This is a genomic window from Desulfobacterales bacterium, from assembly GCA_028704555.1.
In the GTDB taxonomy this organism is placed as follows: domain Bacteria; phylum Desulfobacterota; class Desulfobacteria; order Desulfobacterales; family JAQWFD01; genus JAQWFD01.
Window position 1 is genome coordinate 1 of the sequence record JAQWFD010000038.1, and the last position, 40,813, is coordinate 40,813.

Sequence of the window (40,813 nt, forward strand, 5' to 3'; positions counted from 1 at the left end):
GCCCGGTCTGGTTGAGTGTAGTTCCTCTCATTGAATAGTTTTTTGGCAAAATCTCTATTCTCAGATCGGGCTATTTTTGTCTACCTATTTTTCTCATCCATTTTGATATTAAGCAAAACTACGCTGGGACTATATGGCCGCACTTATGACCAACCCCGTAATTTCAAATAATCCTGCCAAAAACGCCTCGTCATAGCTGTCACCTGAGGTGGTGTAAATCGAAAGGTATCGATTATAGGAGTTACACACTATTTTTGATTTTTTTTCCGCCGCAATAGCGGCTTCGTCCAACAATTTTTATGTCAACGCATTGACATAATATCCCATATACTGGTACAATATTTACCAGTATTCTTTTGGATAAAGGGCGTGAAAATGGTAAACAGCCTAAAGCAGAGAAAAAGCCTGCCAGAACAATATCGTGTCTATTTTTCTCGATTTATGCATCAGGCTATGGTTTTAATCCTCAAAATAATCCGTGTTTTCCCTCGGTTAAAATCTTCTGCGTTCTTTGAACCTTAAAAAACTATCCTGTTTTCTGAATGGACATTTAATGACTTCAAGCTGGTACTTAGAGAAAGGATAAAAAAATGCAGACTGAAAAAAAACTTGAAAAACGAATTGCCTTTGAAATGATGATAGCCGCCATATCGGAGCAGGCAGTGTTGTTCGATAATCTGCAGGTTTTTTTGGATTCATCTCTGAAACGCATGGGAAGCATTTTAGATGTAAGTCGCATCTTTATTTTTACACACCAAACCATGTCTGATACGTTTTCTTGTATTTGCGAATGGGCTGCGAAGGGAGTGTTGACACTAAAAGCCCTTGATGAGCTGACAATCACCATTCCATGGGGCATGCAGCAGATGAAGGAAGGCCGGATTATTAATTTGAAAAATGCCCTGAATTGCCCCGGAGCTCAATTCAGGGATAGAATGATAGCCGGAAAAATCAAATCCACTTTAAACGTCCCGCTGTTTATTAAAAAAGATTTTTACGGCTTTATGGGATTTGATGAATGTCGATATAACCGGCAATGGATAGATGAGGATTTGCATATCCTGTCCACTGCAGCTCAAATCATAACCAAGGCAATTGAAAACAAGATGTATGAAGAGGATCTGGAGAAACATCGCAGCCGTCTGGAGTCTATTTTCAGCAGTGTTCAGGACGGCATTGTCACGGTGGATGCCGAAATGAACGTGATTGAGGCAAACAAGGCCGTTGAACTTATCTGCGGGATCAAGACCATTAGCGATCGACCATTTACCGATTGCGCAAATGAATGCAATCAGTCGTGTGTTGAAGTTTTGCGAAAAACCTTAAAAACCCGGAAAACCATACGGGATTGCCAGATCGAATGCGGGCACCGCGGCAAGAAGCAACTGGTTACCAAGGTCACCTGCTCCCCGTTGTTGAACAAATCCGGCCTGTTCTCTGGGGCTGTCATGGTTATCCGTGATATTACCCGGATTGTTTATCTCGAGAAGGAATTGAAGGGACGAGACCATTTTCACAACATCATCGGAAAAAGTGAAAAAATGCAGAAAATTTATAACCTCTTAGAGATGCTGGCCGATCATGGCACGACAGTTATGATTTCGGGCGGAAGCGGTACGGGAAAGGAGCTGATCGCCAAAGCCCTGCACTATGCCGGTGCCAGAGCAAACGGACCGTATGTAACCGTCAATTGTTCGGCCCTTTCTGAAAATCTTCTGGAAAGCGAGCTGTTCGGACATGTCAAAGGGGCTTTTACCGGTGCCGACAGAGATAAAATCGGTCGTTTTGAGGCAGCTGAAGGTGGTACGATTCTGCTGGATGAAATCGGCGATATCTCCCAACAGCTACAGGTAAAACTGTTAAGGGTGTTGCAGGAAAGGGAGTTTGAGCGGGTCGGGGAATCAAAACCGAGGAAGGTGAACGTACGAGTCGTCACATCGACCAACCGTAACATGAAGGAACTCGTAAAAAAGGGGCTGTTTCGTGAGGATCTTTACTTTCGACTCAACGTGTTTGAAATCGAACTTCCGCCATTGTGCGAACGGTATGATGATATACCACTGCTGATAAAACATTTTTTCAACATTTTTAACAAAAGTTACAAAAAAAACATTTCAGGCGTATCGAATGAGGTGTTGAAGGCCTTTATGAACTATTCCTGGCCGGGAAATATCCGCGAATTGGAACACGTCATCGAAAGAGCCTTTGTATTTTGCCAGAATCAGACGATTGAAATCGAGCATATTCCATCTGAAATCAGAAATTATGTCGGCGCCGAAAACAAATCTTGCGAAAAACGCGGTGATAATGACCTTGAGCAGGTCATGAAGGCCCTGCAACAGACAGATTGGAATATTTCAAAGGCGGCGCGGCTGCTGGGGATCAGTCGCTGGACCATGTATCGAAGGTGCCAGGCCTACAATATTAGCAGACCGAACAGAGATTGCCCCCCCCCCTCCTCAGGCTTCCCCTCCGCTGCATGAATCGATGTACAACGTTCGTTAGTTTCCATATAAAAACAGCCTTTAAGGTTAACGAATAATTAAATTATCATTCATCATTATAAGTCACCCTTTAAAAGTCGTATTTATGGATTGATTCTCAAAAAAATATGACCGCGGCTATTGCAATCTTTATGCGTCCGGAAAATAGAATGATGGCAGCCTGCCTCATGTTTATATCACCGAGCGACGCCCTTCAGAAAAAACTTCGGGGGGTTTTTAGAACAAAATATCTCATGCCGTGGAAAAACAGTGGTATCGGATCCGTGGCGCAAAGCCATTCGAAAAAAATTTAGTTGCTCAGCACAAAATTGTTGCAACACATAACTGTAGCAATGCTACATACATACCTTTCGTCATTCGACTGAACCCCGGCGCTACTCAATATATAACTATCTTAAATAATGTTATAATAAAATTTTTTCATCAGTTTTTTTGTTCTGGCATTTGTTTTGCTTGTAAAGACAGTATAGATGAACAAAAAAACAGCTTGCAACATTAACCTTTTTTCTAAACTAACTGAAGTACTGCACCATCTGAGGAGGGAAGGATGGCATTTAACCTAAGAAACCGACATTTTTTAAAACTTCTGGATTTTACTCCTAAAGAAATTAAATTTCTGCTGAATTTATCTTTGGATCTGAAAAAAGCAAAGTATGCCGGGATTGAGCAGCCCCGACTGAGCGGTAAAAATATCGCACTGATTTTTGAAAAGGCTTCCACCCGTACCCGTTGCGCTTTTGAAGTGGCCGCCTATGATCAGGGCGCGAAGGTTACCTATCTGGGACCCACCGGCTCTCAGATTGGAAAAAAAGAATCCATGAAAGACACGGCCCGGGTGTTGGGTCAAATGTATGACGGCATCGAATACCGTGGATTCGGCCAGAGCATCGTAGAAGAACTGGCACGATATGCCGGCGTACCGGTCTGGAACGGTCTGACCAATGAATATCACCCCACACAGGTGCTGGCCGATTTTCTGACCATGATGGAATATTCCGATAAACCCCTGAGCCAGGTCAAATTCGCCTACATGGGCGATGCGCGAAACAACATGGGAAATTCTCTTTTAATCGGAGCTGCCAAGATGGGTATGGACTTTCGATCCGTGGCACCCAAAGGGGTTCAGACCAATGCGAATCTGGTTGCAACAGCAACCGATATCGCCAAAAAGACCGGCGCGAAAATCACGGTGACCGACGATGTTGAGGAAGGCGTCAAGGGGTGTGACTTTCTCTACTCGGATGTCTGGGTATCCATGGGAGAGCCGGACGATGTTTGGAAGCAGCGGATCGAACTGCTCAAGCCTTACCAGGTCAACCAGCGGGCCATGGAACTGACCGGAAATAAAGACGTCAAATACATGCACTGCCTGCCGGCTTTTCATAACCGTCAGACCATCATCGGCGAAGAAATTTATCAGAAATTCGGGATGGATGGCATGGAAGTGACCGAAGAGGTGTTTGAGTCCGAAGCGGCTATCGTGTTTGACGAAGCCGAAAACCGCATCCACACGATCAAGGCCGTCATGGTAGCCACGCTGGGCAGCTGAAAAACAACAGCGCCTGATGGCTGGTGAAAACAAACATTGGGTCTTAAGTCTTGACAGGGCGATCCTTAAGGCCCGAAGGACCAATTCTTAAACGAAGTGGTCCACAACCCCCTTCCGGGGCGGTTCATATTACAGGAGTTAAAAAATACATGTCTACCAAACCCATATTACTCATAGCGCTTGGCGGCAATGCCCTGATTCAAAAAGGACAGTCCGGATCCGCTGAGCAGCAGTTCGAAAACCTGAAACTGCCGATGCAGGTGATCGCTCGGCTGTCAAAAGAATACAGCATTGTCATCACCCACGGAAACGGTCCTCAGGTGGGCAACCTCCTTTTACAGCAGGAAAGCTGTAGCGAAGTGCCGAAGATGCCGCTGGAAGTGATCGGCGCCCAGAGCCAGGGCCAGATTGGTTATATGATCGAATCGACTCTGGATTCGGCGCTGATGGAAGAAGGCATCTCGGATCGGTTTTTCTGCACCCTTCTCACCTATACGGTCGTGGATAAAAACGATCCTCTGTTCCAGAATCCCACCAAACCCATCGGGCCGTTTTACACCGAGGAAGAGGCCGCCAAGCTGCCTTATAGGATGGTCCAGACTGATAAGGGCCCTCGCCGCGTGGTGGCCTCTCCCAAGCCGGTGACCATCGTGGAGCATCGGGAGATTAAAAAGCTTCTGGATATGGATTTTATCGTAATCTGCTGCGGCGGTGGCGGAATACCGGTTATTCGCGAAGGCAGAAAGTTCAGCGGCGTGGATGCGGTGATCGACAAGGATCTGGCTAGTTCCAAACTGGCCGAGCAGATTAATGCAGATAAATTCATCATCGCCTCTGACATCGAAGGGGCCGCTATTTACTGGGGCAAACCCCAACAGCAAATTTTAAAAAAGGTTTCACTGGCCGACATGAACCGTTATACGGCGGAGGGTCATTTCCCGCCAGGTTCCATGGGACCGAAAGTCGAAGCGGTGACAAACTTTGTCAAGGGAACCGGGAAAAAAGGCGTCATTTGTAAGTTAAGCGACATCGAACTGGCCGTTGCAGGTAAGGCCGGCACCGAAGTCAGCAAATAGACGGTAGTATTCAGGATAGACAATTTCCACATACGTCAGGGCTCAACCTTATTGTCTGGTACGCCAGGCAATTCCCCGAGGAGAAACATCCCGGATCCTCCAGAAAAGCCGGGATGTTTTTTCCCCTGGCGGGAGGTTATCTCATCATTAAGTAATTAAAAATTGTAGAAAAATTGTCACAGCTATCTAAAAAGGAGAAAAGAGTAATGGCAAAACGAAACGTACTGATTATCGGCGCAGCCGGTAGAGATTTTCACAATTTCAATACTTTTTATCGGGATAACGAGCTGTATAACGTCGTTGCGTTTACTGCAGCTCAGATTCCGGACATCGACGGACGGAAGTATCCGGCGGAACTTGCCGGCAAACTGTATCCGGCCGGAATTCCAATCTTTGCAGAACAAGAACTGGAAAAACTCATCAAAGAGCTCGCCGTGGATGACTGTGTGTTTGCCTACAGTGATGTAAAAAACCAGTATGTCATGAACATGTCATCACGGGTCAACGGCGCTGGCGCCAGTTTTTATCTGATCGGGCCCAAAGATACACAGATCAAGAGTACCAAACCGGTGATTTCCGTATGTGCAGTCCGGACCGGTTGCGGAAAGAGTCAGACATCCCGACGGGTTATCGAAATCCTGATGGAAAAAGGGCTGAAGGTGGTTGCGATTCGTCATCCCATGCCTTATGGCGATCTCGTTAAACAAAAGGTGATGCGATTTGCGAAGGTATCCGATCTGAAAAAGAACAACTGCACCGTGGAAGAAATGGAAGAGTATGAACCCCATGTCGTTCGCGGTAACGTAATTTATTCCGGTGTGGACTATGAGGCCATTATCCGCGCAGCTGAAAAAGATCCGGATGGGTGTGATGTAATCCTGTGGGACGGCGGCAACAATGACTTCCCGTTCTACCAGTCAGATCTGCATGTAACCGTAGTCGATCCTCACCGTCCGGGTCATGAGCTGACCTATTACCCGGGTACGGCAACATTAAGAATGTCCGATGTCGTAGTGATCAACAAGATCGACAGTGCCGATGCCGCCGATATTCAAACTGTGAGAAAGAATATTGCAGCCATAGCACCGAAAGCCGTAGTGATCGATGCAGCCTCTACACTGGATATCGATGATCCTTCAGTGGTCAAGGGCAAAAGGGTATTGGTCGTCGAAGACGGTCCTACCCTGACCCACGGCGAGATGAAGATCGGCGCCGGTACGGTGGCCGCTCTGAAATTTGGCGCAGCCGAGCTGGTAGACCCGCGTCCGTACACGGTCGGCAGATTGGCCGAGACCTTCAAGATTTATCCCAACATCGGTGCCCTGCTTCCGGCCATGGGCTATGGGGCAGAGCAGCTCAAGGATCTGGAAACCACCATCAACAACACCGAGTGCGATGCAGTGATAATCGGCACCCCGATTGATTTGAACCGGATTATCAAGATCAAAAAACCGAATACCCGGGTTTACTATAACCTGCAGGAAATCGGCCGACCGGATATGGCCGGTGTGCTGGAAGAATTCGTCAAGAAACAAAAATTGGTTTGATTTTTTATATTTTCATAAAGCATTACAATGCACAATAGGGTGCAACAACAACAAGAGATAAAGAAGGAGATTTGTAATGTCAAAAAAGGTTACGAAAAAAGAATATGATGTAGTACTCCAAGGACAGCCGGCGATCAAGAAGATGGTCGTGTCCCGGCGAGAGGGAGAGCCTCTCAAAGTATGGTCCCCGGATGAGTGGTCGAAGCTGAAGCGGGTCATCATCGGCCGACCGGAAGGAACCAACATGCCGGCTCCTGAACCGGCCTGGCAGTACAATGTTCCTGGTTGCAAGCTTCCCCATTATATGCCTTTTCCCGAAGAGATGGTGGCAGCAGCCAACGCGCAGATGGACGTTTTCGTGAAAACGCTCGAAGACCGTGACATTCTCGTTGACAGAATTCCGATTCTGCCGATGATGATGAACAAACCGTTCAGCAGCCCCCTCGGCTGGGCCCAGTATAACATGCACGGGGTCAACAATGTGCGTGACGTAACCTTGGTTCACGGCCACATCATTGTCGACGCACCGACGGTTCGACGGACCCGCGTTTACGAGCGGTTCAACCTGCGGCCGTACATCAACCTGCTCGCCAATGAAGACGCCAGTATGTTTCACACGTCAGCTCCCTTCCCGATGCTGGTAGATGAAGACTACGATATGAACTACTATATCGACCGGGAGAGCCGAACTGATGAAGAACAGCGGGAGCTGTTGCTGGCGGCTCAGTTCCAGCAGAAAAACGGGGAATTCCCCCATGAATCTCTCTGGGACGCCGCTGACATCTGGAGCATGGGTAAAGACATGTTCTACCAGCCCTCAGCAGTCGGCAACCATGCTGGCGCTAATTGGCTGAAGCGGTTCTGCCGCGAGCACGGATTCCGTTTCCACATGGTGAAGTTTGAATCGCCGGTCAACAGTGACAAGCCGACCAACTTCCACCCGTGGCACATCGACGTGAACATGTGTACCCCGCGGCCCGGACTGTGCATCATCAACGCGGATTGGCCCCCGGCTGATTCCAAGTTCATCGAGCTCTTCAAAAAGAACGACTGGGAAGTCGTGGTGGCCGCACGGCCGACCCGCGTCCACAAGAACAGCATTTACCTGACCGGGTTGTACGAGGGTAAATCCTGGATCTCCGTCAACACATTCAGCATTGACAAAAACGTGATGTGTGTGGAAGCCGGCGAAACCGCTTTCATGGATCAGCTGGACAAGCTGGGCGTGGAAGTGCTTCCGATTTCGTACGAGAAGGTGATTCCGTTCGGCGGTGCCCTGCACTGCACCACTCTCGATATCGAGCGTGACACCGGCGAGAAGGGCAAGAGAGGGGAGTACGAAGATTTCTTCCCGAACCAGATCAAAGGTTTCTAAGCAACAGGCCTGACGGCTGATAGCTGTTTCGGTTTTGTTTGAAGAAAGATAACTGACCGGCAGGATGGATTCACTCCCCTTTTTCGCAAGAGACGGGGTGATCCATCCTGCCGGTAAAAAATTACGCTCATATGGTTCTTCCGTATTTTTTTCAACTTATATTTTCCGGGATATAGAAAATATAAGTTGAAAAAAATACGACGACCATACACGACCTGTATCGTTTTATTCTTTATCATTTTGATGAACAACTATGAATGATGCTGTCAAATGATTCAATGCAAAAAAGCAACAAGGGTAAATTGCTCTGTTTTTGAAGGAGACTCATTCGTGTTGAGTTATATTTTCATAAAGAATTACAATGCACAAAAGGGTACAACAACAAGAGGTAAAGAAGGAGATTTGTAATGTCAAAAAAGGTTACGAAAAAAGAATATGATGTAGTACTCCAAGGGCAGCCGGCAATCAAGAAGATGGTCGTGTCCCGGCGGGAGGGAGAGCCTCTCAAAGTATGGTCCCCGGATGAATGGTCGAAGCTGAAGCGGGTCATCATCGGCCGACCGGAAGGAACCAACATGCCGGCTCCTGAACCGGCCTGGCAGTACAATGTTCCTGGTTGCAAGCTTCCCCATTATATGCCTTTTCCCGAAGAGATGGTGGCAGCAGCCAACGCGCAGATGGACGTTTTCGTGAAAACGCTCGAAGACCGTGACATTCTCGTTGACAGAATTCCGATTCTGCCGATGATGATGAACAAACCGTTCAGCAGCCCCCTCGGCTGGGCCCAGTATAACATGCACGGGGTCAACAATGTGCGTGACGTAACCTTGGTTCACGGCCACATCATTGTCGACGCACCGACGGTTCGACGGACCCGCGTTTACGAGCGGTTCAACCTGCGGCCGTACATCAACCTGCTCGCCAATGAAGACGCCAGTATGTTTCACACGTCAGCTCCCTTCCCGATGCTGGTAGATGAAGACTACGATATGAACTACTATATCGACCGGGAGAGCCGAACTGATGAAGAACAGCGGGAGCTGTTGCTGGCGGCTCAGTTCCAGCAGAAAAACGGGGAATTCCCCCATGAATCTCTCTGGGACGCCGCTGACATCTGGAGCATGGGTAAAGACATGTTCTACCAGCCCTCAGCAGTCGGCAACCATGCTGGCGCTAATTGGCTGAAGCGGTTCTGCCGCGAGCACGGATTCCGTTTCCACATGGTGAAGTTTGAATCGCCGGTCAACAGTGACAAGCCGACCAACTTCCACCCGTGGCACATCGACGTGAACATGTGTACCCCGCGGCCCGGACTGTGCATCATCAACGCGGATTGGCCCCCGGCTGATTCCAAGTTCATCGAGCTCTTCAAAAAGAACGACTGGGAAGTCGTGGTGGCCGCACGGCCGACCCGCGTCCACAAGAACAGCATTTACCTGACCGGGTTGTACGAGGGTAAATCCTGGATCTCCGTCAACACATTCAGCATTGACAAAAACGTGATGTGTGTGGAAGCCGGCGAAACCGCTTTCATGGATCAGCTGGACAAGCTGGGCGTGGAAGTGCTTCCGATTTCGTACGAGAAGGTGATTCCGTTCGGCGGTGCCCTGCACTGCACCACTCTCGATATCGAGCGTGACACCGGCGAGAAGGGCAAGAGAGGGGAGTACGAAGATTTCTTCCCGAACCAGATCAAAGGTTTCTAAGCAACAGGCCTGACGGCTGATAGCTGTTTCGGTTTTGTTTGAAGAAAGATAACTGACCGGCAGGATGGATTCACTCCCCTTTTTCGCAAGAGACGGGGTGATCCATCCTGCCGGTAAAAAATTACGCTCATATGGTTCTTTCGTATTTTTTTCAACTTATATTTTCCGGGATATAGAAAATATAAGTTGAAAAGAATACGACGACCATGCACGACCTGTATCGTTTTATTCTTTATCATTTTGATGAACAACTATGAATGATGCTGTCAGATGATTCAATGCAAAAAAACAACAAGGGTAAATTGCTCTGTTTTTGGAGGAGACTCATTCGTGTTGAACGGCATCCTATCTGAGTCTCTGGTTATTCGAAAAGGACGTGTTTCAGATGTTCAGGATATAATTCGACTGGTCAACAACTTTGTAATGCAAAATTTAATGCTGCCCAGAGGGCCTCAGGATTTATATGAAAACATCCGGGATGTGGTAGTGTTGACCCGGCTCGGGCCGAAAAATGCCGTTGAAGATCATTCTAAGGAAGAGATCATCGGTTGTGGCGCGTTACATGTGATGTGGGGCGACTTGGCTGAAATAAGGTCGCTGGCAGTTGCCGAAAACTATCAGGGACAGGGGCTCGGCGCATGTATCGTGGATTGTATGAAAAAAGAGGCGCTGGCTCTGGGAATAAAGCGGCTGTTTGCATTCACCCTTGCCGAAAAATTTTTTAAGGCTCAGGGCTTTGAAGTCGTTCCCCGAAAGGATTTGCCCCCGGTTGTATGGCAGGAGTGTCGCAAGTGTCCAAAATACTTCAAATGTGATGAAATTGGAATGATACTGAATTTGTAAATGCAGATCTGTAAAATGGATACCAGTGACTAAAAAAAATAAGAGAGAGGTTTTCTGATGGTCTTGTGACTTTTTACATAGCCATCATATTTTAATAAGCATAATTTTGATTATATCGGACAGTTTGACGATTTGTTAAAAATTTTTTAAGCGTATTTGCCATGAATAGATGCGGTGGACATGGCACCGCAAAATAATCATGCCTGTAGAGCCGCCTTGGCTGCGGTGACCATCGGGCATGAATTTTTTTTTATATGCAGGCGGCAGACAAACGTGGAAAGATGATTCAAATCGGGATATTGTCTGCAGTCGGCTTTTGATATTCTTGAGGATCGGCTTTATTTATTATAAACAAAGCCGATCCTCAAGAACTTGAAATGAAAAAAATAGATTTGGATAGTCAGCACCAATTATTTTATGCCGGCTTTGCTATTACATATTGGATATTTTTTGTGTTGTTGATTATGAACAATTTTGATAGAAAAAAAAACTGTAATATCGCCGGATTGGTTTTCAAGAGACTATATAGTCGGAATTTGACTCAGATTGAGGTTCGGCGATTGATACTGGATGTTCAAAACATTCTTTGTGATGATATAGATACATGCACGGAAGCGGTAAATGCTAAGCTTACCGGCCTCGGTTGGACAAGTAGTTTGGTCGACAGCGTCACTTTTGAGCTTATTGTCTATCTGATTGAAAATGAATGGACTAAGGATTCGTATGCATTTCATTGAATGATGACTATCAACGATTAAATTTACGCATTACCATGTCGCTTCCTCCCACCCCGCAAAATTCTCGCTGCACACCATATATAAAAAATCTGTATCTGATACGAATTTCAGACCTCAAAATACTTTCATATTTTTTTCGATTGAAATTTTTGTCTTTTTTGAACTCGGAAAAATTTTTTTATTAATCGTATGGTAAAGGAGCGCGTTTCATGTCGGATCAAAGGGTAAAAACGTCCAAAGCGAAGTTGTCCATTGCACTTATTTCCACACTTATTATTTCAGTTTCAGCCTTGATATCGGCGATGATGTTGAATCTTATCAGTATGGATAGAACCTTTAGTCAAGTCAAGCAAGAATACTTCAAAATGCTGGAATTAAGTGGTGATATCAAAAACTATGATGAAATATTAACCAGTTCGGCTCGAATGGCGGTTATTACAAACGAAATCAAATGGAAAGATCGATATGATGCGGTTGCTCCTCAATTGGACAACGCCATAAATGAAGCGTTGGGAATGCTTCCGGAAAAATATAAAATCAAAGAAGCCGAAGAAACAAACAGCGCCAACGCAAAGATGATCGAAATGGAAACCAGGGCTTTTGATCTGCTTAATAACGGCAATCAGAAAGAAGCCGAATCCGTCTTATTTGGAAAAGAATATGAACAGCAAAAGAGCATTTATTCAAAAGGAATAGTTAGTTATCTTGATGCCATGAAAAACTATGCGGATTTGTCCATCATCAGGCATCGAAAAATAAATGTGGTCTTAATATCTATACAGGTTGGAATTTTGCTGGCGACCATTGCACTAGTTTGTTTTTTCTTGAGCCGATATGTCAAATCAATAAGACAAACAATTGAAGGGCTTATCGAAAACGCCGATCAAGTGTCTGCCGCCTCCGGCCAGGTTTCCTCCGCCAGCCAGCAGTTGGCCGATGGATCCTCGAGACAGGCAGAGTCTATCGAAGAAACCTCATCTTCATTAGAGGAAATTGCTTCGATGACTCAACAGAATGCGGAAAATTCGTTTAATACCAAAAGCCTTATGCTTGAAATGTCACAGATCGTCGATGAGACTAACAGTGCCATGGAACAACTTTCAGACTCTATGACGGAGATTTCCAGGAGAAGTGAAGAAACCCAGAAAATCATCAGGGCGATCGATGAGATCGCCTTTCAGACAAATCTTTTGTCTCTTAATGCGTCAGTAGAGGCTGCCCGAGCAGGAGAGGCCGGTGCAGGGTTTGCGGTAGTGGCCGATGAAGTAAGAAATCTATCGATTCGGGCGTCAGATGCGGCCAAAAATACGGCTGCTCTCATTGAAGGATCAGTTAACGAAATCCGGGATGGCTCAAGTATACTTTCAAAAACCTGTACCAACTTCAATAGGGTTTCGAAAGCGGCCAAAAAAATCTCGGATCTGATCGCTGAAATTGCGACCGCATCGCAGGAGCAGGCCCAGGGGGTCGAACAGATTAACGTGGCTGTCAACGAAATAGGCATTGTCACCCATCAGAATGCGGCCAATTCCCAGGAATCGGCCGCAGCCTCCGAAGAAATGAACGCACAGGCGGAAATGATGCGATTTTTTGTCAAGGACCTGGCCGCCCTGGTTGGCCGGACAAAATATAAAGCATTTCCAAATCAAATCGGCTTGGACAGGCAACAAAATCAAATCGCCTGCAGATAAAAACTATCATCGGCCATTGCGTCATCCCCGCGCAGGCGGGGATTCAGTTCGGTCGGTCTTTAGATTCCCGATTTAGCGGGAATGACGAGAACGGGATGCAACACTGTAAAAATAAATTTGGCCGAAGTTAGAACCAGGTCCGAAAAATGTTTGCGCTACAGTACGTGGTGTTTCAATTTTAAAAGTCTATGAAAATCACGTCCAATATAACCTTCTGAAAATAATGAGTATATAAAAAATAAGTCTTTACTTAAATTTCTGGCGTCTGTCTTGCCTTGCATTATAGAAAAGCAAAACATGCTTTTAAAAATTTTAAATTTTAACGGCAATTCAATACCCTCACAGTTGACTTGAATCCGTCGAAGCAACGATTTATGAAAATGTCTCTCCGGATGAAAGCAGCAATGCGACGGGAAGAGATATTATCCCGATGGTTCCATGGGACTGGAGGTTGAGAAATGATAAACGTTGTCAACATAATCGGAAACAGGGGGGTCACCTACCGGCTCAAGCAGATTGGAAGGGCTGGAACAGATGAAGCTGGTACCGAATGTGCAACAAAAATTCTGAAAAACTCTCAGCCTTTATTTAGCCTGACGCGGCAGGCAATGCCCAGGGGAGAAACTTTTTTACGATTTGTAGAAGAGTTTCTCCTCCCCTCCCCCGCCTCCGCCCTCTCCCCCTGTCATTAAAAAACACGAGTTTGTTTATTTATAGTCATATGTAGAAAAATGTAGAAAAAAAATACTTTCAACAATCACGGTGTCAACAACGTCCGCGACGTAACCACATGATTCATGATAACTACATCATCGAGGCCACAACCTCCCGCCGTACCCGGCATTGGGAATTTCTGAATCTGAGACCGATCTTTGAGAAATACTTCAAGGAAGATCCGGAATGTGTTCATTTTACAGCTCCCAAACCGCGGCTGACCGACGAGTCTTATTCGATCCGAAAACGGTCTGTGTCGAGGCGCACGAAACCGCATACTGCGAACAGCTGGATAAACTCGGAATGGAAGTTATTCCACTTCCGTACCAGCACGTAATTCCGTTCGACGGCGCGCTGCACTGCACCACCCTGGACGTTTATCGTGAAGGCGTCTGCGAGGATTATTTCCCGAAACAGATTAAAGGCTACTAAATAAGGCCGAATCTGTATTGATTTGAAAATAGGCAACTGACCGGCAGGATGGATCGCATCCTCATTCGTTTAAAAAAATGTGATCCAGCCTGCCGGTAAAAAAATAGAGCCTTATTCGGTTTGAACGGTATTTGTTCAGGATATCTTCAAACAACCTTCTACCCCTTCCTCCCCCAGCCTTTCGGACAATGCATCGAAGAATCGCCTCGCCCCACCCTCCATATTGAAATGGCCCGGCCCGACGGGGGGGGATTCAGTCCAGGTCTGACTTTTCTTCCATGTTGGTCCTATAACACTGCCACTGTGATGTCAGCGCTTATCGAGTTTCCTCCACGCAAGAGACACAAAAATATTTTTGAACTGTAAATCCGGGCAATTCTCCGGGCAGCGTCCCGTTCAGATCAATTAAAAACAATGTTCCCTCCGATATAGGCTCCGGATGAATTCAGGCAAGCAAAGCAGGGGGGCGCTGGATTACATCAAACGACTTCATCGGTATGAATGACGCCATTTCAGCCAACCTGAAAACGGCATGATGCTCGAAATACCAGCCGTTTCGGGCATCATCGATGAACCGCCCTGAGAAGCGGATTTTGTTTCAATGGGTACCAATGATTTCATTCAGTACATGATAGCATGTCGATCAAACGAATTAAAAAGTGACAAATTATTAACGTTCATGCCGTCCTTCTGTGTTAAGAGGTCTTGACAAAATCGTTAAAGCTGCATTAGATAAGAACAAAACGATTTGCATTTGCAGCGAAATAGCCCATGAAAGGGAATATATACCGTTTTTAATCGAAACAGGTATTCGACAATTGAGTGTGGCTCCGCAATTTCATATCCCTCATACGGGATATGAGGGATTTCATTGCAAGCTTTCGTTTACTGCCGCGGCAGCATTGCACTCGAAAAGCTCTATCCAAGACAACAAATGAAGAAATCCAGAACGAAATTATTTTCTCAAGACTAATTAGAATGAATTTAATTGTTGATCGAAAAATCGTAAACAAGAAAGGGAGGAATATGAACAAAGGGGATTTAATCAACGAAGTCGCAAAAATCGTATCCACAAAGAAAGAAGCTCAGGCTGCTGTAGACTGTGTTCTTTCAGCCATTACCGATGCATTGAAGAGCAAAGAGCCTGTAACGCTGGTCGGATTCGGCACGTTCAAAACCGTCAAACGGGAAGCCAGAACCGGAAGAAATCCTCAAACCGGAGAAGAAATTAAAATCGATTCCCGTTTCGTTCCAAAATTTATACCTGGCAAAGCTTTAAAGGACGCGGTCAATTAATCAGGCCGTTTGATTCCGGAGCATGCTGGAACTCGCCACATCTCCTTTATCAGTCCGACAGGTGATCCTTATCTGCTTGAGGACCTAACCTGAAACGGGATTTCACTCGGAAAGCTACTATCCTGAATTTTACACACTGTTTTTACGATTTAACCGATGTACCGATAGACATAAATATAATTGCAAGATCGATGTATCCGATGATTTCCTGAAAACGAAAAAGGCAGTGTAAACCAGACACTGCCTTTTTTGCTGCACATTTAGCCCGGAATGAAGAATGGTTTTATTTGACAGACAAGAAGTTTTTTTATAATAAAAAACAATGTTAAATCATTAAAGGTTATCAACTGTACTGTTTGTAAAGTTGCTTATCAGCATTCAGCCTGACATTGATATTATCAATAAACCGTTTTGTCAAAATGCCCCGAATGAAATTGCTGCATAAAAGGAGATCAAAATGAAAATCATGGTTTGCTACGATGGCTCCAATGTGGCAAAAGACGCCCTGTCTTTAGCCCAGCAACATGCCAGAGCATTCAACGCTACTGTGGATGTGGTAACATCACGAATAAAAGGCACCAAATATCAGGTTGAAGAAATTATAACCGCCGAAAACGAGCTGGAATATGTCAAAGAATTTTTTAAAAATGAAAATATCCCCTGTAAAACGCACCTGCTGATTCGAGGCATGTCACCCGGAGAAGATATTGTTCAGTTTGCCAGAGAGAATAAAACAGACGAAATCATTATCGGGGTTCGAAAACGGTCCAAGGTGGAAAAGATCCTGTTAGGCTCTACCGCCCAATATGTCATTCTCATGGCGCCATGCCCGGTTCTTACGGTTAAATAGTGCCCATCCATCGCACCTTGACTTCGCAGGTGTCCTTTTTGTCTTTGTTGCGCGTCGGACATCTCAGAAACGGTCGAAAAGGCACTCTGGCCCTCTGTTTGCGATGACTTTCACGCCGTCTGTTTCGCAAGCACGAAGGGCCGCGCGTAACACAGACTGACACGCGCTCTTCTATTCTTTCAAACACCCGTCTCACCTGGACGGAAGAAGGGGCCCGAAATTCCGAGATTCCGGCAGCACTTACCCTGTGTAAATAAGATGCCACCGGCCGTATCCAATTTCAGAAAAATTGATTCTACGTATTTTTTGGACAACAAATCGGTATCGCTTTCACACAACGCCTCGACGCAACAAAGTGGTTAAAAACTTTGCGACCTTTATCCCTGACCAGGGAATTACGTTTTTCTGTCATATTTCATTTCATAACATTGCAAGTCCCGGATCACGCTGGAAAAGCCGGGAATGGGCGGGACGGAGGCCGCAACAACGTGGCCGAAGAGATATGATCGAGCCCCTTTAATCATTACAAAGCATTCTTGCCGGGAGCTGCGTCATGAAACAGTTAATCATTTCTGTTTTAACGCTTTTGTTTTTCGGTTCATATGGCTTTCCCCTCGAATTTACGGATTCTCCTGAATTCCGGCACGCCAGAAAAAATATGGTCAGCCGCCAGATCCGCGCCCGTGGTATTACGGATATAAACGTTCTAAGGGCCATGAGCGAAGTACCCAGGCATCTGTTCGTCCCGGACGAACTCGCGCACAAGGCGTATTCGGATTCGCCGCTTCCCATCGGAGGCGGCCAGACCATTTCACAGCCATACATTGTCGCGCTGATGACCGAAAGTCTGGGGCTTTGCGGAAATGAGCGTGTTCTTGAAATCGGAACCGGCTCAGGATATCAGGCGGCTGTCCTCGAAAATATCGTAAGGGACGTCTACTCCATCGAAATCAGAGAAGCACTTTACCGGAACGCCACCTTGACCCTGCGGCAGATGAAATCAACCCATGTGAAAATCCGCCATGGAGACGGCTATTTCGGATGGGAAGACGCTGCTCCGTTTGACTGCATCATGATCACCGCGGCAATCGATCACATTCCGCCCCCACTTCTCAAACAGCTTAAGAATAACGGCAGACTTATTCTGCCCCTGGGTAATCCCTTCAGCTACCAGAATCTGACGCTGGTCACCCGACATGATGATGATTATTCCGTCAGGCAGATCACCGGCGTCCTGTTTGTGCCCATGACCGGACAGGCCCTTGAAAAAAAGGACTGAGGAAAAAAAAGGGATGAGGGTGGGAAATGATGGCTGATGAGGGGGTAATAAAGTGGGCAGTAGGCAGAAATTAAAAAGAAAAAAGAAGGCGCTGACAACTTAGCACCGACATCCGATCTCTGACTTCTGACTTCAGGCCTCAGGCCTCAGGCCTCAGGCCTCCGATAACAAACAACCCTTAACAGATTGCAATTGCAGCCCCCATGCTGATATATGCGGCTTTTATCATATCCCTTTCCTCTCTGACGTTTGAAGTCCTGCTGACGCGAATTTTTTCCATCGCGCAGTGGAATCATCTATCCTTTATGGTTATCAGCATTGCCCTGTTCGGATTCGGCGCCAGCGGAACATTCCTGAGTCTCCTGGATACGAGACGAAAAAAATGGGAAACCCAGCTGTCTTCAATTATCGCTTTAAGGGTTATCATACTGCTTTATTCGGCAACCGGCATTGCGGCTTTCATCAGCCTTGTCAACATACCCCTGGATTATTTCCGGCTGCCTCATGAGCCGGTTCAAACCTTCTACCTGCTGGCGGCATATCTGATTCTCACCATTCCCTTTTTCTTTGCCGGGCTGGTCATTTCCATTGCCTATGCATCCCTGCCCGAAAAAACAGGACTGATCTATCTGACCACCATGGCCGGATCAGCAGCAGGCGCCATCATCCCCTTCCCTGTTGTGCCATTGATCGGTGAAGAACGGCTCATTATCCTGGCATCGCTGCTGCCGGTCATTCTGGTCCCGTTGGCATTCACCGGACCCGATGTGCCTACGGTTACCGATGGTAAAGGAAGGATACGAAGCTATTCTGCAGCGATGATGACTGCATGGGTGGCACTGATCGTTTTCAGCGGATTCATATTTTTCTCCGGCCCCGATACCATCACGAGCGTCAAATCTTCGCCATATAAGTCATTGAGCCAGCTGTTAAGATTCCCGGATACCCGGATCACCGGGACATCAACCAGCCTGAAAGGCAGGATTGATTGTGTTCAAAGCCCGTTCATTCGTTTTGCACCGGGATTGAGCCTGAAATTTACAGGGAGCCTGCCTGATCAGTGGGCAGCCTTCACAGATGCGGATAATCAGTTTGTCTTCTACAATCCGGAACAGATTAAGGCCAGCAATTTTCCGGCATTCACCCTTTCCTATGCCGGGTATCTTCAGGCCGGCGCACCTGACCGTGTTCTGATTGTACAAAATGGCGGCGGGGCTGCCATCCCCTGCGCCCTTATTTCCGGTGCAACGCATATTACCGTCGTTGAAAGCGATTGGCGCATCGCCCGGATGATCCGGGGCTATTATCAGCTTCCCGTGACAAACGAACCGTCCCGGGCGTTTTTAGCCCGATCTGATGTCCGTTACGATGTGATCCAGCTGGAAAACTGGGGCACATCCATTCCCGGTACGGCCGCGTTGACGCAGGAACATCTGTTGACCATGGACGCATTTGCCGGATACCTGAACCACCTTACGAACGCGGGCGTTCTCATCATCTCGAGGAAACTGCTCCTGCCGCCGGCAGATTCCATCCGGCTGTGGAGCACCGCCCTGGAAAGTCTGAAACAAACCCATATGAAAGACCCGCATAACCATCTGGCGATGCTCAGAAGCTGGGATTCATTTACCCTCATCGTCTCGAAACAGCCGTTGGTCCATACCGGTAAGATAGTTCGGTTTGCCCGGAAGATGAATTTTGACATGGTGTATCTGCCGGGCATGACACCGTCCATGGCCAATACGTTCAATATTTACAAAGAGCCCTTTCATTATAATGAAATCACCCGCGTGGCTCAGGCGTACCTGAACGGCAGCGAAAAAGATTTTTTTAAACGATACGTTCTCGATACCTCCCCCCAGTCGGATTTACGGCCGTTTCCGCAAAGATTTCTGAAATGGACCCGGCTTAAGGAACTGTACCGGAGTACCGGCAGCCGGTTATATTCTCTGATGATGTCCGGCGAAATTATTGTGGCCGCAGTCTTTGCCGAAGCGCTTGTCATTTCAGCAGTTCTCCTGATTGTCCCTCTTTTCGCCACAAGAAAAACCGGCACGCCTCCCCCTGCTTATCAGCTGCTGTATTTTCTTTGCCTTGGCGCAGGATTCATGTTCATTGAAATGTTTTTCATCAAAGCCTACACGTTTCTTTTTGAAGATCCGGTCATCAGCTTTTCGGTTGTCATATCAGGCATTCTCATATTTTCAGGTCTTGGCGGATACGTTTCGCGGTATACAGGTAAAACCCGACTCAGAGCCGCAACAGGCGGGCTCATTGCTCTTTTAATCGTTACGGCAGCAATCCTGGAGCCCCTGATCGCCAAATGCCTTGAACTGTCTGCAGGGGTTCAATATATTATTGCAGTTCTGGTGATGTTTCCCATCGGATTTCTGATGGGCCTGCCATTTCCCATCGGCATGCAGTACATCCTGGAAAGCCCCCTTCAGCGAACCTATGCGTGGGCGGCAAACGGATGCGCTTCGGTTCTGGCCTCCATTCTGTCCGCCCAGATTGCTTTAAGCATCGGAATTCCCGCCATTCTGGCCTGCGCGCTCATCTCGTACCTGCTGGCGCTGATCTGCATCGTAAAGTCCAACGTTGCATAAGCAATTCTATATTTGACTTATGTGTTCTACTTTTTATATAGTGATGCAAAATAATTAATCCATTTTCCCCGCTATGCCCCTCTATCTGGAGATCTTCCGGGCATATTCAACAACTGAATACTACCCGGAGGCTTTATGTCCGAAAACAAATCATCTGCCGAACTTCAGCAACAGGTCACTACTCTTGAAAAGCAGATCGAGGGCCTCACCCATCAGATCAAACAGCTAAGGTGCCTGAACCGGATCTGCCGCCTGAATGAAACCTGCGACACCGAGCAGGACCTGATCCGGACAGCGGTCGACCTGATCCCGGCAGGATGCCGGTACCCGGAAATGACATGCGCCCGGATCATCCTCAACGATCATGACGCTGCAACCCCGCATTTCAAAGACACTGTCCGACATAACCGCTTCGATCTGATTGTCGACCCGCAGCCGCGGGGGCATCTGGTTCTCGGCTATTTTGAAGACCTTTCAGGAGACAGGGCTGTTTTGGCTTTGCGGGAAGATCAGGCGCTGTTGAAGGAAATCTCCTCCAGGCTGTCGGGAATGATCGGGCAGAAACAGGCCCGCCTGATGATGGAGGAAAAAATCAACCGGTTTCACCGGATCATCGAAAATATGCCGATCATGCTGGATGCCTTTGATGAAGACGGCAATATCGTTTTATGGAATCACGAATGTGAAAACGTCAGCGGCTACCATGCATGCGAAATCATCGGAAACCCGAAAGCACTGGATCTGATTTATCCGGATCCGACCCTCCGGAAACTCAGAACGGCCATGATTTCCAAATGCAACACCGATTTCCGGAACAGGGAATGGAAGGCCAGGTGCAGGGATGGGAGTTTTAAAACTATCGCTTTGTCCAACATCTCCTCCAAATTTCCAATCCCGGGATGGATGTCATGGTTTATCGGCCTGGATATCACGCCCATCCGGCAGGCCCAGAAAGCCCTGAAATACAGCGAGGAAAAATTTCGAGCTATTTTTGAACAATCTCCTATCGGCATTAGCCTTACTGATTCAAATTTCAATCTGATCGATGCCAACAAGTCCGCTTTGGAAATCTTCGGTATATCAGACATGTCCTCCATTAATAAAATGAATCTTTCGAAGGATCCGAATGTGTCCGACAATGTCATAGAACGGCTGAAAAGTTCTAAAACCGTTCAGTACGAAATTACGTATGACTTCGAAAAAATAAAAAAAAAAAAATTTTTAAGACAGAAAAATCGGGAACTATTTTTCTTTATATGAATGTCACCCGCTTAGGTGGGGAAGGCTCCAAACTGTTTAATGGAATAATGATTCAATATCAGGATATCACCCGTCACAAACAGGCTGAACAGCAGATTCATGAATTGACCCAGCGGCTGATTACCGCACAGGAAAACGAGCGTCAACGAATTTCCCGCTATCTGCATGACCGTGTTGCACAGGATTTATCGTCAATAAAAATCGGGTGTGAAACCATTTTCGATCAAGATACTCACGTACCGGATTCCATACGGCATCATATTTTCCATTGGTCGGGGATTCTCAAAGATACCATCTCCGTCGTCAGGGACATGTCTTATGACCTGCATCCGGCCGGGCTGGAACAACTGGGGCTGATCCAGACATTATCCAATAATTGCGAGGGGTTTACCGATAAAACCGGCATCCCCGTCGAATTTCTGACCGCCGGCCTGGATGACATCGATCTGAATTTTGACACTCAGATCAATCTATTCCGTGTGATTCAGGAAGCTTTAAACAATATCGCCAGTCACGCTCAGGCCTCGCATGTCATGATCAAGTTGGTCAGATCTTATCCACATATCATGTTACGCATCGAGGATAACGGAAAAGGATTTGATATCAACCGCCAGACATTATCGTCATTGGCTACAAAACACATTGGAATTCAAAGCATGAAGGAACGAATCCGGTTACTGAACGGATCGTTTGAGATTCAATCCCAACCCATGAAAGGCACTAAAATCCACATCAAAATACCCTTCATGGACGAAGAGGCATAATTCCTCACCGTCTTGTTTTATCTGCTGAATCGTGTCCGGGGCTGATACCCGTTGCGGAAGGATTCACCATTCGGTCTCATGGAACCCCATTCGCTATGGAATACAGATACGGGCAAATTCATTCACTCCGGTATTATTGACAAGCTGACAAACCTGGTTCATAATTAAAGAAATTTTCCCGCCCGTACCATAGGACATGTCGGATCAATTCTGATCCATAACCGATTTTGCCATAAATTCTCAGCAAACACCCATCACATGCCATGAAACGTATCTTTTTAATTATATGGGTCATGACCGTCGGCATCATTTCCTGTCAAACCATTTCCGGCAATTTGGCAGTCTTGCAGCCGTTGACACTGATCAACCGGCAATTCGAGCAGGTAAAGCTTCAACCCAAAACATACCAGGCAACGATTGCATTGAAAAAACGGCATTCAACCATTGAACTCCGTCTGATTGATGATTTTGGATTTAAACAGAATGTGAATTTTCATATCCCCGAGCATTTATCCTTTCCTGAAGGATCAGGAAAAATCACGGTTCCGTCCTCTGAAAATAATCAGCCCTGGAATCTCACGATCACGACCATCTCCGCCACTTCTCAAAGCGAAATCTTATGGGGTTACGAGCCCTGCTATACCAATCGCTGCCGCAGGCCCTACTACAGACGAAACGATCGATACCGCTACTGGGAGGATGGGACCTGCAGGGGAGAAAAACAGGTTGAATATTACTACAGGGATACAGTGACGGATCTTGATATCCAGATGACAGCGCCGGGCAAGGACACGATTATGGCCGTTTTTAAGGGGCAATCCACGGACAGAGCAAAAATATATACATTCGAGGGACCGTGTTATTAATGAAAATTTCCAATGCGTTCGCAGAAAACAGAGGACAGAGGGTAAGGAGTCAAGGAACTGAGTGCTGAGTTGAAAGAAAAAACTTAAGGAGATCCATATGATCAAACCCGGATTCATCATCTCCGTATGGGTGACGGCGTATTTGCTCTGCCTTTCGACCGTCGTCATTGCCGCCGGCAGCCGGCCGGAGGTACCAAAAATCCAGCCGGATACCCTCAATCAAATGCTTCATGATCCCGATCTGGTTATTATCGATGTCCGTGATCCGGTCAGCTGGGAAAAAAGCGCACTTAAAATTTCAGGAGCGGTCCGTGAGGACTACAAACAGGTAGAAAAGTGGGCATCCAGCTATTCCGTCAATAAAACAATCGTATTTTATTGAGCGTGACCCAATGAACAGACCAGTGCCCGGGTGGCACGGCATTTTGTCAATCAGGGATATCCAAACGTATTTGTTCTGGATGGCGGCTGGCAGGCATGGGAAAAGGCGGGATATCCGACAGAAGACAAATAAAGGCACACGGCTATAAAACTTCCGGCCCATCCAGATTCATCAGATTTTTCATATCAGCGGGCAGTGGCGCATGGAGCCGGATGAGGCGGCCGGTCGTCGGATGACTCAGATGAAGTTCCGCCGCGTGGAGTGCCTGACGGGGCAATCGCAGCCGTATGATGTCCTCAGGGGTCAGGCGGTCATCAATCAACCGGAGAAAAAAATTCTCATCCACGCCATACATTTTATCTCCGGCAATACAAAATCCCAGAGCCAGCAAACTGGCCCGGATCTGATGCAACCGTCCGGTTTCGGGAAGCGCCTCTACCATACTCAGCCCGTTCCGGGAGATGATATTCCGGAATACAGTCCGGCATTGTTTAGCTCCCGCCGGTAAAACCGCATTATCTCCGTCCGGACAAAACTTGATTTTTTTTCTGATCCGGCTGTCATAATCCCTGACCAGATATCCACGGGCGCTTAAAGATTGATCGGGAAATTCTCCTTCCACAACCGCCACATAGCGCTTACGGACCTGATGCGTTTCAAACTGTTTCCGGCAATGGCGCGCGGCTTCCGGAGTTTTTGCCACCAGAACGATCCCGGAGGTTTCGCGGTCTATTCGATTCACGAAATCGATGTGTGGCAGATCGAACCGTTGTCTGATCAAAGCCCACAGGGTGTGGTTAAAATACCGCCCGCCCGGATGACAGGGAAGATACCCGGATTTATTCACCGCCAGAATTTCGGAATCTTCATACAGAACGGAAAAACTCGTATCCACGGGAGGCTCCGGTGTATCGTCAGGAAGGTATTCGAGCGTATCGGCTCGGGAAAGAATCTGGTCCGCCACGGCGATTCGACCATTGACCAGAATCTTTCCCGAGCCGATACATTCGAGCCAGTTATCACGACCCTGATAGGTAAACCGATTTACCAGAAGCTCAACCACGTTCGTCCCGGCCTCATGTAAATCGACACAAATCCGCGACCTCCGCTTCACGCTTTCACCAGATTTTTTGCATAGTCACGATACGGTGCGTTCACATTTCCCATGCGCTTATCCCCTACTCCCTGATCTCTGGCCTCTGATCTCTTACTCCTCGCCCTTCCAGATCAGTCTCAACGAATCCAGCCGCAGCCGGGCTTCAGATATGCTCTTATTCATCAGATCCTTTTCCTGTATAAAGGCATCAATCTCGTCCTGAGTGATATTTTTATTTACCGCCTTCAATTCACTCAACCGGAGAATTTCATCCTCCAGAACACATCTGACTTCCATCAATCCGGCCGCCAATTTTTCCGAAACCTTCTTCTGTGCGATTTTTCTGCTTTTTTCGATCATTTCAGGAAGCAGGGACTGAAAGACCCGGGAATTGTCAAATAAATGCGCCGGAAACCCGTCCTCAAGGCATTGCGACATCCGCTCAAAGGGACAGTCCGCAGTGATATCCTCAAGCCGGTGATCAACGACCACACGAATCGGCACCGGCGGGAGAAACCGGTCCGCATGAAGCCACAGCGGCGCCACACATTCCAGCACAAAAACGGATTCCAGCAACATCGCCGAATCATCCGGACTGTGCCATACGGCGCATACACTGTTTCCATCCTGAAGTCCCAGCATCAGCTCCATTGCTCCGGTGACCATGGGATGATCCCATGACAGGAACACCATATCCTCCCGTTCCAGAGCCCTGGACCGATCAAAGGTTACCGTCATTTTATCATCCCTGAAACCGGGAAACGCGTCATTAAACCGTAATCCCGGTATCAATAAAAATGTCCGGTCAGCCAGTTCTTCTGCCTCGATCCCGAAGTGATCAAACATCTCGAGCATAAATTCATCCAGACGCCGGTCCTTGTCCAGCCTGGAAATGGTTTGCACCAGTTGATGGGCCTTTTGCGGCCGAAAAGAGCTGAGTTCAAGGAGACGATCCCGACCCCTTTTCAATTTTTTCGTTATCTGCCCGCGATACTGAATCGTTTCTGCAATCAATCGATTCAGAGCCAATTCAGCTTCATCCGGCTTTGTTCTGTACCCGGCGGCCAGTTCGATAAGCGCCAGCCGGAATTTATCGGCGATCTGACCGACGCCGGTGATATTGGTCTCAATCGCGTTTAATCCGTCATGATACCATCTGGCCAGAATTTCCTGGACACTGCCTGAAATATACGGGATGTGGATATGGATGGTTGATGCCTGACCAATTCGATCCAGCCGTCCGATTCGCTGTTCAAGCAGATCCGGGTCAAGGGGTAAATCAAACAATACCAGATGATGCGCGAACTGGAAGTTCCGCCCCTCACTTCCAATCTCGGAGCTGATCAACAGTTGAGCGCCGTCAGGTTCTGAAAACCAGGCAGCGTTACGATCCCGGTGAACCAGTGACAACTGTTCATGGAACAACGCCGATTTGATGGTTATGTGCTTTTGAATCGCCGATTCAATGGCCACGGCTTTATCGATGTTCCGGCAAATCAGCAGAATTTTTTCATGTTTCAGCTTCTGCAGGAGCCCTGCCAGCCAGATGATCCTGGGATCAGAATGAAAATCATAACATATGGCGGTCTTTTCAGACAGATTGTCATCTACAAATTCGGCCGTCAACAGATCCAGATACGATTCCCGGTTCCTGCCGGTATATTCCAACCCCACCAGATGGGCAACCCGATCCGGAAATCCTTTGATGGAATCACGGGTGTTTCTGAACATCACCCGGCCGATGCCATATCTGTCGATTAATGCATCGATACACCGTCTGATGGACTTATGGTCCCCTTTGATAACCGGCTGAAGCAATTTTTTTATCTGAACCGGCTGGCCCGACAGCAGTTCAGCCCATTTAGCTTCATCCATTGACCTTAATTTTTCAGGATCAAGAAGTACCCCGGCAATCCGTGCAATTTGGTTATACTGTCCGTTTTCGTGAAGAAATGTGTTCAGATCAAAATATCTGTCCGGGTCCAGCAGGTGAAGCCGTGCAAAATGACTCTCCAGCCCGAGCTGTTCGGGCGTTGCGGTAAGAAGCATCATTCCTCTGGTATGCCTGGCCAAAGCCTGAATGAGCTGATAATGGCTGGTATTTTCTTTAACCCGATGCGCTTCATCCACAATGAGCATATCCCACCCGGCGGCAACAACCTGGCGGAATCGCTTCTGCCCGGAGATTAAAAAATCGATGCTGCATATATACAGCTGATTTTCCAGAAAGGGATTGACCCCGGGATCGCTTTTTTCGATCGATTCACAATAACGCTCATCACATATCCGAAACATCAGATTAAATCGCCGGAGCAGCTCAACAAACCATTGATGGATGAGGGATTCCGGAAGCACGATCAACGCTCTTTCCGCTCTTCCGGTAATGAGCTGATGATGCAGAACCAGACAGGCTTCAATGGTTTTGCCCAGACCGGTTTCATCTGACAGCAGCACTCTGGGAGCCCGGCGGGAAACCGTCTCATCCGCGATATTGAACTGATGAGGAATCAAATCCACTCTGCCCCCGACAAACCCTCTCACGGATGACTTTTTCATTTCATACTGCATGTTCATGGTCCGGTATCGAAGGTCGAAATTCCGGTTTTGATCCGTTTGTCCCAACCGCATCCGGTCTTCCGGAAAACTGAAGCTGATCTGATCGCACAGATCACTTTCAGGCAGTTCTTCCTTTTCACCGCAATAGATCAATAAGCCTTTATTTTCCTTTATCGATTTCACCATAATCCGGTTGCCGGACCGACTCTTTACCTGATCGCCGATCCGGAATGCAACCCGCGTTACCGGGGCCGACAATGCCGCATATCTCCGGATCACATCTCCGGCAGGAAAACGAATACAAATCGATCTGTTTTCAATCTTTAATACGCTTCCCAGGCCCAGTTCCGGTTCGGTTTCACTGATCCATCGCTGGCCAATTACAAATTTATTCATCCAGGCTCCTCGTTCCGCAACCCTTTATAAGCTTTAACCGGCTATATGCCAGAAATATTTAAGACTTGAAATAACGCATTTCCATAGATTTATCCACAACTGCTAATTGTAATTCCCATTTTCAGTTTGTAAAGGCAGGCACGCGATAAAAGCAACTTGAAAAAAAAACATCCTGTTTCCGGAAGGACGCCACCTCGATGGGCTCATTTCAGCTATCCGGGATCATATTCGGAACCTATTCTTCTTTTTATTAATTCAATCTGAATTTCAATCGATTAAACTTCTTAAAACTTAACCGGCATCCGGTTATCGCCCTCATGTCAGAACTGAAAGATCTGAATATACATCCTGGAATCCCATGAAGCAGCGTTTTTATAGGCTGGCATATATTTTGCTTTATCACACGAATCGGCGTGTGTATCCCTGAGACATTAAAACTTATAAAAGGAATGGATAGACATGAACTGGAAATTCTGGAAAAAAAATGACGCGTCGACAGCTTCCGCAACATCCCGGAAGCTGCCCAAACCAAAAGAACTGACCGATGAAATCGGAAAATATCTGGTCGCGGATTCGGGCTACGACCCGGACTGGGTATGGAGTTTAAAAGGTGCTGTCCGGCCGAAAGATGGGTCCAAAACCGCTTTTGAAATCCGGATTTTCGAAGATTGCTCATCAAAGGGAAACGGCACCACCATCAGAGATTATAACAGCCTTGACGACTATCCGGAACTGATCGAGTTTGAAGGATGGTTCGATAATGCCACCCGCGACATACACCTATGTAGAAAATAAGTGAAAGGGGTCAAGTCTTCGTTTGACCTTTATTCTTGTCAAACCGGGATGGATTTTCTGTCATCTGATCTCTAATTTCTGCTCTGCCCCCTGTATCCGATGGGCGGACACAGGGGCCCGCCCCTACGATGCCCGCCCCCTGTTCCACCAGCCATCAGCTTTCAACATAGTCCTCTGTCTTCAGTCTTCTGATTTCTGACTTCTGTCTTCTGTCTTCTACCCCAAGCTGGTTCCACCCTCCAGGTAATATTTCAGGAACCGGGCCGTATGCGATATACCGGCAAAATCCAGCAGTTCAGCCGGTGATCCGGTCGCGACGACCTGTCCGCCGCCCTCACCACCCTCCGGACCAAGATCTATGATATAATCGGCAGACGTGATGATTTCCAGATTATGCTCAATGACGATAACGGTGTTTCCCTGATTCACCAGGGCCTGCAGCACATGGATCAGTTTCCGGACATCGGACATGTGAAGACCTGTGGTGGGTTCATCCAGAATGTAAAGACTGTGTCCTCCGGGAGGCACTGCCAGTGCCCTGGCCAGTTTCATCCGCTGGGCCTCGCCGCCGGACAGGGTGGGACTCGGCTGGCCTATCTGAAGATATCCCAGACCGATATCGCAGACAAACCCCAGGGCCTTTCGGATCGCCGGAATCGGACTGAAAAATTCGAATGCCTCCTCAAAAGTCATGGTAAGAACATCGGCAATGGTTTTTCCCTTGTAGGTCACCGCCAGCGTCTCCGGGTTAAACCGGGCACCTTCACACACGTCGCAGGGCACATACACATCAGGCAGAAAACTCATTTCAATTTTCGGATGTCCCTGTCCCTTACAGGCCTCACAACGGCCACCGGACACATTGAAAGAAAAACGGGCCGCCGAATACCCTCTGGCCTTTGCTTCCGGAGATGCAGCAAACAGATTCCGGATACCGGTCAAAAATCCGACATACGAGGCCGGCACCGACCGGGATGTCTTGCCTATGGGGCTGTGATCCACTTCCAGCACATGGCTGACCGCTTCCCAGCCGACCACGTCGCGACAGAATATATTCTGCCGATCCTGCTTCAGCAGCCGGCTTTTCAATTCCCTGTATAACGTGGTTTTCAGAAGACTGGATTTTCCGGAACCCGATACACCCGTCAACGCAATCAGGGTATGCAGAGGAAACGAAACGTCAATATGCTTCAGGTTATTGGCAAACGCGCCATACACGTTGAGCCGGGGTTTATCCACACAGGGCCTGTGCGTGTATGTCATCTCATGCCGCCTCTGACGAAGGCATTCTCCGGTTACCGATATATCGGATGACATCACATCGCTCAGGGTACCCCGGGCCACCACCACCCCGCCGCTGTTTCCTGCTCCCGGTCCCAGATCGATAATGTGATCTGCCTTGCGGATGGTATCTTCATCATGTTCTACCACCAGAACGGTGTTGCCCCGGTCCCGGAGTTCGATTAACGCATCGATCAGGATATGGTTATCCCGGGGATGCAGGCCAATGGTCGGCTCATCCAGAATATAGCACACCCCGGTGAGATTGGAGCCGAGCTGCGCCGAGAGTCTTACCCGCTGAGACTCTCCACCGGAAAGCGTTGCCCCGCTTCTGGACAGTGACAGATAGGAAAGCCCCAGCCGATCCATCAGCTCCAGACGGGAAATGATTTCTGACAGGATCGGATTGGCAATTGGCTGCTGTTGGGGACTGAAATACAGTGTTCCGAGAATATTTTTCAGATTGGCAGACGGCATACGGACCATGTCCCATATGGAATATTGCCCGAATTTAACCGCCAGCGCCGCCGGCTTCAGCCGGCTTCCACCGCAGGCAGGACAGGTCCTGAACCCGGTTTCATCACCGCTGGCAGCCTCTTCAACTTCCCCCAGACCGCTGCATTCGGAACATGCGCCCTGTGGGCTGTTAAATGAAAACTGTCTCGGATCCGGCTGTTCCAGACTGATGCCGCAGTCAGGGCAGATGCCGTGAAGACTGAACAGTTCATCATTCCCGGCATCATCTACCACCAGGATGGATCCACCACCTTCATCGAGCGCCAGCTGAACCAGATCATCGAGGGTATCGGACGGAAGACTTCCGATCCGGATCTCGATGGTATGGGAATGGTACCGGCTGAGCGCCATGCCGGATTTCATCTCTGCGATGTTCCCGTCAATGCGGGCATGGGTATAACCCTTTTTCAGGGCCTGTGCAAACACATCCTTGTGAAATCCCTTACGGCTGTAAATCTTCGGCGCGAACACGGAACCCGAACGGGTCTGATACAGGTGATGAAGACGGTCGACAATCGCCTCTCGGGTCTGAGGGGTCATTTTCCGGCCGCAGGACGGGCAGTGAGCCGTCCCCAGCTTGCTGAACATCAGTCGCAGAAAATGATAGATCTCCGTCAGGGTCGCCACGGTTGACCGGCGACCGGCATGGCTCACCCGCTGTTCGATGGCAACCGTCGGTGACAGGCCCGAGACCCGATCCACATCCGGACGTTCAAGAATCTTCATATACTGCCTCACGTAAGGCGCCAGGGTTTCCAGATACCGGCGCTGCCCTTCGGCAAACAGAATATCAAAGGCAAGGGTCGATTTTCCGGAGCCGGACACACCGGTCAGCACCACCAGCTGATTGTGCGGAATCGAGAGACTGATATTTTTCAGATTATGCTCCCGGGCCCCCTGGACGATAATATCTTTTCTATCATGCGCAACAATCTCATGATCCGCACTGTCCGTGGGCATTGATTCATAAGCCTGAACCGGTTCTGCCACCAGGAATGTGCTGTCAACATTCAGATACGGTTTTAAAAACCTGCCGGTATGACTCCCTATATGAGCGGCCACCTGTTCCGGTGTTCCTTCCGCTACAATCCGGCCGCCCTCATCCCCGCCTTCGGGGCCCAGATCAATGATCCAGTCCGCGGTTTTGATCACGTCCATGTTATGCTCGATCACCAGCACGCTGTGGCCTTCATCCACCAGCCGCTGCAACGCGGACAGCAGTTTGTCAATATCCTGAAAATGCAGGCCGGTAGTGGGCTCATCAAAAATAAACAGGCGGCTGCTGCGATCCCCCTTCTTCAGATAGGGTGAAAGTTTGAGCCGCTGGGCCTCACCGCATGACAGCGTGTTGACCGGCTGCCCCAGACACAGATACCCCAGCCCCACATCGACCAGGGGCTTTAAGGGATTGCAGACCGCAGGATGATCATGAAAAAAATCAAGCGCCTCGTCCACGGTCATGGACAAAATATCGTGTATGGACTTACCGCGATACCGGATCTCCAGGACTTCGGGTTTGAACCGCCTCCCTTTGCAATCCGGACAGGAGACAAACACATCGGAGAGAAACTGCATCTCCACCTTTTCAAATCCGTCGCCCTTGCAGGTCTCACAGCGGCCCCTGGCCACATTGAACGAAAAAAATCCGGCATCAAATTTTTTCTCCCGCGCCTCGGGCGTATCCGCCATCAACCGCCGGATCGGATCCATTGCCTTGGTATAGGTCAGGGCATTGGCTTTAGGCGTCCGTCCGATGGGCTGTTGATCGACCATCACCACATCGGCAATGGCATCCAGCCCCTCAATATCACGGTAAACACCGGGTCGGCCCTGCGGATCTCCCAACTGGCGTTTGGCTGCCTTGTAGAGAATTTCCCCGGCAAGGGTGGATTTTCCAGAGCCTGACACACCGGTCAGGCAGACAAACCGTTCCAGGGGAATGCGTACATCAACGGATTTAAGATTATGTTCACTGGCCCCGCATATTTTCAGCCATGTTGCATTTTCCGGGCTGCGCCGTTGATCAGGTATCGGAATACGGCACTCCCCCTTCAGGTACTTTCCGGTCAGACAATCATGCACCTGATCCGTAGGCCCGAAATACATGATCTGCCCGCCATCGCCACCCGCGCCCGGCCCCAGATCCAGAAGAAAATCGCTGTGCCGGATAATTTCAGGGTCATGTTCAACCACCACCAGGGTGTTACCCAGGTCCCGGAGCTGTTTTAAAATGCGCACCAGACGCAAACTGTCCCGGGGATGCAGGCCGATGCTGGGTTCATCCAGCACATAAAGGGTATTGACCAGTTGCGCCCCCAGCGCGGACGCCAGCGACACCCGCTGCACCTCCCCGCCGGAAAGGGTCCGGGACTGCCTGTCCAGCGCCAGATATCCGAGTCCCACATCCTTCAGATATGTCAGCCGGTTCCGGATCTCACCGAGAATGAGCAGACTGGCTTCATCGGTTTTGCGAACCGGCAGGCGCTGAAAAAAATCAATGGCCTGATCCACATGCATGGAATAAATTTCACCGATATGCCGGCCTTCGACCCGATATAACAGGGCATCCGGTTTGAACCGGGTACCACCGCAGTCCGGGCATATATTATAGCTCCGGTACCGGGAGAGAAACACGCGTACATGCATTTTATACTTTCGGGACTCCATCCACTTGAAAAATCCGCGAATCCCGTAATAAGCCGTATCCCCGTCGATAATGACGTTTTGCTGGTCCGGCGTCAGCGAGGAAAATGGAGCGTCCATCGGAATATCCTGCTTCTCACAGAATTCCGCCAGGTCCTGGAATTCAAACTTTCCATCCTTGGCTCCGCCCCAGGGTTTAATGGCCCCGTTATCCAATGAAAGTTTTTGATCGGGAATGATCAGGTCCAGATCGATATCAATGATCCGGCCAAATCCCCGACAGGTCTCGCAGGCCCCTACCGGGCTGTTGAAAGAAAACAGACCGGGAATCGGCGACGCGTAACGAATCCGGCAGTGGGGGCATTCCAGCCCGCTGCTGAATGCCATGTGCGCAGCGCCGTCAATCCATATATCGATATGACCTCTGCCAAAACGAAAGGCCTGCCCGACAGAATCCATAATGCGTTTTTTTTCCTGTTTTTTGAACATCAAACGATCCGCAAGGATGTTCAACGCCTGGCCATCCGCGCCGGGTTCAAGTTCATCCAGATACCGGATCTGCCCGTCCATCAGTATGCGATCATAGCCCATCTGCCGCCACAGCTCCCGCATGGATTCAGTCGTCTTCTGTTCGACTGAAAAGGGGAAGGTAATCATCAGCTTGGCACCCTCCGGAACATCCGCCAGAGCCTGCCAAACCGCTTCCGGACTTTCGGATTGAACCGGCCTGCCGCAGTCTCTGCAGTACAGCTGCCCCAAACGGGCAAACAGCAGCTTCACATAATCGGTAATTTCGGTCATGGTGCCCACGGTGGATCGGGATGTGCGAACGGGATCTTTCCGGTCAATGGCTACCGCCGGCGGAATTCCTTCAATTTTATCCACCCGGGGCCTGTCCATGCGGTCCATAAACTGCCTGGCATAAGGCGAAAAAGTCTCCACATACCGCCGCTGCCCCTCGGCATAAAGCGTATCAAAGGCCAGTGACGATTTACCGGAACCACTCACACCGGTTACGACCGTGATTTTATTCAGCGGAATATCGATATCCAGATTTTTGAGATTGTGCTGTCTGGCACCCTTAATTCTGATAAACGATGAGGTCATAGATCTTTCCCTGCAAAAACATGTATTGACAACCCTCGCCGGGTCGCCTGGATTTTCGCAAATTAACGTTGATAATATAATCACATATATCGGGATGTAAAACAGGTCAGAAGACAGAGGACTGAGGGCAGAGGGCGGAGAATAACTCGGAGGCGTAGAATGGGCAAAGGCGGAGCCGTGCCCATCAAATGAATTATGGGGCTTGATCATAACTGCGGCCACAATGTCACGAGGTCCGTCCCGCCCATTGCCGGCTTCTCCAGCACGATCCGGGGGATGCCGGGCCCATGAAGCTAAAGCGCAAAAACTCGGCAAGCCTCAAACAGTTTGCGCTTCTTAACGCTTCATGGCCCCGACATCTTTTCCCCGGATCGCGCCATGTCGTACGCCGGAAACGGGCGGGACTCAGAGTCTGCGCACGGCAAAATATGGCCGCAGTTATGATCAAGCCCGAATTATGCATTATGCCTTCTCTGGCTATCGCACCCCCATCACCCCTGCCCTCCCCTCTATCCCCTTAACCCTTTCCCCTTGACACAGCCGATGATTTAACCGATATGTACAAATATTTTTTACTCAACCCCCAAATTCGTACAACCTGATACATAAGCACATTCATGAAACAAGACGATATATTTTCAAAGCCCCTGAAACCGGTTGAACCATTCGAATTCAATGAAACCGTGGTCAACGTATTTGACGATATGATCAGCCGTTCTGTTCCCGGCTATCGTGAAATCATTCACCGGCAGGCCCAGCTGGCCGAAACCTTTTATCAACCGAATACCCGTATTTACGATCTGGGATGTTCAAATGGCAATTTCGGTATCCGCCTGTGCGAAGAAATGGGGAAAAAACCGTTTGAAATGATTGCGGCTGACAATTCAATGCCCATGATAGACGCCTACCGGAAGCGTTTACAGAATTTTTCGAATCATCACCGGATCACCCTGACCTGCTGCGATATTCAGAATGTCAACATTGAAAACGCATCGGTTGTCGTCATCAATTTCACGCTTCAGTTTCTACCGATAGCGGAACGGGACGATCTGGTCCGCCGTATCTACAAGGGACTTATCCCCGGCGGCATTCTGCTGCTGTCCGAAAAAATCATGCACATGGACAATGCGCTGGACCAGCTTCAGCAGGAATTCTATTACCGGTTTAAAAAAGAAAACGGATATTCCGAGCTGGAAATCAGTCAGAAACGCGATGCGCTTGAAAACGTCCTGATACCTGAAACCATCGAAATCCACCGGCAGCGCATGACCCGAGCCGGCTTCACCCGAATGGATATCTGGCATAAATGGTTCAACTTTACATCCATGATCGCGGTAAAAAAAGTTAAGGGACAGGGGGAAAGCAGACAGTAGGGGGTAAGCAGCAGGCAGAAAAACAAACGGCTGAAGGCTCTCGACCCACGACTGTAGACTGCAAAACTTATGAACCATCTCCTGAAATATATAAACGAATTCGATCTGAAACCGTTTTCGGATGCGCTTCAACAGCTGATCGGCAAAAAAAATGCGGAAATATGTCAGGGCAGAGGCAAAGCCTATGCTGCGGCATTTAATGAGCTGCCGGCCATTACCCCGTCTGCCATCAGGCTGGACCGGGACAGGATCGGTATCGGGCAGGACGCAGACACCTCTTCCGACCAGAAGGAGCGTATCCTGCGCATGCTCCTTGATCTTCGACCCTGGCGTAAAGGCCCGTTCAATGTGTTCGGCATCGATATTGACAGCGAATGGGATTCCAGCATCAAATGGAATCGCCTGAAGGATCATATCAGTCACCTGGGGGGGCGAAAAATTCTGGATATCGGTTGCAGCAACGGCTATTACATGTTCAGAATGACACGTCAAAAGCCTCAGATGGTCCTCGGGATTGATCCGTTTGCCACCTTTTATTACCAGTTTCTGACGCTGAACCACTTCATGTGTCTTCCGAACATATTCTGTGTTCCGGCCAAACTCGAAGAACTGCCTGTAATGAATGCATATTTCAACACGGTGTTCTGCATGGGCATCCTGTATCACAGGCGGTCTCCACTGGATAGCCTCCGGCAGATTCACGCCCTTATGGCTAAAGGCGGGGAGCTGGTTCTTGAAACGCTGATCATATCCGGAGATTCTGAAACCGCCCTGTGTCCGTATCCGAGATATTCCAAAATGCACAACATCTATTTTCTGCCAACCGTTGCCTGCCTGACCGGATGGCTAAAAAGATCCGGCTTTGAAAACGTACGATGCATCAGCACCGAAATAACCAACTCGCAGGAACAGCGAAAAACCGACTGGATCATCTCCGAGTCGCTGGTGGATTTTCTTGACCCTGAAAATCCCGAAAAAACCATAGAAGGCTACCCTGCTCCAATACGAACCCTGTTAATTGCAACCGCAAAATAACGTAACAGCTGAATGATCCGCTTTCATACCTTTCGTTCTTTTCCGTAATTTTAAGCAGTTGCCGGGCATTGCAATTTATTGTATGATGCGAGATTAAAATTTATTTAAAAAAATCATGGTAAGGGTAAAAAACATATGAAATGGACTTCCGAAGCAGAATCGGCAATCGTAAAAGTGCCTTATTTTATAAGAAACAAGGTCCGTTCAGGTATAGAAAAAGATGCCACTGATGCGGGTAAGGCCGAGGTGACCCTTGTCGAGGTAGAAACCGCACAAAAGCGGCATATGGATCGTATTCAATCGGCAATCAAGGGGTATCAGCTGGACAGGTGCTTCGGCTCTAATGGCTGTCCGAACCGGGCTAATAACAGCGACAATTTGATTCGAAAAATTGAAGAGCTGCTGATAGAAGAAGATATTCTGAGTTTCCTGAAATACCAGGTCAAAGACAAGATCAAATTTCATCATGAAATGCGGATCAGTATCTCGGAATGCCCCAATGCCTGTTCACAGCCTCAAATCAGGGATATCGGAATCATCGGCGTCATCACGCCTGAAATAACTGACAAACCCTGTTCTGATTGCAGGGCTTGTATCAGAAGTTGCCCTGATTCAGCCATCACCCTGGAGCCTGCGGACAGTGAAAATGAAGACGCCCCGGATTATGAAGACGAAGAAGCCGATGATTACCAAAACGGCGGCTCAGATGATTATCATGACAAGGAAGCCGATGATTACGAAGACGATGGCTCAGATGATTATCATGACGATGAAGATGATGATTACGAAGACGATGACTCAGAAACTCTTGAAAATCAGGTACCTGTAATTGATTACGGGCTTTGCATGCGATGCGGCCGATGCACCCGAATCTGTCCATCAGGGGCGATTATCCCCGGCAAAAGCGGTTACAGGATTCAGCTGGGCGGAAAACTGGGCCGGCATCCCCAGTTAGCCATGGAATTGCCCGGCCAGTTCACGGAAGAAGAGGTATTAAAGGTTATCCAGGCCTGCATTATTTTCTATAAAATGAACAGCCGGAATGGAAAACGGTTTGCGTCAATTTTCCACGAATCCGATTACATGAAGTTTGTCCGTATCTTCGGAAAGGCAGATTCATAAACCCGTAAACAATTAATTTCAGGCGTCGTGGCAATTATCCTCGAGGTACTGCCTGTTATACGCTATTAATAATCGATAAATCGAAACCTTAAATCAAAACGATAACCAGAATGATTATGTCCTGCAGCAGAATCCTTTTTGCAGACCGATGCAACTGGAACCTCACCCCCAATGACCTGAGCCGCCTCCAGAAGGCAAAGAAAATCGCTGGCGCCCGGATTTTTGACTTGACGGTATCCAATCCCACACAGGTCGGGTTTGACTATGATCCGGAAGAAATTCTCAGTGCGATGTCACAACCCCAGTCAATGGTTTACGAACCCGATCCACATGGGTTACCATGCGCCAGGCAGTCGGTTGCCCGCTATTACGGTGACCAGGGTAAATTCATTGATATCGAGTCCATCTTTCTGACAGCCAGCACCAGCGAAGCCTACACCTTCCTCTTCAAACTGCTGGCCAATCCCGGGGATGAAATCCTGATCCCCCAGCCCGGATACCCGTTGTTGTCCTACCTGTCAGGACTTGAATCCCTGCAGCATATCTTTTATCCGCTGCGCTACGTCGAGGCGGACGGCTGGCATGTGGATCTGGAACTTTTAGAGGCGCTCATCAACCCGAAAACCCGTGCCATTGTCGTGGTCAGCCCCAACAACCCGACCGGCTCCTGCCTCAAGGCGCATGAACTGACGGCCATAGACGACCTGTGCTGCCGGCACGGCCTGGCCCTGATCGTGGATGAGGTATTTTCGGACTTTGTCAACGGGAAAGACGCCAACCGGGTGAAAACCGCGGTCAACCAGACAAAATGCCTCTCATTTGTCCTCAGCGGATTTTCCAAAATACTGGCCCTGCCGCAGGTCAAACTCGGGTGGATAGTGGTCGGGGGAAATCCGGAAATCTGCTCCGAAGCGAGGGATCGGCTTGAAATGATAACGGATCTGTATCTTTCGGTTTCCACTACGGTCCAGCATGCGGTGGAACGGCTGTTGGCGCTGAGAAAACCGATTCAGCGCCAGCTCCTTTCGCGTATCGATTCAAACAGCCGTTTTCTGGAAGCGCAGTTGACCTGTAATGAAAATGCCCGAATGCTGATGCGGGAGGGCGGCTGGTATGCCGTCATCGAAATCACCGATTGGTTATCCGATGAGGAACGCGCCCTGCAGTTGTTGGAAAAAGACAATATATTCGTTCATCCCGGCTACTTTTATGAATTTCATAAGGACGGTTTTCTGGTGGTCAGCCTCATCACCCCTGTCGACACATTTCAGACCGGAATATCGAGGATGTCGGCCAGATTGAATTGCACCTCATAAACCCATATCCGTCATCTGACTTCTGTTTTCCGTCCTCTGGCCTCCGTCATGAATTCATCATCAACTGCTCCGCCTGCTGCCGTGCCTTATCAAAGGTCCGGAAGGAATGCAGATCCCATCTGGCTGCAACAAAACAAAATATGGGAGTATATGACCGATGACGAGACGTTTTGATTTTTTACGAAACCATCGTTTTTGACAGTGCACCTCTCATCATATATCAAGATTTCGGCCTGATCGTTTCAGCCACGTCGTCGTGGGCTCCGTCCCGCCCATTTCCGGCTTCTTCAGGGAACTGATACCGTTGAGCTGATAAAAAATCTTTCTCATCCACAAATTACACAGATTTGCACAGATTATTTTTAAATTCAAACACCAACCTATCTTGCTTTTCTTTTAATCTGCGAAAATCCGCGTAATCTGTGGATAATATTTTTTCTTTTTGTTTAATGCGGGGAATTTTTATGTGCACAGTCAGCAAACTCCCATCAATAAAAATTTTCGGACACCGGGGCGCAAGAGACCTTGCGCCGGAGAACTCTCTTCCCGGATATGAAACCGCCCTTGCCATCGGGGTGGATTATGTGGACATGGATGTGGTCATGACCCGGGATAACGTGGTGGTCGTGTATCACGATCCCAGGCTGAACCCCAATTTTACGCGGGACAGTTCCGGTCGCTATGTCACCGGGCACCTTCTGATCCGGGAGATGACATTTAACGAACTTCAGGACTATGATATCGGCCGTCTGAACCCAGGCACCCCTTACGCCGCCATGTTTCCGAATCAGCAGCCCGTTGACGAAACCCGCATCCCATCCCTGAGGCAGGTCATCCAGCAGGTCAACCGCCTGTCAGCAAACAGGGTCGGCTTCCAGATCGAACTGAAAACCCACCCGGAACAGCCTGATTTGTCCGTCCCCTTTGAAATACTGACCGATGCGGTGGCAGAAATTATCAAGCAGGAAAACATCATCAACAAAACCATCGTTCAGGCTTTTGACTGGCGCTGTCTCCTTCGACTCAGAGACATTGATCCGGGAATCCAAACGGCATTTCTGACCGACCGGTCCCGGCACCGCCGCATGCTGTCGGCAGATATTGATGAAGCCGGAAAATGGACAGCGGGATGGCGGTTAAAAGATTTCAACGGGTCGATTCCCCGGATGATCAACGCCATGGGAGGAAACGTATGGGGTCCGGAAGATGCGCAACTGCTGGAAGATGAAACCCTGGTGGAACAGGCTCACGCCCTTGGGCTGGCAGTCATTCCCTGGCACTGGCCGGAAAAAAACACTGCTGCCGGCGAACCGGATATCATGGAAAAGCTCATCGATCTAAGCGTTGACGGCATCATCACAGACCGCCCGGATATCCTGCGTCACCTCATGACTGCCCGCGGAATCCCCCTGCCCCCTACTTTTCAAAAAATCTCAGGATATGAAACCATTTAGCTGTTAATTGCCGCAAAGAGTCGCAAAAATCGCAAAAAGGTCATAAGAATCGCAAAATATTTTTTTGTGACTTTTGTGCTTTTTTGCGGCTGGTATTTTGCAGAGGTGCTTGGTTTTTCTTTGCCGGGATAGGCCTGGATTCCCACGGGGATGACGTGCCTTGGATCTTACCGCCCGTTCGCTATGCTCACTCGAGGCGCTGAGAACGCAGAGGTGAAAACAATTATTTTTTACTCTTCGCTCTCAGCGCCTCGAGCGAAGCGGGCGGTGTGAATTTTTTTTATCAGTATTCAAATCCAGTTTTTATTTGTACTTAATTTAGCTGTTGCATATTCTGATATCCGGCGTTATCGTTATTCTCCTATTACACTTGAGCATTCACTTCTACTTGGCATTGCATTTTAATGATCTGATCCACCGACAATTTTCCGGAATGACCGCACTATGGTTTCAGGATTTAGATATCATCTATTCATAGCGGAATCAGACAAAATATATATTATATATCCGTTGTAACATCCCCCCTGTGTCAGGATAGTTGTCGCATGGTTTGAAAAAGAAAAACAAAAATTCTGAGGGTGGCGCATGGTATCAATAAATGGCAAAATATAAGATATGCAGCGATGAGTTTAAAAAAGCGATGGTT

At 48.4% G+C, this 40,813-nt stretch carries 27 protein-coding genes; 24 read left to right on the top strand and 3 right to left on the bottom strand.

What is annotated here, in order from left to right:
- Window positions 1–590: 590 nt before the first annotated feature.
- The 18 genes from PHQ97_12870 to PHQ97_12955 all read left to right on the top strand — a co-directional run bounded on the left by PHQ97_12870 (window position 591) and on the right by PHQ97_12955 (window position 23,477).
- Complete coding sequence (locus PHQ97_12870) at window positions 591–2,483, top strand: sigma 54-interacting transcriptional regulator (protein MDD4393627.1); 1,893 nt, start codon at window positions 591–593, stop codon at window positions 2,481–2,483.
- A gap of 568 nt (window positions 2,484–3,051) precedes the next feature.
- On the top strand, window positions 3,052–4,053 hold the full coding sequence (argF, locus tag PHQ97_12875) for an ornithine carbamoyltransferase (GenBank protein ID MDD4393628.1): 1,002 nt from the start codon (window positions 3,052–3,054) through the stop codon (window positions 4,051–4,053).
- A 149-nt stretch (window positions 4,054–4,202) separates the two neighbouring features.
- On the top strand, window positions 4,203–5,129 hold the full coding sequence (gene arcC / locus PHQ97_12880) for a carbamate kinase (protein ID MDD4393629.1): 927 nt from the start codon (window positions 4,203–4,205) through the stop codon (window positions 5,127–5,129).
- Between the two features lie 206 nt (window positions 5,130–5,335).
- Complete coding sequence (locus PHQ97_12885; protein ID MDD4393630.1) at window positions 5,336–6,676, top strand: cyclic 2,3-diphosphoglycerate synthase; 1,341 nt, start codon at window positions 5,336–5,338, stop codon at window positions 6,674–6,676.
- 76 nt (window positions 6,677–6,752) lie between these two features.
- Entirely contained in the window at window positions 6,753–8,051 is a 1,299-nt protein-coding gene (locus tag PHQ97_12890; protein ID MDD4393631.1) for a hypothetical protein, read from the top strand.
- Between the two features lie 407 nt (window positions 8,052–8,458).
- Entirely contained in the window at window positions 8,459–9,757 is a 1,299-nt protein-coding gene (locus PHQ97_12895; GenBank protein ID MDD4393632.1) for a hypothetical protein, read from the top strand.
- A gap of 330 nt (window positions 9,758–10,087) precedes the next feature.
- Window positions 10,088–10,600 carry an N-acetyltransferase gene (locus PHQ97_12900; protein ID MDD4393633.1) on the top strand — a complete coding sequence of 171 codons (513 nt, stop codon included), beginning with the start codon at window positions 10,088–10,090 and terminating at the stop codon, window positions 10,598–10,600.
- A 377-nt stretch (window positions 10,601–10,977) separates the two neighbouring features.
- On the top strand, window positions 10,978–11,337 hold the full coding sequence (locus PHQ97_12905; protein ID MDD4393634.1) for a hypothetical protein: 360 nt from the start codon (window positions 10,978–10,980) through the stop codon (window positions 11,335–11,337).
- A 209-nt stretch (window positions 11,338–11,546) separates the two neighbouring features.
- Window positions 11,547–13,028 carry a methyl-accepting chemotaxis protein gene (locus tag PHQ97_12910; protein MDD4393635.1) on the top strand — a complete coding sequence of 494 codons (1,482 nt, stop codon included), beginning with the start codon at window positions 11,547–11,549 and terminating at the stop codon, window positions 13,026–13,028.
- Between the two features lie 900 nt (window positions 13,029–13,928).
- Complete coding sequence (locus PHQ97_12915) at window positions 13,929–14,174, top strand: hypothetical protein (protein ID MDD4393636.1); 246 nt, start codon at window positions 13,929–13,931, stop codon at window positions 14,172–14,174.
- Window positions 14,175–15,200: 1,026 nt separating this feature from the next.
- Complete coding sequence (locus tag PHQ97_12920) at window positions 15,201–15,470, top strand: HU family DNA-binding protein (GenBank protein MDD4393637.1); 270 nt, start codon at window positions 15,201–15,203, stop codon at window positions 15,468–15,470.
- Between the two features lie 457 nt (window positions 15,471–15,927).
- Entirely contained in the window at window positions 15,928–16,320 is a 393-nt protein-coding gene (locus PHQ97_12925; GenBank protein ID MDD4393638.1) for a universal stress protein, read from the top strand.
- Between the two features lie 553 nt (window positions 16,321–16,873).
- Window positions 16,874–17,599 carry a protein-L-isoaspartate(D-aspartate) O-methyltransferase gene (locus PHQ97_12930; GenBank protein ID MDD4393639.1) on the top strand — a complete coding sequence of 242 codons (726 nt, stop codon included), beginning with the start codon at window positions 16,874–16,876 and terminating at the stop codon, window positions 17,597–17,599.
- A 203-nt stretch (window positions 17,600–17,802) separates the two neighbouring features.
- Window positions 17,803–20,205, top strand: a complete 2,403-nt coding sequence (locus tag PHQ97_12935) for a hypothetical protein (GenBank protein ID MDD4393640.1) — start codon at window positions 17,803–17,805, stop codon at window positions 20,203–20,205.
- Between the two features lie 135 nt (window positions 20,206–20,340).
- On the top strand, window positions 20,341–21,465 hold the full coding sequence (locus tag PHQ97_12940) for a PAS domain S-box protein (GenBank protein MDD4393641.1): 1,125 nt from the start codon (window positions 20,341–20,343) through the stop codon (window positions 21,463–21,465).
- On the top strand, window positions 21,462–22,229 hold the full coding sequence (locus tag PHQ97_12945; GenBank protein ID MDD4393642.1) for a sensor histidine kinase: 768 nt from the start codon (window positions 21,462–21,464) through the stop codon (window positions 22,227–22,229). Before PHQ97_12940 ends, PHQ97_12945 begins: the two co-directional genes overlap by 4 nt.
- 263 nt (window positions 22,230–22,492) lie before the next feature.
- The gene (locus PHQ97_12950; protein MDD4393643.1) at window positions 22,493–23,095 is read left to right on the top strand and encodes a hypothetical protein; all 603 of its coding nucleotides are present in this window, start codon (window positions 22,493–22,495) and stop codon (window positions 23,093–23,095) included.
- Window positions 23,096–23,192: 97 nt separating this feature from the next.
- Window positions 23,193–23,477 carry a hypothetical protein gene (locus PHQ97_12955; protein MDD4393644.1) on the top strand — a complete coding sequence of 95 codons (285 nt, stop codon included), beginning with the start codon at window positions 23,193–23,195 and terminating at the stop codon, window positions 23,475–23,477.
- Window positions 23,478–23,619: 142 nt separating this feature from the next.
- Here the strand turns inward: PHQ97_12955 and PHQ97_12960 are convergent, their stop codons facing one another.
- Window positions 23,620–24,591 (bottom strand): RluA family pseudouridine synthase, encoded by a 972-nt coding sequence (locus PHQ97_12960; protein ID MDD4393645.1) that lies wholly within the window; start codon window positions 24,589–24,591, stop codon window positions 23,620–23,622.
- A gap of 93 nt (window positions 24,592–24,684) precedes the next feature.
- Window positions 24,685–27,525 (bottom strand): RNA polymerase-associated protein RapA, encoded by a 2,841-nt coding sequence (rapA, locus tag PHQ97_12965; GenBank protein MDD4393646.1) that lies wholly within the window; start codon window positions 27,523–27,525, stop codon window positions 24,685–24,687.
- 459 nt (window positions 27,526–27,984) lie between these two features.
- Here rapA and PHQ97_12970 point away from each other — a divergent pair, with 459 nt between their 5' ends.
- The gene (locus PHQ97_12970) at window positions 27,985–28,320 is read left to right on the top strand and encodes a hypothetical protein (protein MDD4393647.1); all 336 of its coding nucleotides are present in this window, start codon (window positions 27,985–27,987) and stop codon (window positions 28,318–28,320) included.
- A gap of 216 nt (window positions 28,321–28,536) precedes the next feature.
- On the opposite strand, the gene uvrA is transcribed toward PHQ97_12970, so the two are convergent.
- Entirely contained in the window at window positions 28,537–33,867 is a 5,331-nt protein-coding gene (gene uvrA / locus PHQ97_12975; protein ID MDD4393648.1) for an excinuclease ABC subunit UvrA, read from the bottom strand.
- Window positions 33,868–34,484: 617 nt separating this feature from the next.
- Between uvrA and cmoA the strand changes: the two genes are divergently transcribed.
- From cmoA to PHQ97_13000, 5 genes are all read left to right on the top strand, one after another.
- Window positions 34,485–35,240: a carboxy-S-adenosyl-L-methionine synthase CmoA gene (cmoA, locus tag PHQ97_12980; GenBank protein MDD4393649.1), complete on the top strand. Its 756-nt coding sequence runs from the start codon at window positions 34,485–34,487 to the stop codon at window positions 35,238–35,240.
- A gap of 69 nt (window positions 35,241–35,309) precedes the next feature.
- Complete coding sequence (gene cmoB, locus PHQ97_12985) at window positions 35,310–36,275, top strand: tRNA 5-methoxyuridine(34)/uridine 5-oxyacetic acid(34) synthase CmoB (protein ID MDD4393650.1); 966 nt, start codon at window positions 35,310–35,312, stop codon at window positions 36,273–36,275.
- A gap of 135 nt (window positions 36,276–36,410) precedes the next feature.
- Complete coding sequence (locus PHQ97_12990) at window positions 36,411–37,397, top strand: 4Fe-4S dicluster domain-containing protein (protein ID MDD4393651.1); 987 nt, start codon at window positions 36,411–36,413, stop codon at window positions 37,395–37,397.
- 110 nt (window positions 37,398–37,507) lie between these two features.
- Window positions 37,508–38,713 carry a pyridoxal phosphate-dependent aminotransferase gene (locus tag PHQ97_12995; protein ID MDD4393652.1) on the top strand — a complete coding sequence of 402 codons (1,206 nt, stop codon included), beginning with the start codon at window positions 37,508–37,510 and terminating at the stop codon, window positions 38,711–38,713.
- A gap of 464 nt (window positions 38,714–39,177) precedes the next feature.
- Window positions 39,178–40,167, top strand: coding sequence for a glycerophosphodiester phosphodiesterase family protein (locus PHQ97_13000; GenBank protein ID MDD4393653.1), 990 nt, complete (start codon window positions 39,178–39,180; stop codon window positions 40,165–40,167).
- The last annotated feature ends 646 nt before the right edge of the window (window positions 40,168–40,813 follow it).

Coding starts and splice junctions, on each gene's coding strand:
- PHQ97_12870 (MDD4393627.1), top strand. CDS start 591: ATGCAGACTGAAAAAAAACTTGAAAAACGAATTGCCTTTGAAATGATG.
- argF (MDD4393628.1), top strand. CDS start 3,052: ATGGCATTTAACCTAAGAAACCGACATTTTTTAAAACTTCTGGATTTT.
- arcC (MDD4393629.1), top strand. CDS start 4,203: ATGTCTACCAAACCCATATTACTCATAGCGCTTGGCGGCAATGCCCTG.
- PHQ97_12885 (MDD4393630.1), top strand. CDS start 5,336: ATGGCAAAACGAAACGTACTGATTATCGGCGCAGCCGGTAGAGATTTT.
- PHQ97_12890 (MDD4393631.1), top strand. CDS start 6,753: ATGTCAAAAAAGGTTACGAAAAAAGAATATGATGTAGTACTCCAAGGA.
- PHQ97_12895 (MDD4393632.1), top strand. CDS start 8,459: ATGTCAAAAAAGGTTACGAAAAAAGAATATGATGTAGTACTCCAAGGG.
- PHQ97_12905 (MDD4393634.1), top strand. CDS start 10,978: ATGAAAAAAATAGATTTGGATAGTCAGCACCAATTATTTTATGCCGGC.
- PHQ97_12910 (MDD4393635.1), top strand. CDS start 11,547: ATGTCGGATCAAAGGGTAAAAACGTCCAAAGCGAAGTTGTCCATTGCA.
- PHQ97_12915 (MDD4393636.1), top strand. CDS start 13,929: ATGTGTTCATTTTACAGCTCCCAAACCGCGGCTGACCGACGAGTCTTA.
- PHQ97_12920 (MDD4393637.1), top strand. CDS start 15,201: ATGAACAAAGGGGATTTAATCAACGAAGTCGCAAAAATCGTATCCACA.
- PHQ97_12925 (MDD4393638.1), top strand. CDS start 15,928: ATGAAAATCATGGTTTGCTACGATGGCTCCAATGTGGCAAAAGACGCC.
- PHQ97_12930 (MDD4393639.1), top strand. CDS start 16,874: ATGAAACAGTTAATCATTTCTGTTTTAACGCTTTTGTTTTTCGGTTCA.
- PHQ97_12935 (MDD4393640.1), top strand. CDS start 17,803: ATGCTGATATATGCGGCTTTTATCATATCCCTTTCCTCTCTGACGTTT.
- PHQ97_12940 (MDD4393641.1), top strand. CDS start 20,341: ATGTCCGAAAACAAATCATCTGCCGAACTTCAGCAACAGGTCACTACT.
- PHQ97_12945 (MDD4393642.1), top strand. CDS start 21,462: ATGAATGTCACCCGCTTAGGTGGGGAAGGCTCCAAACTGTTTAATGGA.
- PHQ97_12950 (MDD4393643.1), top strand. CDS start 22,493: ATGAAACGTATCTTTTTAATTATATGGGTCATGACCGTCGGCATCATT.
- PHQ97_12955 (MDD4393644.1), top strand. CDS start 23,193: ATGATCAAACCCGGATTCATCATCTCCGTATGGGTGACGGCGTATTTG.
- rapA (MDD4393646.1), bottom strand. CDS start 27,525: ATGAATAAATTTGTAATTGGCCAGCGATGGATCAGTGAAACCGAACCG.
- PHQ97_12970 (MDD4393647.1), top strand. CDS start 27,985: ATGAACTGGAAATTCTGGAAAAAAAATGACGCGTCGACAGCTTCCGCA.
- uvrA (MDD4393648.1), bottom strand. CDS start 33,867: ATGACCTCATCGTTTATCAGAATTAAGGGTGCCAGACAGCACAATCTC.
- cmoA (MDD4393649.1), top strand. CDS start 34,485: ATGAAACAAGACGATATATTTTCAAAGCCCCTGAAACCGGTTGAACCA.
- cmoB (MDD4393650.1), top strand. CDS start 35,310: ATGAACCATCTCCTGAAATATATAAACGAATTCGATCTGAAACCGTTT.
- PHQ97_12990 (MDD4393651.1), top strand. CDS start 36,411: ATGAAATGGACTTCCGAAGCAGAATCGGCAATCGTAAAAGTGCCTTAT.
- PHQ97_12995 (MDD4393652.1), top strand. CDS start 37,508: ATGATTATGTCCTGCAGCAGAATCCTTTTTGCAGACCGATGCAACTGG.
- PHQ97_13000 (MDD4393653.1), top strand. CDS start 39,178: ATGTGCACAGTCAGCAAACTCCCATCAATAAAAATTTTCGGACACCGG.